The following is a 56,793-nucleotide window of genomic DNA, read 5'->3' as shown; positions in this document are numbered from 1 at the left end:
ATCACCGGCTCTCCATGAGCTGCCGTCGCTCCAGTCGTCCTCTGGCACGAATCCGAGGCGTCCCAGCAGCCAGGACCATTCGGTTCTCGCGCGATGCAGATCCACGACCCACAGCTCGACATGATGGAATCCGCGCACGTCCTCATCCAACCAGGTCGCGACGCCGCCGCCCGTCACAGCCGTCGGGCCGTGACCCCCGGTGCCTTAGAATTCTCAGAACCCGGCCCGCTCTGGGCCGGCCTCGAACCCGAGTCCCACACGACGATTGGTGCCCTGTGCTCTCCGCATCGCCCGACGACGCGCTCGCCCCGGACTGGCTGGAGGTACCGGCCGATCCGAACGAACTGCCCACGGCGGTGTGGCCGGCATCCGCGCGCCGCGACGCCGACGGAGAGCTCGAGCTCGGCGGTGTGGGCGTGGCCGAGCTGCGTGCCCGCTTCGGCACTCCGCTGTATGTGCTCGACGAGGCCGAGGTGCGTGCGCACGCGGCGCGGATCCGCAGTGCGTTCGACGACGCTGCGGCGGCGCACGGGACCAAGGCGCGCGTCTACTACGCGGGCAAGGCGTTCCTCAGCACGGAGGTGGCGCGCTGGGTGACCCAGGAGGGCCTGCGCGTCGACGTGTGCAGTGGCGGCGAGCTCGAGATCGCGCTGGCAGCGGGCGTCAAGCCGTCCCGGATCGGGTTCCACGGCAACAACAAGAGCGTCGCCGAGCTCGAGCGCGCGGTCGAGGTGGGCGTCGGCACGATCATCCTCGACTCCGCGATCGAGATCGAGCGCCTCGGTGCGATCGCCGAGCGCCGCGGCACCGAGAGCCGGGGATTCCGGCAGCGCGTGCTGCTCCGGGTGAACAGCGGCGTGCACGCCGAGACCCACGACTTCCTCGCCACTGCGCACGAGGACCAGAAGTTCGGCACGCCGCTCGAGGCGGCACCCGCGCTCGTCGCGCGGATCCGCGAGATCCCCAGCCTGAAGCTGCGCGGCCTGCACTGCCACATCGGCTCGCAGATCTTCGGATCCCGCGGGTTCGCCGAGTCGGCCTCCCGCATGATCGAGCTGCACGCGGCGCTGCGCGAGGGCGGCGAACTGCCCATGCTCAACCTCGGCGGCGGATTCGGCATCGCCTACACCGCGGCCGACGATCCGACACCCATCGAGGAGCTCGCGAACGCGATCGTGGACGCCGTCGCGCGTGAGTGCGAGGTGCGCGGCATCCCGGTGCCCACCCTCGCCTTCGAGCCCGGCCGCGCGGTCGTGGGCCAGGCGGGCGTGACCCTGTACGAGGTCGGCACCACCAAGGAGGTGTCGCTCGGCGACCGCGGCGAGCGGCTCTACGTGAGCGTGGACGGCGGCATGAGCGACAACGCCCGCCCAGCCCTGTACGGATCCCAGTACTCCGCGCGCATCGCGTCGCGGGAGGGCACGGGGGCACCCGTGCTCGTCCGCGTCGTGGGCTCGCACTGCGAATCGGGGGACATCGTCGTCGATCACGAGTACCTCCCCTCCGACGTCACCCCGGGCGACCTGCTCGCGGTGCCGGCGACCGGCGCCTACTGCTACGCGCTGTCCAGCAACTACAACACCACCCCGCGCCCCGCGGTCGTCGCCGTGCGCGACGGCCAGGCGCGGGTGATCGTCCGCGGGGAGACCCTCGCCGACCTCCTCTCCCGGGACGCGGGCATCGCCGCGCCGGGGGCGGAGCGCACCGGTGCCCGCACCGGAGAAGGAGAAGCATGACGGAACTCGACGGCCACCGCCGCACCCTCCGGGTAGCCCTGCTCGGGGCCGGATCCGTGGGATCGCAGGTCGCACGCCTGCTCCTCGAGCACCAGGCCGACCTCGCCGAGCGCAGCGGCGCGACCCTCGAGCTCGCCGGGATCCTGGTCCGCGACGTGGATGCGCCGCGCGACACGGAGCTTCCGCGCGAGCTGCTCACCACCGATGCCGAGGCACTCATCCTCGGAGCCGACATCGTGATCGAGCTCATGGGCGGGATCGAGCCCGCGCGCGGATACGTGCTGCAGGCGCTGCGCAGCGGGGCCGACGTGGTCACCGGCAACAAGGCGCTGCTCGCCACGCACGGTGCGGAGATCTTCGAGGCCGCCGATCAGGTGGGCGCCTCCGTCTCCTACGAGGCCGCCGTCGCCGCCGCCATCCCGATCATCCGTCCGCTGCGCGACTCGCTCGCCGGCGACCGCATCAAGCGGATCTTCGGCATCGTCAACGGCAGCACGAACTTCATCCTCGACTCGATGGACCGCCAGGGTCTCAGTGCCGAGGAGGCTCAGCGGATCGCGACCGACCTGGGGTACCTCGAGGCTGATCCGACTCTCGACCTGGAGGGCTTCGATGCGGCGCAGAAGGCCGCGATCCTCGCCAGCCTCGCCTTCCACACGCAGGTCTCCATCGACGACGTGCACCGCGAGGGCATCTCCTCGGTGACCGCCGACATGATCGGCGACGCCCGTCGCGCGGGGTACGTGATCAAGCTGCTCGCGGTGTGCGAGCGGCTCCCGGAGCCCGAAGGCGACGCCGTCTCGGTGCGCGTGTACCCGGCGCTGATCGACCGCGACCACCCGCTGGCCAGCGTGCACGGCGGCAACAACGCCGTGTTCGTGGAGGCCGAGGCCGCCGGCCCGCTGATGTTCTACGGCGCCGGCGCGGGCGGCGTGCAGACCGCATCCGCCGTGCTCGGCGACGTCGTGTCCGCCGCGCGGCGCCACATCGCCGGCGGCGTGGGCGTGGGCGAGTCCGCCCGGCAGAGCTTGCCGATCGCGCCCTTCGGGCACATCACCACGCGCTACCAGATCACCCTCGAGGTCGCCGACGTCACCGGCGTGCTGGCGACCGTCGCCGGGATCCTCAGCGACCACGGCGTCTCGATCGCCACCGCGCTGCAGACCGTGGAGCGCGGCGAGGACAGCACGACCGCCCGCCTGGTGATCGGCACGCACCGCGCCACCGAGCAGGCCCTCAGCGACACTGTCGCCCGTCTGGCCGACAGCGACGCCGTCACCCGCGTGGTGTCGGTGCTGCGCGTCGAGGGGGAGTGACGTGAGCGCCTCCGAAGGACCGATGCCCGGGCGCACCGTCGAGGTGCGCGTCCCCGCCACCAGTGCCAACCTCGGCCCCGGGTTCGACACCCTGGGTCTCGCGCTGAGCATGTACGACGAGCTCGAGGTCACGGCGCTCGAGCCGGGCGTCTACGAGTTCGACATCTCGGGATCCGGCGCCGAGGAGATCGCGCGCGACGCGTCGAACCTGGTGATCCGGTCCATCGCGCACGTCTTCGCCGACGCCGGCGTCACGATGCCCGGGATCCGCCTCATCGCGCGCAACGGCGTTCCGCACGGCCGCGGGCTGGGATCCTCCGGCGCCGCCGTGGCGGCGGGCGTCCTGGCCGCACAAGGCCTGCTGAAGGGCATCGTCGAGCTCGACGACGATGCGCTGCTCCGGCTGGCCACCGAGCTCGAAGGACACCCCGACAACGTCGCCCCCGCCCTGTTCGGCGGCCTGACGATCGCATGGACCGCCGAGCGCGGCCCGCAGCACAAGAAGCTGCTGGTGCATCGCGGCGTCTCACCGCTCGTGCTGGTGCCCGGGTACACCATGTCGACCAAGGCGGCCCGCAGCCTGCAGCCCGAGCACGTGCCGAGCGAGGACGCGGTGTTCAACGTGTCCCGCTCCGCGCTGCTCATCGCGGCGCTCACGCAGAGCCCCGACGTGCTGCTCGACGCCACCGACGACCGGCTGCACCAGGACTATCGCGCCCCCGCGATGCCGGAGACGAACCGCCTCGTGCGCGCACTGCGGGCGGAGGGGTTCGCGGCCGTCGTCTCGGGCGCCGGACCGAGTGTGCTCGTGCTGTGCGACGGCCCGGGCAGCCGCCTGGAGGCCGTGCGGGTGGCCGAGTCGGCGACGGACACTCCGTGGATCCCGCAGATGGTCGCCGTCGATGTGCGAGGTGGTACAGTGAGGGAACGAGCGGAGGGTTCTTCGTCACAATCGTGATCCCGGCCCGCGACGCACTTCCTGCGTCAGCCGCACAGCATCCGAAACCGCACCGCGAGCCGGTCACCGGCTCGTCGTGAGCGTGTTCTCCGGGTGGCATGCAGGGGACAGCCTGTTCTCGGCATGATCGTGCGGCCGCGCCCCGGCATCTGCCGTGTGCGCGTCGAATCACCCACGACTTACAAGAGGAGTACTCGTGGAGACCATCTCCGAGACCCAGATCGAGAACTCGGCTCCGGCCGAGAACGCGTCCGCCGAGGACGCGCCGAAGGCGCCGCGCAAGCGCGCGCCGCGCCGCGCGACCTCCGCGAGCGCCGCAGCCCAGGCCGCCGAAGCGGGCGACACCGCCGTCGCAGCTCCGGCCGAGGCCGCACCCGCCGAGGCTCCGGCGGAGGACGCGCCGAAGGCGCGGGCCCCGCGTCGCAGCCGTGCCAAGAAGGCCGAGGAGGCGCCGGCGGAGTCCGCGGACGCCGCCCCCGCCGAGACCCCGGCCGAGGCCGCACCCGCCGAGACCCCGGCGGAGGACGCGCCGAAGGCGAAGGCCCCGCGTCGCAGCCGTGCCAAGAAGGCCGAGGAGGCGCCGACGGAGTCCGCGGACGCCGCCCCCGCCGAGGCGCCGGCCGAACCCGCCGTGAAGGAGGCGTCCGCCGACGCCGCTCCGTCCGAGCAGCCGGCCGAGGCTCCCGCGGAGGGCGGCGAAGAGCCGACCGGCCGCAGCCGCAGCCGTTCCCGCAGCCGCAGCCGCAACCGCAACGGCGGTCAGGACAACGGCGGCAACCAGAACAACGGCCAGAACGGCAACGGCAACCAGAACGGCCGCGGCGGTGCTCCGGCCGACGCCGACGAGGAGGGCGGCAGCAGCCGCGGCCGGCAGCGCAACAAGCGCCGTGGCGGCGGCAACCAGAACGTCGACGAGTTCGAGACCGAGATCGGCGAGGACGACGTCCTCATCCCGATCGCCGGCATCCTCGACGTGCTCGACAACTACGCCTTCGTGCGCACCACCGGCTACCTCTCCGGCCCCAGCGACGTGTACGTCTCGCTCGGCCAGGTGAAGAAGTACAACCTGCGCAAGGGCGACGCCGTCGTCGGCGCGATCAAGCAGCCCCGCGAGGGCGAGCAGCAGGGCCGCCAGAAGTACAACGCCCTGGTCAAGGTCGACTCGATCAACGGCCTGAGCCCCGAGGATGCCGCCGCCCGCGTCGAGTTCTCGTCGCTCACCCCGCTGTACCCGCAGGAGCGGCTGCGCCTGGAGACGTCGGCGTCGAAGCTCACGCAGCGCATCATCGACCTCGTCGCACCGATCGGCAAGGGCCAGCGCGGCCTCATCGTCGCCCCGCCGAAGGCGGGCAAGACGATCGTGCTGCAGCAGATCGCCAACGCGATCGCGCAGAACAACCCCGAGGTGCACCTCATGGTCGTGCTCGTCGACGAGCGCCCCGAAGAGGTCACCGACATGCAGCGCACCGTGAAGGGCGAGGTCATCGCCTCGACCTTCGACCGCCCCGCGGAGGATCACACCACGGTCGCCGAGCTCGCGATCGAGCGCGCCAAGCGCCTCGTCGAGCTGGGCCGCGACGTGGTCGTGCTGCTCGACTCGATCACCCGCCTCGGCCGCGCCTACAACATCTCGGCGCCTGCCTCGGGCCGTGTGCTCACGGGCGGCGTGGACGCGTCGGCGCTCTACCCGCCGAAGCGCTTCTTCGGCGCCGCGCGCAACATCGAGAACGGCGGATCGCTCACGATCCTCGCCACTGCTCTGGTGGAGACCGGATCCAAGATGGACGAGGTCATCTTCGAGGAGTTCAAGGGCACCGGCAACAGCGAGCTGCGTCTGTCGCGCGCCCTCGCCGACAAGCGGATCTTCCCGGCCGTGGACGTCAACGCGTCCTCCACGCGCCGCGAGGAGATGCTGCTGAGCCCCGACGAGGTCAAGATCACCTGGAAGCTGCGCCGTGCCCTCGCCGGGCTCGACCCGCAGCAGGCCCTCGAGGTCGTCCTCGGCAAGCTCAAGGAGACCGACTCCAACGTCGAGTTCCTGCTGCAGATGCAGAACGCGCAGCTGGGCAAGCCGGCCTCCGGCACCGGCCACAGCCACGCGTCCGAGAACAGCATCCGCTGACCCGCGTCCGCGGATCAGCTGTCGTTCCGGGATCCGGTCGTCATGTTCGAACAGGTCGAGGCGCTGCGCGACGAGCACCGCAGGGTGGAGAGGGAGCTCTCCGACCCCGAGGTGCACGCCGACGCCGCACGGGCGAAGCGCGTCAACCGCCGCTATGCCGAGCTCAGCCGCATCGTGAAGGCGCATGACGACTGGATCGCCGCCGGCGAGGACCTCGAGACCGCGCGCGAGTTCGCCCGAGAGGACGAGTCGATCGCGGCGGAGATCCCCGCCCTCGAAGAGCACCTGCAGCAGACGCAGGAGAAGCTGCGTCGGCTGCTGATCCCGCGGGATCCGGATGACGCACGCGACGTCATCATGGAGATCAAGGCGGGGGAGGGCGGCGCGGAGTCCGCGCTCTTCGCCGCGGATCTGCTGCGCATGTACATGCAGTACGCCGCGTCGAAGGGCTGGAAGACCGAGCTCCTGGAGCGCACCGAGTCCGACCTCGGCGGCTACAAGGACGTGCAGGTCGCGATCAAGGGATCGTCGACGGATCCCTCCCAGGGGGTCTGGGCGCACCTCAAGTACGAGGGCGGCGTGCACCGCGTGCAGCGGGTTCCCGCCACCGAGTCGCAGGGGCGCATCCACACCTCGACGACGGGAGTGCTCGTGTTCCCCGAGGTCGACGAGCCCGACGAGATCGCGATCAACCAGAACGACCTCAAGATCGACGTCTTCCGCTCATCCGGACCGGGCGGCCAGTCCGTCAACACCACCGACTCGGCGGTGCGCATCACGCATCTGCCCACCGGGATCGTGGTGTCGATGCAGAACGAGAAGTCGCAGCTGCAGAACCGCGAGGCGGCGATGCGCGTGCTGCGCGCCCGCCTGCTCGCCAAGCAGCAGGAGGAGCTCGAGGCTGCAGCGTCCGACGCCCGCCGCTCCCAGATCCGCGGCATGGACCGCTCGGAGCGGATCCGCACGTACAACTTCCCGGAGAACCGCATCGCGGATCACCGCACCGGCTTCAAGGCCTACAACCTCGATCAGGTGATGGACGGCGCGCTGGAGCCGATCATCGAGTCCGCGATCCATGCGGACGAGGAGGCGCGCCTGGCCGCACTCGGCAGCGAGGCCTGAGCACTCCCGGCGCGAGCTGAGGCATCGGTGCGTCAGCCTTGGGCCGCCAGCCGCAGCTCGAGCTGATCGAGCAGAAGGTCGAGGCCGTAGTCGAACTCGTCGCCGAAGCGGTAGTCGTGTCCGATCACCATCTGCTCCAGCATCTCGGCGAGGTGCGGATACTCCGCGGCCGGCAGATCCAAGCCTTCGGCGAAGGCCTCGGGCCCCGTGTCGGGGGTGAAGGGCAGGCTGAGCTCGGTGAGCACGAATCCGTAGATGTAGGCGTCCAGCGCCGAGTAGGCGTGCGCCGCGAGCGTGAGGGTGAAGCCGTCTTTGCGCAGCAGACCGAGGACACGGTCGTGGTGTCGCATCACGGCCTGTCCCGGGTTCGCCCTGGACTCGAGCAGAGTGAGCGCCCAGGGGTGCTTCTTGAGCACGGCGCGCATGGCGTGGGCGCGCGCGGTCATGGCGGGGCGCCAGGGCGTGCCGACCTCGAGCAGCGGGATCTGTGTGAACGCCGCGTCCGCGAGCAGGTCCAGCAGCTCGTCCTTGCCGGAGACGTGGTGATAGAGCGACATCGCCTCGGCGCCGAGCGCCTTGCCGACGTTGCGCATGCTCACGGCGGTCAGGCCGCCCTCGTCGGCGACCTGCATGGCAGCGGCGACGATGCGCTCACGGCTGAGCGGCGCGCGCGGGGCCACTGCGACTCCCTTCCGGGCCGTACTTGTGCCCTTACGCATGTAAGGCTATCGTAGGCGCGACAGACTTACAGGCGTAAGGGGAGAGCATGCGGGCAGGGGTTGTGGAGAGGTACGGGCCTGCGTCGGTCGTGCGGATCGCGACGGTGGCCGATCCTGTCGCACGTCGAGGCGAGGGTCTGGTGCGGGTCGTGGCGTCGACCGTGAACTCCGGCGACGCCCGCATCCGTGGTGCACGCTTCCCACGCGGGTTCGCCCTGCCGGGTCGGCTCGCGCTCGGTCTCCGGGGCCCTCGGAAAAGGGTGCTCGGCGTCGTCTTCGCGGGGACCATCGTCGAGCTCGGCGCAGGGGATCCCGGTCGCGGCCCGCGAGCGCGGAGCCGGGCCGAGGCGATGACAGCCTTCGCCGTCGGAGATCGCGTCTGCGGCATGACGGGCGCCCGGATGGGGGCGCACGCCGAGCTCGTCGCGGTCCCCGGCTCGCGTCTCGTGCGCCTTCCTGACGCGGTCTCCTTCGACGACGCCGCCGGGGTGCTGTTCGGCGGCACGACGGCTCTGCACTACCTGCGCGACAAGGCGCTCCTGCAGCCCGGCGAGCGAGTGCTCGTGGTCGGTGCCTCCGGAGCGGTCGGCACGAACGCCGTGCAGCTGGCGAAGCATTTCGGGGCGACGGTCACGGCAGTCACCAGCGGCCGCAACGCGCAGCTCGTCGCGGCCCTCGGCGCCGACAGGCTCATCGATTACGGGACGGTGCCGATCGAGTCTCTCGCGGCGCGCGGGGAGCGCTTCGACGTCGTGTTCGACACGGTCGGCGCGCTGAGCCCGGCGAGCGGCCGGCCGCTGCTGGCTGAGGGCGGACGGCTCCTGCTGGCCGTCGCGAGTCTCGGCGAGATGATCACGGCACGCGGCCCGGTGAAGACAGGCACGGCGCCTGAGCGCCCTGAAGACATCGCCGCGCTGCTCGGCCTCATCGAATCGGGCGCCCTCCGCGTCGTCACGGATCGATCGCTTCCGCTCGACCGCCTCGCCGAGGCGCACGCCCTCGTCGACTCCGGTCGCAAGGTCGGCAATCTCCTTCTGCACCCGCAGGCCGACGCGTCCGCGGCTGAACGGGCCGATCGGTCGGAGCGCTGATGCAGCCCTTCTCGACGCGACCTCTGCCCTGACGCGCCGCCCGTCACCAGGCGCCGCGCGTGGGCGTGCGCCCCTCCCTGGCGTCGTCCGGAAGCGCCATCTCGGCGCGCATGCCCAGCAGTCGCACGGGGCGGTCAGGCTCGATCCGGGAGATCAGCTCGTGCGCCTTCGCCACGATCGCTGGCCGGTCGGTGGTCTCCGGGATCCGCTTCGTGAAGGTCTTCGTCGTGAACGGCGCATAGCGCACCTTGAGCCCGAGGCCGATGACGCCGCGTCCGTCCTCCGCGACATCGTCGAGCACCTGATCGAGCAGCACCAGCGCAGCCCGCTCGATCTCGGTACGGTCGGCGAGATCGCTCTGATAAGTCGTCTCCCGGCTGTGCCCGCGCGGGACCCAGGGCGTGTCATCGACGACCGCGGATCCGCCGCCCCGCCCGAGCTCGCGGTACCAGAGCCCCATCCGCGGGCCGAACTCGGACACGAGCGCGTCCTCGGGCGCTGACGCCAGTTCCGCGACCGTGCGGATGCCCAGGCCCGCGAGGCGCTTCGACACCTTCGAGCCGACGCCCCACAGCTCGATCACCGCGCGCTCGCCCATCACCTCGTCCCAGTTGCCGGCCGTGAGGCGGAAGACGCCCCGGGGCTTGCCGAAGCCCGTCGCGATCTTGGCCCGCACGAGCGTGTCGCCGATGCCGACGCTGCAGTGCAGGCGCGTCCGGTCCAGGACGGCCTGCTGGATGCGCCGCGCGTATGCCTCTGGATCGTCGGTGTCGACGCCGACGAACGCCTCGTCCCACCCGAGCACCTGCACCACGGCGCCCGGCTGGGCGCGCAGCTCGTCCATCACCTCTGCGGAGGCGGCGAGGTAGGCGGGGGCGTCGACGGGCAGGATCACGGCGTCCGGCGCCTTGCGCGCCGCGATGCGCAGCGGCATGCCCGAGCCGACGCCGAACGCGCGTGCCTCATAGGAGGCGGTCGAGACCACGGCGCGCTCGGTCGGGTCGCCGCGACCGCCCACGATCAGGGGCAGGCCGGCGAGCTCCGGACGTCGCAGCACCTCGACGGCCGCGATGAACTGGTCCAGGTCCACATGGAGAACCCACCGCATGCCCCGACCCTACGCGGATCCGGGGCGTTCCGCTCAGATGGAGTATTCCGGCACGGAGAGGATCCGCGCTGTGCTCTCACCCTCGACGCGGGGTCGCGCGCGGGCGGGCACCCCGGTGAGCACGGAATCTGCCGGGGCGTCCTTCGTCACCACGGCGTTGGCGCCGATCGCGGACCGCGCGCCGATCACCACGGGACCGAGGATCTTGGCGCCCGCGCCCACGACCACGCCGTCCTCGAGCGTGGGGTGGCGCTTGCCGGCGTCGCGGGTGCGGCCGCCGAGCGTGACCCCGTGGTACAGCATCACGTCGTCGCCGATCTCCGCCGTCTCGCCGATCACGACGCCCATGCCGTGGTCGATGAAGAAGCGGCGCCCGATCTGCGCACCGGGGTGGATCTCGATGCCCGTCAACCACCGTGCGATCTGCGAACCCATCCGCGCGGGGAAGCGCAGGCCGCGTGTCCACAGTGCGTGGTTCACCCGGTGCGCCCAGATGGCGTGCAGACCGGGGTAGAGCAGCGCGATCTCGAGTCCGCCGCGGGCGGCGGGGTCGCGGAGCCGGGCGGACGCGACGTCCTCGCGCATCCGCCCGATCCACGACATGTCGGGGATCGGCATCAGTCCTCGCGCAGATCCTCGAACAGCGCCGTGGACAGGTAGCGCTCGCCCGTGTCGGGGATGACGACGACGATGGTCTTGCCCTCGTTCTCGGGGCGCTTCGCCACCTGCAGCGCCGCCCATGCGGCCGCGCCGCTGGAGATGCCGACGAGCAGGCCCTCCTGGGCCGCGAGGGCGCGGGACGTCGCCAGGGCGTCCTCGAACTCGACGGTGACGACCTCGTCGTAGACCTCGGTGTCGAGGATCGGCGGGACGAAGTTCGGGCCGATGCCCTGGATCTTCGCCGGGCCCGGCGTTCCTGTCGACAGCAGCGGGGAAGCGGTCGGCTCGACCGCGATGACCTTCACGTCGGGCTTGCGCTGCTTGAGCACCTGGCCCACGCCGGTGATGGTGCCGCCCGTGCCGACGCCGGCGACGAAGATGTCCACGGCGCCGTCCGTGTCGCGCCAGATCTCCTCGGCGGTGGTGACACGGTGGATCTCCGCGTTGGCCTCGTTCTCGAACTGGTGCGCGAGGATCGCGCCGGGCGTCTCCGCGGCGATGCGCTCGGCCTCGGCGACGGCTCCCTTCATGCCCAGCGTCGGGTCGGTCAGCACGAGCTGCGCGCCGAACGCCTTGAGCAGGACCCGGCGCTCCTTCGACATCGAGGCGGGCATGGTCAGGATCACCTTGTAGCCGCGGGCGGCGCCGACCAGCGAGAGCGCGATCCCGGTGTTGCCGCTGGTGGCCTCGACGATCGTGCCGCCCGGGGCGAGCGAACCGTCCTTCTCCGCAGCGTTGATGATCGCGATGCCCAGGCGGTCCTTGACGCTGGAGCCAGGGTTGAAGTACTCGAGCTTGGCCAGCACCGTCGCACCCGCGCCCTCGGTGACGTGGTTGAGACGGACCAGCGGGGTGTTCCCGAATGCCGTGGTGATGTCGGGGTGGATGCCTGCCATGACTGACCTTTCGATGGACGCACTGCTTCGGGCGACGGCTCCCGTCCTGTCGGCGGACGAGGCCACGTCCCGTCGGCGGACGAGGACACGATCGTGCACAGCCTAGGACCGCCACCGATGCGCACGGTGAATGTGACGCCCGCATTACGCTGGACGTCTATGTCCGTGCCCCTCGCCGAAGCCCTCCGCCGCGCCGCGAACGTCCTCGCCGAGGCCGGCGTCCTCGATCCCGCCGTGGACGCCGAACTGCTCGCCGGGCACGTCCTGGGCGCGGGGCGCGGGGCCGTGCAGGCGGCGACGATCCGCGGCGACGCGCTCGACGAGGCGCAGGCGGAGGCGCTGGACGCCCTCGTCGCGCGGCGCGCGGCGCGCGAGCCGCTGCAGCATCTCACCGGCACCGCTCCGTTCCGCCACCTGGAGCTGGCGGTCGGGCCCGGTGTGTTCGTGCCGCGCCCGGAGACCGAGATCGTCGCGCAGTTCGCGATCGACGCTCTGCTGGCCGCGGCCTCGCCCGAGCCGGTCGCGGTCGACCTGTGCACCGGATCCGGCGCGATCGCGCTGGCGATGGCGACCGAGGTCCCGCACGCCCGGGTGCACGCCGTGGAGCTGTCGCCGGAGGCGCACGCCTGGGCGCGGCGCAACACCGCCGGTCAGCCCAACCTCGCGCTTGTCCTGGGCGACCTCCGCGACACGCTGGGGGAACTCGACGGCACCGTGGACGTGGTGATCTCCAACCCGCCGTACGTGCCCGACGACGCGATCCCGCGCGACCCGGAGGTGCGCCTGTTCGACCCCGCCCTGGCGCTCTACGGCGGCCCGGACGGACTCGACGTCGTGCGCGCCATCAGCCGGCGCGCCTGGGCGCTGCTGCACCCTGGCGGCACGCTGGTGCTGGAGCATGCCGAGGTGCAGGGTGCCGCGATCCGCGAGCTGCTCGCGGCGGACGGCTGGCGCGCGACCGCCACGCACCAGGACCTCACGCGCCGCGATCGCGCCACGACGGCGATCCGGCCGTAGGCGGGACCGACCCTCGCCGCGGCTGCGCCGGCGGGCCGCGCTCAGCAGTGCGCCGGGGTTCGCCCCGTAGACTGGGCCGGTCATGTCCTCCCTCATCGATACCCGCGACGCGGATCAGATCCTCACCGGCATGCGCCAGGCCCGTCTCGCGATCGGCCGCGGCGACCTGGTCGTGCTCCCCACCGACACCGTCTACGGCGTGGGCGCAGACGCGTTCAGCCCCGCAGCCGTGCAGCGCCTGCTCGACGCGAAGGGGAGGGGGCGCCAGCAGCCGCCTCCCGTGCTCGTGGGCAGCACCGCAACCCTCGCTGCCCTCGTCGAGACGGTGCCCGAGCCCGTGCAGCGCCTCGTCGACGCGTTCTGGCCGGGCGGCCTCACGATCGTGCTGCCGTCGCAGCCGTCGCTCGTCTGGGACCTCGGCGAGACCCACGGCACCGTCGCGGTGCGCATGCCCGACCACAAGGTCGCGCTCGCACTGCTCGAGGAGACCGGTCCGCTCGCCGTCTCCAGCGCGAACCTGACCGGCCGGCCCGCCGCCGTGGACGCCGAGGGCGCTCAGGGCATGCTCGGTGACAGCGTCGCGGTGTACCTGGATGCGGGTCCGGCGACCGGTGGCGTCGCCTCCACGATCGTCGACGCCACATCGCTCGTGCGTCCGGGTGGCGACGATGCGAAGGTGCGGGTGCTCCGCGAGGGCGCGATCTCGCGCGACGCGCTGGCCGGCGTGCTCGGGGATCTGCTCGAAGAGCCGTCCTGACGGTCCTCGGATGAGAGCGACGACGTGAAGCAGTACCTGTTCACCGTGATCCTCACGGCGGCCGTGACCCTGGCGTGCTCGTGGGTGGTGTGGCAGCTGAGCCACCGGTTCAAGCTGTACCAGGGCATCCGCGAACGCGACGTGCACACCACCCCGACGCCGCGCCTCGGGGGAGTGGCGATGCTGCTCGGGATCCTCGCGGCGTTCGCCGCCAGCGCGGCGAGCCCGTTCTTCCACATCATCTGGGCGCAGCCGCAGACGATGTGGTCGGTGCTCGGTGCGGTGCTCCTCATCGCGGTCGTCGGCGTCGTCGACGACCTGTGGGACCTGGACTGGATGATCAAGCTCGGCGCCCAGTTCATCGCGGCGGGACTGGTGACGATCGTCGGCGGACTGCAGATCGCGTCGCTCCCGCTCGCCGAGCCCGTGATCGGATCCAACTGGCTGAGTATCGTCATCACGATGTTCACGATCGTGATCGTCATGAACGCCGTGAACTTCATCGACGGACTCGACGGTCTCGTCGCCGGCGTGTGCCTCATCGCGAACGGCGTGTTCTTCGCGTACTCGTACATCATCGCCCGCGACATCGGGCAGTCCAGCTACTTCAGTCTCGCGCCGTTCATCGCCGCAGTGCTCATCGGCGCCTGCATCGGATTCCTGCCGATGAACTGGAGCCCGGCGAAGCTGTTCATGGGGGACTCCGGGGCTCTCGTGATCGGCCTGCTCATGGCCACCAGCGCCGTCGCGATCACCGGGCAGCTGAATCCCACCGTACTCACCGACGCGCAGATCGGGCGCTCCCAGCTGCTCGGAGCGTTCATCCCGATCCTGCTCCCCGTCGTCGTAGTGCTGCTGCCGCTGCTGGACTTCGGTCTCGCCGTGCTGCGGCGCATGAGCGCCGGCAAGTCGCCGTTCTCCCCGGACCGCAAGCACCTGCATCACCGCATGCTCGACCTCGGCCACCGCGGCCGCGACGCCGTCCTCATCTTCTACGCCTGGACCGCCGTCATCTCCCTCGCCGTGCTGCTGATGTACATCGGCTCGCGCGAGGGCTGGTACGGCGAGTACGCCGCGGGCGTGCTCTTCGGCGTCGTCGGCGCCGGGGCGTGCCTGGTCGTCACCCTCATCCCGTCGCGTCCCCGCGTCCCGCAGAACGTCCCCCAGAAGGAACCGAAATGAGCTCCGCGAGCCCCGTCACCAGCACCCCGATCCTGCGCACCGCGCTGATCGCCTCCGGGGTGGCCGCCGTCGTGCTCGCGGCGGTCGCCGCCGTGATCGGCGGGGTGCTGAAGGGCGCGCCCGGTGTGTGGAGCGGGCTCATCGGAGCGCTCATCGCCGTGGTGTTCGGCGCGATCACCGCCGGCAGCATCCTCATCGCCAACCGGTGGTTCGGTCAGGAGCTGTACGTCCAGCTGTTCTTCGCGATCGTGATGGGCGGCTGGTTCCTCAAGCTCGGCCTGTTCGTGGTGCTGATCCTGGTGCTGCGGGGACAGCCCTGGCTGGAGCCGGTGGTGTTCTTCTGGTCGCTGCTGGCGGGGGTGCTGGTCTCGCTCGCGATCGACGGCGTGGTGTTCCTGAAGATGCGGCTGCCGCACGTCAGCGACACCTCGCTGCCGACCGTCGCGCCGGACGATGTCGCCCCTGCGGCAGGGGAGCGCAACCCCTCCGATCGCGGTCATGACGCGGATTCAGGCAACTCACATGTCTGATAGGCTGGTTCGCGAGCCCGCTCGTCACGCGAGCGCTGCGCTGTGAAGCACATCGACCGACGCCCCGGTAGCCCCCGGTGCCCCGAAGTTGGAGCCCGCGCTGTTTAATCTTGCTGCGACCATGATTCCTCGACTGGCCGACGACAGCGGTTTCCACGGCCCGTCGATGGACGAGTTCTTCCCGGACATCCTCTTCAACGCGTTCGGCGTCCCGGTCCACCGCATCCACCTGGTCCAGTTCGTCTCCGTCGTGGCCGTGGTGCTCATCCTCGTCCTCGGCACGCGCCGGATGAAGATCGTCCCCGGTCGCTTCCAGAGCGTCGTGGAGATGGGCCTCGGCTTCGTCCGCGGCGGCATCGCGCACGACCTGCTCGGCCGCAAGGACGGCGACCGGTTCCTGCCGATCCTCACCACGATCTTCTTCATGACGCTGTTCATGAACATCACGGGAATCATCCCCGGCCTGAACATCGCCGGCACGAGCATCATCGGCGTGCCCCTGCTGCTCGCGGTCGTCAGCTACGTGACGTTCATCTACGCGGGCATCAAGAAGAGCCCGAAGAACTTCTTCAAGAACGCCCTCTTCCCGGCCGGTGTGCCGTGGCCGGTGTACATCATCGTCACGCCGATCGAGTTCATCTCGACCTTCATCATCCGCCCGGTGACCCTCACCCTGCGTCTTCTGATGAACATGGTCGTCGGTCACATGCTGCTGGTGCTGTGCTACTCGGCCACCGCGTTCTTCTTCTTCACCGCGGGCGGCGGCTGGGCCGCGCTCGGCGTCGGAACCCTCGCCTTCGGCGGCGCCTTCTCGGTCTTCGAGATCCTGGTGGCCGTCCTCCAGGCCTACGTCTTCACCGTCCTCACCGCGGTCTACATCCAGCTCGCGGTCGCAGAAGAGCACTGACAACCCCTGCGGGCGGCGAGACCGCCGCCCACAACGAAAGGAAAAATCCGTGGACGCTACTACGGTTCTCGCAGCAGTCAACGGCAACCTCGCGGCGATCGGCTACGGCCTCGCTGCCATCGGCCCGGCCATCGGCGTGGGCATCGTCGTCGGCAAGACGATCGAGGGTGTCGCCCGCCAGCCCGAGCTGGCCGGTCGTCTGCAGGTTCTGATGTGGATCGGTATCGCCTTCACCGAGGCGCTCGCGTTCGTCGGCATCGCCGTCGGCTTCATCCCCTTCCCGTAATCCGCACCCGAATCCCGAAGGAGACAGGATGCTGAACGCTCTTGTCACGAACCTCGCGGCCGAGGGTGAGGCGCACAACCCGCTCCTGCCCGCGTGGTACGACCTGGTCTGGTCGGCGCTGTGGTTCCTCGTGATCCTGCTCGTGGTGTGGTTCTACGCCCTTCCGCGGTTCACGAAGATGCTCGACGAGCGCTCTGCGGCCATCGAGGGCAACATCGCGAAGGCGGACGAGGCGCAGAAGCAGGCCGAGGCCGCGCTGGCGGAGTACACCCGTCAGCTCGCCGAGGCCCGCACCGAGGCCGGCACGATCCGTGAGACCGCCCGCGAGGACGGCAAGAAGATCGTCGCCGAGGCGAAGGAGACCGCTGCCGCCGAGGCCGCGCGTCTGACCGCCGCCGCGCACGCCCAGATCGAGGCGGAGCGTCAGACGGCGTTCGTCTCGCTGCGCAACGAGGTCGGCGGCCTCGCCCTCGACCTCGCCGGCGGCGTGGTCGGCGAGACCCTCTCCGACGACGCACGCGCGACGGCCGTCGTGGACCGCTTCCTCGCGGACCTCGAGGCCTCCGAGGCGGCGAAGTAATGGGCAGCGCGACCGCTCAGGCCCTCACGGCGTCGAGCAGCGCTCTGACCGCCGCGCAGGGGATCACCCTCGACGTCGCCGGGGAGCTCTTCTCCGCCACGCGCCTGATCGGTGAGTCCTCCGCGCTGAGCGGCGCGCTCGCCGATCCCGCAGCCCCCGTCGAGGCCCGCGCCGCCCTGGTGTCGCGGGTGTTCGCCGGCGCCTCCGAGGCTGCGCGCACCGTGCTCACCACGGTCGCCTCGCAGCGCTGGTCCTCCGCCGCCGACCTGGTCGACGGTGTGGAGGAGCTCGCCGTGCGCGCCGCGGCGATCGCGTCGCCGGACGCCGACATCGAGGGCGAGCTGTTCTCGGTCTCGCGCCTGGTCGCCGACAACGCCGACCTCGAGCTGGCCCTGGGCAGCCGCCTGGGCGACGGCGAGGGCAAGGCCGCGCTCCTGCAGAAGCTGGTCGGGTCGAGCCTGCACCCGGCGACGTCGCTGATCGTCACGTCCCTGGTGCGTCTGCCGCGAGGACGTCGCGTGCGCCGGCTGCTGAGCCGGGCCATGCGCATCGTGTCCGCGCAGCGCGACCGCATCGTCGCGACCGTGCGCACCGCCCGGCCGCTCACCGCGCAGCAGCGCGACCGTCTCCGCACGGTGCTGACCGGCCGCTACGGCCGTCAGGTCGCGCTGAACGAGGTGCTCGACGCCGCCGTCGTCGGAGGCCTGCGCGTGCAGGTCGCGGACGACGTGATCGACGGCAGCATCGCCGCCCGCCTCGCCGATCTCCGGCAGAAGCTCGCGGGCTGACAAACGAACTTCGCGCGGTAAGGCCGCGCACCTGTATACAAAGGGAAGACAATGGCAGAACTTTCGATCAGCCCCGACGTCATCCGTGACGCGCTGAAGGACTTCGTCGCCGCGTACGAGCCGACGTCCGGCACGGCGACCGAGGTCGGCACCGTCATCGACGCCGCGGACGGCATCGCGCACGTCGAGGGACTGCCCGGCGTCATGGCGAACGAGCTCGTGACCTTCGCCGACGGCACCAAGGGTCTCGCACTGAACCTGGACGAGCACGAGATCGGTGTGGTCGTCCTCGGCGACTTCGCCGGCATCGAGGCCGGCCAGGAGGTCACCCGCACCGGCGAGGTGCTCTCGGTGCCCGTCGGCGACGGCTACCTCGGCCGCGTGGTGGACCCGCTCGGCAACCCGATCGACGGCCTCGGCGCCATCGCCACGGAGGGTGTCCGCGAGCTCGAGCTGCAGGCGCCCGGCGTCATGCAGCGTAAGAGCGTGCACGAGCCGATGCAGACCGGCATCAAGGCGATCGACGCGATGATCCCCGTCGGCCGCGGCCAGCGCCAGCTCATCATCGGCGACCGCCAGACCGGCAAGACCGCGATCGCGATCGACACCATCATCAACCAGAAGGCCAACTGGGAGTCCGGCGACGTCAACAAGCAGGTCCGCTGCATCTACGTCGCGATCGGCCAGAAGGGCTCGACCATCGCCTCCGTCAAGGGCGCGCTGGAAGAGGCCGGCGCTCTCGAGTACACCACGATCGTCGCGGCCCCCGCGTCCGACCCGGCCGGCTTCAAGTACCTCGCCCCCTACACCGGCTCGGCCATCGGCCAGCACTGGATGTACGGCGGCAAGCACGTCCTGATCATCTTCGACGACCTGTCGAAGCAGGCCGAGGCCTACCGCGCCGTGTCGCTGCTGCTGCGCCGCCCGCCGGGCCGCGAGGCGTACCCCGGCGACGTCTTCTACCTGCACTCCCGCCTGCTGGAGCGCTGCGCGAAGCTGTCCGACGAGCTCGGCGCCGGTTCGATGACGGGTCTGCCCATCATCGAGACCAAGGCGAACGACGTCTCGGCGTACATCCCGACCAACGTGATCTCGATCACCGACGGTCAGATCTTCCTGCAGTCCGACCTGTTCAACGCGAACCAGCGTCCGGCTGTCGACGTGGGCATCTCGGTGTCCCGCGTCGGTGGTGACGCCCAGGTCAAGTCGATCAAGAAGGTCTCCGGAACGCTGAAGCTGGAGCTCGCGCAGTACCGGTCGCTCGAGGCGTTCGCGATGTTCGCCTCCGACCTCGACCAGGCCTCGCGTCGTCAGCTCGCCCGTGGTGCGCGCCTGACCGAGCTGCTCAAGCAGCCGCAGTACTCGCCGTACCCGGTGGAGGACCAGGTCGTCTCGATCTGGGCCGGCACCAACGGCAAGCTCGACTCGATCGAGGTCGAGGACGTGCTGCGCTTCGAGCGCGAGCTGCTCGACCACCTGCGTCGCAACACCGACGTCCTCACCAAGCTCCGCGACACGAACGTCCTCGACGACGACACCGTCGCCGAGCTGGAGAAGGCGACCGACGCCTTCATCCTCGAGTTCCAGGGCGGCAAGGGCCACGGCATCGGCGCTCCCGGTCACGAGGAGCACAGTGCTGCGGACGCCGAGGACGTGAACCAGGAGAAGATCGTCAAGGGTCGCCGCGCGTAAGCGCGGGGGAGTCTTCCGATATGGGCGCACAACTCCGGGTCTACAAGCAGAAGATCTCTTCTGCTCAGACGACCAAGAAGATCACGAAGGCGATGGAGCTCATCGCGGCTTCGCGCATCCAGAAGGCGATGGCGCGTGTCAACGCGTCCTCGCCCTTCGCGCGAGCCGTGACCCGAGCCGTCTCCGCCGTGGCCACGCACTCCAACGTCGACCACCCGCTCACCCGTGAGCCCGAGAACATCCGCCGCTCCGCGGTCGTGATCTTCTCGTCGGACCGCGGCCTCGCGGGCGCCTTCAACTCGCAGATCCTCCGTGAGGGCATGGAGCTCGCCGAGCTGCTGCGCTCCGAGGGCCGCGAGCCGGTGTTCTACCTGGTGGGCCGCAAGGCCGTCGGCTACTTCCAGTTCCGCGGCCTCGACGCTGCGGCGGAGTGGACCGGCGACACCGACACGCCGTCCTTCCACACCGCGGAGGCCATCTCGGCCACCCTGCTGGAGGCCTTCGCGCGCGGTGGCGACCAGGGCGGCGTGGACGAGATCCACCTCGTCTACAACCGCTTCGTCAGCATGATGACGCAGTCGCCGGAGACGGTCCGCCTGCTTCCGCTGGAGATCGCGGAGGCCGACGAGTCCGACACCTCGACCGCGGTCTATCCGCTGTACGAGTTCGAGCCGGATGCGGCCACGGTGCTCGACGCGATCCTGCCGGTGTACATCCAGAGCCGTGTCTTCAACGCCCTCCTGCAGTCGTCCGCCGCCAAGCAGGCCGCGACGCAGAAGGCGATGAAGTCCGCCAGCGACAACGCCGACAAGCTCATCACCGACTACACCCGCCTGCGCAACAACGCGCGCCAGGCGGAGATCACGCAGCAGATCGCCGAGATCGTCGGCGGCGCCGACGCCCTGGCGTCGAGCAAGTAAGACCCTCAGGAGAGAGACGAAATATGACTGACACTGCTACGACGGTCGTCGGCCGCGTTGCTCGCGTCACCGGCCCGGTCGTCGACATCGAGTTCCCGCACGATGCGATCCCCGACATCTACAACGCGCTGAAGACGACGATCGCGATCGGCGACGAGTCGACCGAGATCACCCTCGAGGTCGCGCAGCACCTCGGCGACGACCTGGTCCGCGCCATCGCCCTCAAGCCGACCGACGGCATCGTCCGCGGCCAGGAGGTGCGCGACACCGGCGCGCCCATCTCGGTTCCCGTCGGCGACGTGACCAAGGGCAAGGTCTTCAACGTGATCGGCGAGGTCCTCAACGCCGAGCCCGGCGAGCAGATCGAGGTCACCGAGCGCTGGCCGATCCACCGCAAGGCGCCGAACTTCGACCAGCTCGAGTCCAAGACCACGATGTTCGAGACCGGCATCAAGTCGATCGACCTGCTGACCCCGTACGTGCAGGGTGGCAAGATCGGCCTGTTCGGCGGCGCGGGCGTCGGCAAGACCGTCCTCATCCAGGAGATGATCCAGCGCGTCGCGCAGGACCACGGCGGTGTGTCGGTGTTCGCCGGTGTCGGCGAGCGCACCCGTGAGGGCAACGACCTCATCGGCGAGATGGAGGAGGCGGGCGTCTTCGACAAGACCGCCCTCGTCTTCGGCCAGATGGACGAGCCGCCGGGGACGCGTCTGCGCGTCGCGCTGTCTGCGCTGACCATGGCGGAGTACTTCCGCGATGTGCAGAAGCAGGACGTGCTGCTCTTCATCGACAACATCTTCCGCTTCACGCAGGCCGGATCCGAGGTCTCCACGCTGCTCGGCCGCATGCCGTCCGCGGTGGGCTACCAGCCGAACCTCGCCGACGAGATGGGTGTGCTCCAGGAGCGCATCACCTCGACCCGCGGTCACTCGATCACCTCCCTGCAGGCGATCTACGTGCCGGCCGACGACTACACCGACCCGGCTCCGGCGACCACCTTCGCGCACCTCGACGCGACCACCGAGCTCTCGCGTGAGATCGCCTCGAAGGGTCTGTACCCGGCGATCGACCCGCTGACCTCGACCTCGCGGATCATGGACCCCCGCTACCTGGGCGAGGACCACTACCGCGTGGCCACCACGGTCAAGCAGATCCTGCAGAAGAACAAGGAGCTGCAGGAGATCATCGCGATCCTCGGTGTCGACGAGCTCTCCGAAGAGGACAAGATCGTCGTCGCCCGCGCGCGCCGCATCCAGCAGTTCCTGTCCCAGAACACCTACATGGCGAAGAAGTTCACCGGTGTCGAGGGCTCCACGGTTCCGCTCAAGGACACGATCGAGTCGTTCGACGCGATCTGCCGCGGTGACTTCGACCACGTCGCCGAGCAGGCCTTCTTCAACGTCGGCCCGATCTCGGACGTCGAGGAGAAGTGGGCGCAGATCCAGAAGGAGAACGCCTGATCATGGCGCTGCACGTCAGCCTCGTCTCCGCCGACGCGGAGGTCTGGACCGGCGAGGCCAGCCTCGTCGTCGCGAAGACCGTCGAGGGCGAGCTGGGCTTCATGGCCGGGCACGAGCCCGTGCTGGCCATCCTCGCCGAGGGGCAGGTCCGCATCACGCAGCTGGACGGCACCAAGGTGCTGGCCAGCGCGCGCGACGGCTTCGTCTCGATGGAGGGCGACTCCCTGACCATCGTGGCGGGCAACGCGGCGCTCGTCGCCTGATCCACCACCTCACGCCGGCGCCGGATCCCTTCGGGGGTCCGGCGCTCGCGTTTCCCCGCCCTGCGCCCCCGAGGAGTCCGCCCATGATGATCCTGCTGCCCCCGAGCGAGACCAAGCGCCCGGGCGGGAGACGGGGCCCCGCCGTTCCCGCGGCATGGGCGCTGCCCGGCCTGCTGCCGCAGCGCACCCAGGTACGTGACGCGCTCGAGGCGCTCGCGGCGGATCCCGAGGCGACACGACGGGTGCTCAAGCTCAGCGACAAGCAGCTCGACGAGGCGGTGCGCGACAACGCGTCCCTCGGCGACGGCCCCGTCATGCCGGCCGTCGACCGCTACACCGGCGTGCTGTTCGACGCGCTCGATGCCGCCTCGCTCGACGGCTATGCCCGGCGGTGGCTCGGCGCGCACGTGCGGATCCATTCCGCGCCGTTCGGCCCCGTCGGTGCGCTGGACGCGATCCCGTCGTACCGTCTGGGCGCGGCCGCTTCCGTGCCCGGGCTTCCTGCCCTGCGTCGGCTCTGGGCCGACGCGGTGACCGCCGAGCTCGCGGCGACGGACCCCGGCTTCGTGCTCGACCTGCGCTCGGAGGCCTATGTCGGGCTCGGACCCGTGCCGGCCGAGGTGCCGTCGGCGTACGTGCGGGTCGTCACCGCGCAGGGCAAGGCGCTGAACCACTTCAACAAGCATGCGAAGGGCGCGCTCGTGCGCCGCCTCGCACAGGAGCGGCCGAGGATCGCTTCGCGACGGAGCCTGCTGAACTGGGCCGCTCGCTCGGGGATCGAGCTCCGGGATGCAGGCGACTCCGGGATCCTGGATCTGGTCACCGATCAGCCGACGGCCCGCAAATAGTTGCTGAGTACGACGCCGGGACACGGTATGGTGTTTCGCGTCGAAGCACCCAGCTGATTCTCAGCCGGGGCTCCTCGATGCGAAGGCATCAACAACCGATTCCCGGAGGGAAACATGGACTCTTACGGAGACAGTTCCGCACTCGCGGCTGCCTATCTGATCGCCGCGTTCACGTGGTTCATCTTCGCCATCATCTTCTACGTGCTCGGCTCGCTCTTCCTCATGAAGATCTTCGAAAAGGCCGGCGTCGAGGGCAAGTGGCGCGCGTGGGTGCCGTTCTACAACGTGATGATCTTCCTGAAGCTCGGCGATCTGAGCCCGTGGCTCGCGTTCGGCTTCCTGCTGGCCTGGGTGCCGGTCCTCGGCTGGCTCGTGAGCATCGCCATGGCCGTCGTCATGGTGCTCGCCGCGTGGCGCGTGGGCCTCAAGTTGCAGAAGAGCAGCCCCTGGGTCGTGCTCTACATCTTCCTGGCCATCGTGTGGCTCGGCATCAACGCGTTCGACAAGTCGCGCTGGAACCCGAACATCGCGCCCGCGTCCTGGGCCGGCAACGGCTTCCTCGCGGACCGCACGGTGTGGCAGGGCATCCCGGTGCAGCCGTCCGCGCAGGCTCCGGCCGCGGGCTACGGCGCCCCGCAGGGCTACCAGCCGCCGGCCGCTCAGGGCTACGCCCCGCCGCAGCCGGGATACGGTCAGCCTGCCGCCCCGCAGGCTCCCGCCGCTCCGCAGGCGCCGACGTTCCAGCCGCCGGCCGCTCCTCCCGCGACGCCGCCGGCACCGCCTGCGCCGCCCGCACCGCCGGCCGCCAACCCGGACGCGCCCGCCACGGGCGAGCAGCCCCCGGCCTGACGCCCTTCCCGCAAGCCCCGGTCCTCGGACCGGGGCTTGCGGCGTCCCCGGGGTGCCGACCCGCCCAGCCGGACATGGCCTGTAGTTTGGAGGCATGAGCGCTGAACGTCGAGTCGGATCGTCCGGGCTCCTAGTCTCCGCTGTGGGGCTCGGATGCAACAACTTCGGACGGGCGGGAACGGCGACGGAGACGCTGCAGGGCACGCGGGAGGTCCTGGATGCGGCGATCGACCACGGCGTCACCTTCCTCGACACCGCCGACATCTACGGCAAGGACCCTGGCCTCAGCGAGACCCTGATGGGGGAGGCCCTGGAGGGACGCCGCGATCGCGTCGTGCTGGCCACCAAGTTCGGCTACGCCGGCGTGGACCTGGGGTACGACTTCCCGGCGGCGCGCGGATCCCGTCGCTACATCCGCAAGGCGGTCGCCGAGTCCCTGCGCCGTCTGCGCACGGACTGGATCGATCTCTACCAGCTGCACTGGCCCGATCCGCTGACGCCGATCGAGGAGACCCTCGATGCGCTCGACGAGCTCGTGCGGGAGGGGAAGATCCGCTACTTCGGGCACTCCAACTTCAGCGGCTGGCAGATCGCGGAGGCGGAGCTGCGCGCCTCGCGCAGTGCGCGGTTCATCTCGTCGCAGAATCAGTACTCGTTGCTGTCCCGCGCCGCGGAGCGAGAGGTGCTTCCGGCGGTGAACCGTTTCGGACTCGGGTTCTTCCCGTTCTTCCCCCTCCACAACGGACTGCTCACGGGCAAGTTCACGCGAGAGGGAGGACCGGCGCAGAGCCGCATCATGCGTACCAGGGCCCACCTCTGGAAGGACGCGCCGTGGGACGCGCTGGACGCCTACCGCGCCTTCTGCGATGAGCGCGGCATCACGATGCTGGAGGCGACGTTCGGCTGGCTGCTCGCGCAGCCCGGCGTGGCATCCGTCATCGCCGGGGCGACCTCCGCGGAGCAGATCGAGGCGAACGCCCGCGCCGGCACCGCGTGGACGCCCACGGCCGAGGAGATCGCCGCGATCGACGCGCTGCTTCCGCTGCCCGCGGATCCGGCCGTCTGAGCCGCGAGAGGCTGGTCGGATCCATTACGATGTGGGAGATTTCAGCGGTCGTTCCGATCGCCCGAGGAAAGGGAGGATCGCGGTGAGCCAAGGTTCTGCGGCGCACACGCACGAGGTCGCGCTGGCGTCCGGCGACACGGTCATCCTGAGCTGGGCGGGCGCGACCGACACCGGTCGCCGGCGGGAGAGCAACCAGGATTCGCTGCTCGCCGAGTTCCCGCTCTTCGTCGTCGCCGACGGCATGGGCGGGCACGCCGGCGGTGAGATCGCGAGCCAGCGCACCATCGCCCGCCTGCAGGAGGCGGTCGGCGCAGGCGAGGTCTCGCCGGCGACGATCGAGTCGGCGCTCCTCGCCGCCGTGCAGGACATCACCTCGCACCCTGACACCACGGACGAGGGCACCGGCACCACGCTCACGGGCGTGTTCTTCACGGTCATCGACGACGACGCGCACTGGGTGTCGCTCAACATCGGCGATTCCCGTGTGTACCTGCTCCGCGACGGCGCGCTCAGCCAGGTCACGACCGACCACTCGGTCGTGCAGGAGCTCATCACGGCAGGGCGCCTCAGCCCCGAGGAAGCCGAGGGGCATCCGTACAGCAACGTGATCACCCGGGCCGTCGGCGTCAGCGAGGCGCTCCCGCCGGACTACCGCGAGTTCGCCGTGCACGACGGCGACCGCTTCGTCATCTGCTCCGACGGTCTCACCAAGGAGCTCACGGACTACGGGATCCAGCACTTCCTCGGTCTCAACCCGACGCCGGACGCCGCGGTCGACGCGATGCTCGGCGCCGCGCTGGAGAACGGCGGACGCGACAACGTGACCATCATCGTGGTGGACGTGCGGCGCATCCCCGCCGGCTCGGACTCGTCCTCCACAGCGCCGATCCCCGTCGACTAGCGCACCGAAAGCGCGAGCGGGCTCCCGCGCTCGCGTCGGAGGCGATGGGATGGCGGCATGGAAACCGCCGAGACGATCGCCCTTCCCGCGGCTCCGGCGCCACCCGCCCGCGGCTCGCTGCCCCTGGTCGCCGCCGTCGTCCCGGTGGTGTCCGGCGTCGTCCTGTTCGCCGTCACCGGATCGCCGCTCTCGTTGTGCTTCGCCGCGCTCGGTCCGGTGATGATCCTGGGGTCGTTGCTGGACGGCGTGCGCCAGCGCCGGCGTGCCCTGCGCATCAGCCGGGCCGAGGAGGCGCACGCGTGGGAGCGGGTGGCGGAGACGGTGACCGTCCGGGAGGCGGAGGAACGGGCGCGACGGCTCCGAGCGACCCCTGATCTCTCCGCATGCCTCGCGGATCCGCCCACCCGGCCGATCCTGCTCGCGGAGAGGACGGAGCTCGCCGTGGGGCGGGGCGACGGTCCCTCGCCGCTGCGTTTCAGCGGTGCGGGGGATCGGGCGGAGGGATTCCGCGCGCAGCATCGCACGGTTTCGGGCGTCCCCGTGACCGTGCTGCTGTCGGACGGCTTGTGTGTGCGGGGGCCGGCGCCGGTCGCGACGGCGGTCGTCCGCGCGCTGCTGCTGCAGCTCAGCCTGCGCCACGCCGGCGGGGCGATCCGTCTCGACGGGGATGGCGCGACGGCCCTGGGGCTCGATGAACTGACCCCTGCGCACGGATCCCGCGGGGGCGCCGTCGTGCATGTCGGGCTGGGGCGAACCGCGTCCTCCGGTCCGCGCCTCTGTCTGCGGGAGCCCGGAGCGCCGCCGCCCGCCGGGTACCACGCGGTGCTCGACGTGACGGAGCCGTGCGGTGCCGTCCTGCGCACGGCAGAGGGAACGCGTGACTGCGTCGCGGAGGGCATCTCTCGTGAACAGGCCGCGGAGATCGTGCGCGGTCTCGTCCAGGAGCGCGGTGCGGAAGCGGTCATCCCCGTCGCCGTCAGCCTGCGCGAGGTGCTGGCAGCGCCGGCGGAGGACGGCACCGCGTCCGCGGGCACCGCCGGATGGTCAGGACTGCCGGCGGCCCTCGGACGCGACGCCGAGGGAGCGGTCGCCGTCGACCTCGTGGCCGACGGACCGCACGCCCTCGTCACCGGCGTCACCGGCGCGGGCAAGAGCGAGCTCCTCGTGAGCTGGGTGGCGGCGCTGGCGGCGGCGTACTCCGCCGAGCAGCTCGCTTTCGTGCTCGCCGATTTCAAGGGCGGCACCGCGTTCGAACCGCTGCGGGCGCTGCCGCAGGTGGCCGCCGTCATCACCGACCTCGATGCGGATGGCGCCGAGCGCGGGGTTCGCAGCCTGCGCGCTGAGCTGCGTCGCAGGGAGGCCGTGCTGGCGGAACACGGTGCGCGCAGCGTCACCGACGCGCGAGGAGCGCTCGGACGGCTGGTGATCGTCGTGGACGAGTTCGCCGCGCTGGTGCAGGAGCATCCCGACCTCGCAGCGGTGTTCACCGACATCGCTGCGCGAGGACGCGCGCTGGGAATGCACCTGATCCTGGGCACGCAGCGCGCCACCGGGGTGATCCGAGACGCGCTCGCCGCGAACTGCCCGCTGCGGATCGCGCTGCGGGTCACCGACGCCGCCGACAGCCGGGCCATGGTCGGCACCGACGAGGCCGCAGCGCTGCCGGGTGATCTCGCCGGACGCGGGCTCGCCTACGTGCGGCGTGCGCAGGACACCGCGCCCGCCGCATTCCGAGTCGCGCGCACGGCGCCCGAGGAGCTCTCGGAGATCGCGGCCCGGTGGCGGAGTGACCGGCGCGCCGCCAGCCCATGGCTTCCTGCGCTGCCCTCGCGGCTGCACCGCGCGGAGCTGCCGGCGGCCGAGCCCGGCACGATCCTGCTGGGACTCGCCGATGAGCCGGAGCGGCAGTGCCAGCTCATCCGCACTCTGCGCGCGGGGGAGGACCGCGGTCTCTCGGTGTTCGGCGGTCCGGCGTCCGGAAAGAGCAGCCTGCTGCGCAGCGCCGTGGAACAGGTGCCCGACGGGCTGCTGCTGCCGCGGGATCCGGAGCGGGCATGGTCCCTGCTCGACGAACTGGCCGACGGGCGGCGTCCGTTGCCGCGGTTGCTGGCACTCGACGACGTGGATCGGCACCTCGCCGCGTTCCCCCTCGAGTACGCCTCGGCATGGTGGGAGCGACTGCAGCGGGTGCTCCGAATCGCCGCCGAGCGCGGGTGCACGGTGCTGCTCAGCGCCTCACGGTGCACCGCCCAGCTCTCCGTGCTCGCCGACCTCCTGCCGGCGCGGGTGCTCCTGCGCGCCTCCAGCCGCACCGAGCACCTCACCGCCGGAGGCGATCCGCGCGCGTACGATGCTGCGCGCCCGCCCGGCAGGGGGATCCTGGACGGCGTGGAAGTGCAGTTCGCCCTGCCCGCTCGGCGGGGCGCCAACGGCCGCGACGATGCGGAAAGCAGTGGCGGTGCGGGCACGCAGGAGCAGGGCGTGCCGCTGTGGCAGCCGCGGGCCGATCTCGTCGGCGTGGTGAGCACGGCGCCGGCGCGCACCGCCGAAGTGCTGGCGGCCCGGTTCGGACCGGGCGTCGTGCAGGTGCTCGCCGACGGCGCGCCCGTCGTTCTCGCGGAGGGCGGGAGGGGCCTTGACGGGCTCGTGATGCTCGTCGGCGACGCGGAGGCCTGGCAGCGGCAGTACGCGCTCTGGCAGCGCGTACTGCGCACCGGGGAGGCGCTCGTGCTCGCCGAGGCGGGGCGGGAGCTGCGCACGCTCGCCGGCGTGCGCAGCTCCCGCCGTACGCGCTCACGCACGCGGGGCGGGCCTGGACCGTAGGCGTGGACGGAAGGCCGTCCCGCGTGGTCCTGCCCGCCCCGCGCGAGGAGGTCAGCCCAGCAGCTCGTCCAGCGGCGTGAGGGGCAGATCGTGCGCGGTCGCCACGCCGGCGTTCGCGATCTTGCCACCGGTGACGTTCAGGCCGGCCGCCAGTGCGGCGTCGGCGCGCAGGGCCGCCTGCCAACCGCGCGAGGCGATCTGACGCACGTAGGGCAGCGTCGCGTTGGTCAGTGCCGAGGTCGACGTGTTCGGCACGGCGCCGGGCATGTTGGCGACGCAGTAGAACACCGTGTCGTGTACGCGGAACGTCGGGTCGTCGTGCGTCGTGGGGTGGGTGTCCTCGAAGCAGCCGCCCTGATCGACGGCGATATCGACGAGCACACTTCCCGGACGCATGTCGGCGACCATGTCGTTCGTGACCAGCTTCGGTGCCTTCGCGCCCGGGATCAGCACCGATCCGATGACGAGGTCCGATCCGACCACAGCACGGCGCAGATCCAGCGGGTTCGACGCGGCGGTCTTGACCCGGCCACCGAAGAAGTCGTCCAGGTAGCGCAGGCGGGCGATGTTGGTGTCGAAGATCGTCACATCGGCACCCATGCCGGCCGCGATCACCGCGGCGTTGGCACCGGCGACACCGCCGCCGATCACCGTGACGACCGCGGGCCGGGTTCCCGGCACACCCGACATCAGCAGGCCGAGGCCGCCCTGAGAGCGCATCAGCGTATTGGCGCCGACGAGCGGCGCGAGGCGACCCGCGACCTCGCTCATCGGGGCGAGCAGCGGAAGCGCACCGGAAGCCAGCTGCACCGTCTCGTAGGCGATCGCGGTCATGCCCGACTCGGCGAGCCGGTCCGTCAGTGCGCGATCGGCGGCGAGGTGCAGGTATGTGAACAGCACCAGGTCGCTGCGGAAGCGGTGGTACTCGCTGGCGATCGGCTCCTTCACCTTCAGCACCAGCTCCGCGCGGGCCCATACCTCGTCCGCGTCGTCGAGCAGCGTCGCTCCCGCCTCGCGGTAGTCGTCATCCGACATCGAGGAGCCGGCGCCGGCGCCGGACTGCACGAAAACCTCATGACCGGCGAGCGCCAGATCGTGCACACCCGCGGGGGTGAGCGCGACGCGGAACTCGTTGTTCTTCACCTCGCTGGGGACCGAGATCCTCATCGTGGCTCCTTTCCTTTTCCCTGATGGGCTTGCCCGCCCGCGGGTTCTGGCCCCTTCTGGGGGCGCTCAGATTCCGGCGCCGGGGCGGATGGCCCCGACGTCGCTGCCGCCGCCGAGGACGGCAAGAGGAAGGGCCGAGGCGAGGCTGTCCACCTGCGCGTCGGTCAGCGCGCCCGCGCGGGCGAGCAGGGTCGCCGCGACGATGGTGGCGGCGCGGCCGGATCCGTCCAGCATCTTCAGCGCGAGGGTGGTGCCGTCCGGGGCGACCATGACCATCACGCCCTCCGCACCGTGCTTGGCGAAGACGCCGAGCTTCTCGATGGCGATGGTGTCGGGGCGGCCGGGGCCCTCGATCGTCCACGGGTTCTCGCGCACCGTGCGCACCAGCGCGCCGGCGACCCGGTGCAGTGCGAACGGGGATCGCTCCGAGGCGCTGCCGATACGGTGCAGCGCCCGGGCGAGACCGGTCAGCGTGAGCGCGTGCACGGGCGCGCCGCAGCCGTCGATCGCCGTGGCCGCCACGCGCTCGCCGCTGAGCCGCTCGACGGTCTCCTTGATGTGCACCTGCAGCGGATGCTCCGGGTCGAGGTAACCGGCGGTCGGCCAGCCGTTCGCCACGCAGGTGCGCAGCATCGTGGCGTGCTTGCCCGAGCAGTTCATCCGGATCCGCGCCTTCCCGGCATGGTCGCGCACGAGCTCGTCCCGGGTGGCGGAGTCGCCCGGCCAGTCGGCGGGGCAGGCCAGATCGTCCTCGGTGAGCCCGCCGGCGGCGAGGATGTCGCGCACCACGGCCGCGTGGCGGTCTGTGCCGATGTGGCTCGCGGTGGCCAATCCCAGCTGCTCGCCCTCGAGGGGCGCGCCGGCGGTCAGGCATGCGACGGCCTGCAGCGGCTTCAGGCTCGAGCGGGGCAGCACCAGCGCCTCCGGATTGCCGTGACGGGCGATGATCTCGCCCTCGGGCGACAGCACCACGGCGGCCCCGATGTGGCGGGATTCGATGAACCCGTTCCTCTCGACGACGGCGAGTTCCACGGCATCCTGGACGGTCAGAGTCTGCACCACGAAGGCAAGCCTAGTGGGCGCATGCCCGCTCCGATGCCGCGCCTCGGCCGCGCCGGCGGCGGTGCCTGGCACCATGGATCCATGAGCCTCGGCACCCACCGCTACGCCCTCACCACGACCTGGACCGGAAACCGCGGCACCGGCACGTCGGGGTACCGCGACTACGACCGCGCGAGCACGATCTCCGTCGAGGGCAAGCCGGATCTGCTGGCCTCGTCGGACAAGCCGTTCCGCGGGGATCCGACGCGCTGGAACCCCGAGGACATGCTGCTGGCGGCGCTCAGCGAGTGTCATCTGCTGAGCTACCTGCACGCCTGCGTGACGGCCGGCGTCGTGGTGGTCGATTACCGCGACGAGGCGACGGGAACGATGCAGGAGGACGGGCGCGGTGGCGGAGCGTTCACCGAGGTGACCCTGCACCCTGTCGTCACCGTCGCCGACGAGTCCATGCGCGAGGCCGCCGAGGCGGCGCACGTCCAGGCGAACGCCTGGTGCTTCATCGCGAACTCGGTCGCTTTCCCGGTGCGCCACGAGGCGACGATCCTGGTCGCGGCGTCCGCGGTCTGAGCTCGCTGCGCTGCCGACGTCGCGGGCGAGCGGCGGGCATCGCGACAAGCCGTGGGCTTGGGCCCCTCTCGGAGGGTCAGCGCCGCTCGTGTGGCAGCGCCTGCTTGATCTTCTCGATCGCGCCGTGCGCCGGCACCTCGTTGTAGACGCCGGCGAGCTCCTGCTCGCTCAGCGCGTGGATGGCCGCCATGATCTCGTCGGTGGCGCCACGCCGAGCCCGTCCCGAGTTCGCGGATCCGTGATGCGAGAGATCCAGCGGCTCCCCGAACCGGATCGTCACCTTCTCACCGAGCTTGGGCATGTTCGCGCCGACCGGCATCGCCTTGTCCGTGCCGATCACGCCGACGGGCACGACCTTCGCTCCGGTCTGCAGCGCGAGGAAGGCAGCACCCGTGCGCCCCTTGTAGAGACGGCCGTCCGTGGAGCGCGTGCCTTCCGGATACAGCGCGACGGCGAGCCCCTGGTCCAGCAGCTTGCGCTGCTCGTCGAGGGCGTCGAGCGCCGCCTGGCCGGCTCCGCGGCGCACCGGGATCGCGCCGACGGCGCGCATGAGGTTCGCCACGAACCGGCCCTTCAGGCTGGTGCCCTCGAAGTAGCTGGACTTCGCGAGGAAGTGCACGCGGCGCGGGGCGGCCACGGGGATCGCGATCGAGTCGATGAAGGAGAGGTGGTTCGACGCGATGATGATCGGGCCGTGCTTCGGCACGTTTGCGCGCCCCTCGATGCGAGGCCGGTAGATCAGGCGCGTGAGCGGGATCAGGATGATCCGGCCGAGGAGATACGTCGCGCCGGTGCGCCGCACCTCGCCTTCCGGCTGATGCTCCGCGGCCGCTCCGTCGCGGTCCGCAGCGGCTGCGGGTTCGTGTTCCGGGGTCACTCGACAAGGCTAGATCAGGATCCATTCCGCGATCGGAATGCGCGACGCTCGTCGCATCTCCCAGCGGCGGCAAAGCCCGATAGGGCAGGATAGGCGGGTTCGTCCCTACGTCTCGAGGTCCTCCGTGCGCATCCGCATCGCCGCTGCTCTGTCCGCCGTCGCCGCGACGGCTCTCCTGCTCTCCGGCTGCGCCGGGGCCGGCACGCCGTCGGCCTCGCCGTCCCCGTCGGCGTCGTCGTCCTGCCTGCTCGACGCCAAGCCGGGCAAGGCTTCGGATGCGGTCAAGGTCGACGGCCAGGGCAAGGACCTGAAGGTCACCGTCCCGTCCGACGTGGACATCGACGCCGCGAGCACCCCCGAGCGCACGGTGCTGAAGAAGGGCGACGGCAAGGACGTCAAGGCCGGAGACCTCGTCTCCGTGCAGTACCGGATCGTCACCGCCGCGGACGGGACCGTGGTCGACTCCAGCTCGCGCGGAGTCGACGACCAGCTGCCGGTGCTGCTCGACCCGAACCAGCAGTCTCTGTTCGTCGCAGCGCTGGAGTGCCAGCCGCTCGGCTCCTCGGTCGTGCTCGCCCTCCCCGGCAAGCTGCTGGGGGAGGGGCAGAAGGCGATGGTCGTGTACGCGCAGTCCACCAAGAAGTTGCCGACCGTCGCTACCGGCACGGAGGTCGCTCCGACCGACGGCATGCCCACAGTGAAGCTCGACAAGAGCGGCGCCCCGGAGATCACCGTCCCGAAGAGCGATCCGCCGGCCGAGACGAAGATCGCCATGCTCAAGCAGGGCGACGGTCCGACGGTGGCGAGCGGTGACTTCGTGATCGTGCAGTACCGCGGCGTGACCTGGGCGGACGGCAAGGAGTTCGACTCCAGCTGGAAGCGCGGCGCGCCGGCGCAGTTCCAGACCACGGGCGTCGTGACCGGATTCAAGAAGGCGCTCGAGGGCCAGAAGGTGGGCTCCCAGGTGCTCGTGGTCATCCCGCCCGCCGAAGGCTACGGCGCTCAGGCGCAGGGCTCGATCCCCGCCAACTCCACCCTGGTGTTCGTGATCGACATCCTCGGCACGGTTCCTTCGGCGGCGCCGGCGCAGTGACCGTAGGCTGAGGCCATGCGTCGCGTCCTCATCCTCGGCTCCACCGGCTCGATCGGCACCCAGGCCCTCGACGTCATCCGGGCGAACCCCGACCGGTTCGAGCTGGTCGGGCTCGCCGCCGGCACGCAGGCCGAGCTGCTGGCCCAGCAGGCCGAGGAGTTCGGCATCGACGACACCGCCCTGGGCGCTGCCGAGGCCGAGCAGCTCGTCCGCGACGTCGACGCGGACGTGGTGCTGAACGCGATCACCGGATCCATCGGCCTCGGCTCCACACTCGCCGCGCTCACGGCAGGACGCACCCTGGCCCTGGCCAACAAGGAGTCGCTGATCGTCGGCGGCGCTCTCGTCACCGCCCTCGCCGCGCCGGGGCAGATCGTCCCCGTCGACTCCGAGCACTCCGCGCTGGCGCAGGCGCTCCGCTCCGGCGCGAAGCCGGAGGTGCGTCGCCTCGTCGTCACCGCATCGGGCGGCCCGTTCCGCGGCCGCACGCGCGAGGAGATGGCGGCGGTCACCCCCGCGGAGGCGCTCGCCCACCCGACCTGGGACATGGGCCGCATGGTGACCACGAACTCCGCGACGCTCGTGAACAAGGGCCTCGAGGTCATCGAGGCGCATCTGCTGTTCGACGTCGACTACGAGCGGATCGACGTGGTCGTGCATCCGCAGTCGATCGTCCATTCCATGGTCGAGTTCGTGGACGGATCCACGATCGCACAGGCCTCCCCGCCCGACATGCGCCTGCCCATCTCGCTGGGGCTGGACTGGCCGAACCGGGTCGGCGGGGTCGGGCGGCCGCTGGACTGGACGAAGGCGGCGACCTGGACGTTCGAGCCGCTCGACGCGGTGGCCTTCCCGTCGGTCGCGCTGGCCAAGCAGGTCGGGCGCGCCGGCCGCACGTTCCCGGCGGTCTACAACGCCGCCAACGAGCAGGCGGTGGACGCGTTCCATGAGGGGCGGCTGCCGTTCCTCGGCATCGTCGACACCATCGCGCGCGTGGTCGACGCCCACGAGCCGCCGGATGAGCTCACGGTCGAGACGCTGGCCGACGCAGAGGCCTGGGCCCGGGCGACCGCCGACCGCCTGATCGCCTGATCGTCCTGACGCGCGCGGAACGGCGCGGACCGCGCTCGCACAGCCCGCGCGCGGACCGGGCGCGCGCACAGCCCCGGCACGGCCGTTTCCTAGCCCGGCACCGGTAGCGTGGCGGGGTGGAGATCCTGCTATACGTCGGCGGCCTGTTGTTCGTCCTGGTCGGGCTCGGCGTCTCGATCGCCCTGCACGAGCTCGGGCACCTGGTGCCGGCCAAGCTGTTCGGCGTGCATGTCGGCCAGTACATGATCGGGTTCGGGCCGCGGCTGTTCTCGAAGCGGATCGGCGAGACCGAGTACGGCGTGAAGGCCCTGCCCATCGGCGGCTTCATCTCCATGTCGGGCATGTATCCGCCCTCACCCGTCGAGCCGGAGGGCGCGGCGCAGAGCCGCTCCCGTGGCGCGTTCCGCAGCCTGATCCAGGATGCCAGGGCGGCCAATGACGAGACCATCGAGCCTGAGCGCGCGAACCGGGTCTTCTATCTGCTCCCGGTGTGGAAGCGCGTGATCGTCATGTTCGGCGGCCCGTTCATGAATCTCGTCCTTGCGATCGTCGTGTTCACCGTGCTGCTCAGCGGCATCGGAGTGCAGCAGGGCACCACCACGGTCGCCTCGCTGTCGGAGTGCGTGCTCCCCGCCGGGTCGACGCAGACGTCCTGCACCTCCGCGGATCCGGTCGCGCCCGCGGCTGAGGCCGGGGTGAAGCCGGGGGACAGGATCATCTCGGTCGACGGCACCGCGGTGTCCACGTTCGCCGAGGCGAGCGCGATCATCCAGGCGTCGCCCGGGAAGACCATCCCGCTCGTCGTGGAGCGTGACGGCGCCGAGGTCACGCTGCAGCTGACGCCGGTGGCCGCCCAGCGGCAGCAGGTCGACGGCAGCGGCCGTCCGGTCGTCGACGACAAGGGCCATCCCGTCGTGCACACGGTCGGTTACGCCGGCGTCTACGCCCAGCTCGCCTACGTGCGGCAGCCGCTGAACGCGGGCTTCGAGCAGGCGATGGCCAACGCCGGATCCGTGGTGCAGCTGATCGGCACCCTGCCCGTGCGGCTGTGGGACGTCGGCGTCTCGCTGGTCACGGGCACGCCGCGCGATCCGAACGGGCCGCTGAGCGTGATCGGCGTCGGCCGCATCGCCGGCGAGGTGGCCGCGGCGGACGCGCCCCTGCTGAACCGCTTCGCCGTGCTGCTGAGCCTGATGGGGTCGCTGAACATCGCCCTGTTCGTGTTCAACCTGATCCCGCTGCTGCCTCTGGACGGCGGTCACATCGTGGTGGCGCTGTGGGACGGCCTCAAGCGCGCCTGGGCGAAGCTGTTCCGCCGTCCGCCGCCGGCTCCCGTCGACGCCACGCGCCTGGTGCCGCTGACCATCGTCGTCGCCGGCCTGCTCATCGCGATGGGCGCGCTGCTGCTGATCGCCGACCTGTTCCGGCCGGTGACGATCGGCTGAGAGAGCCGTGCGGGGCGCGGGCGGGAACCTCGATCCGTGTATCAGGGGGACATGCGCCGACTCTCTAGGGACATACGCTGCGGGAACCCGCAGCCTCCCCCTAGGAAAGGCCCCTCGATGAACACTGTCGCAGCGGTGCGACGTGCCACGATCACAGGTCTTGCGATCGCCGTCGTCACCGCGCTCCTCACACCGGCTCCCGCCTTCGCGAGTCCGGTCGGCCAGAACCAGACCGTCGCCTTCAGCCAGGCGATGGATCTGCCCGCCGCCGACTACACCGTCACCGGTGCTCTGAACGGCTCCGTCAGCCTCACCACGCACCTGGCGTTCTCACAAACGGACAGCGTCTCCGTCGGATGGGACGACAGCACGGTGCGCCAGGGCGGTGCGCTGAATCCGCAGGTGACGCGTCAGCCCGGTGCCGGAACGCTGACTGTGGAGCACACGGTCGGCTTCTCCGGCACGGTGGATGTGAGCGGCAGCTCCGTGCCCATCGCGTTCGCGCCCACGGTCATGAACGCCAGCACGCCGTGCACCCTCGGTGCCGACGGCGACACCGCCACCTGCGTCGCGGAGTCGGGCGACGTGACCGTGGTCCCGCCGCCGTGCCCCGACATCCCCGGATCCGTCCCCGATGCCAACACCTGCCCGCTCAACCCGCAGGTCTCGGCGAAGCTGCGCACGACCGCCACGTTCTCCGTCTCGGCCGTCACCGCCACGAGGTCGCTGAACGGGCAGACCGGATCCCTCGACCTCGGCACCGGTCAGCCGGTGACGGATCAGGTGTCCGTGCCGTGCACGACGCCGGTCGGCGATCCGGTGACGTACGCCCTCTCCGGGCTGGGCCTGCAGGGAACCGTGCACACCGTGACGGAGCTCGTCTGGGCGGTCGAGGTCTCGGCCCCGGCGCTCATTCCGGTCGTGGTGCCGTACCCGCCGTTCTCCCTCCCGGGAGCGCCGAACATCACCGTCTACGACGCGACGGACACGCTGGCCACCGACGACAGCGGGTTCGCGGAGACGGCACCCGACGTGGCCTACGCGCTCGGCAGCGCGATGGCGAACAACGTGCCGCCGACCGTGACCGCGGCTGCGTCCTACACGGGGGATGAGGGAAGCGCGATCCCGTTCAGCGCCGCCGCCTCGGGACCGTGCGCGGCAGGCGCCACGTTCGTCTGGAGCTTCTCCGACGGCGGCACGGCGTACGGGAATCCGACGACGCACGTGTTCGCGGACTCCGGGCCGTTCTCCGGCATGGTCACCGCGACCGACGTCACCGGGCTGTCCGGCACCACGACCTTCGGCGTCGGAGTGAACAACCTTCCGCCGGCCGTGATCGTGACGCCGGCCGATCCGACCGTCGCGTGGGGGCGCCCCTTGACGCTGCAGGCGCAGGCGACGGACCCCGGCGCCGCCGAGCAGTCGACGCTGACCTACGCCTGGGACTTCCACGACGGATCGGCCATCGTGACGGGCGGGCCCTCGGAGACGCACCAGTGGGCGGATCCGGGAACCGCGCTGGTCACCGTGACCGTGTGCGACCGGCATGGGGGCTGCACCGGCAAGGACGTGTCGGTCACGGTCCGTGCGCGGACCACGAGCACGTCGTACACAGGCGACCTGACGGCGACCTACTCGGCACCGGTCACCTACCGCGCCGCCGTGATCGACGAGTTCGGCCGTGCCGTGAACGGGGCCCCGGTCGCGTTCACCACAGGCGGCGGCGCGACGCTGCTGGCCACGGCGACCACCGGCGGCACGGGCTCCGCTGCCGCGACCGTGACGGAGGCGCTCCCCGGAGGCTCCTATCCGATCACGGCGGCGTACGCCGGTGACGCCCGCTATGTCGCCAGCAGCTCCACGGCGGTGATGCAGACGGTGACATCGATGGCGTCGTCGATCGCGTACACGGGCACTCTGACGAGCAAGCCGAATGCGCGGGTCCCGCTGTCCGCGACCGTGACCGATGTCCTCGGGCGTCCGATCGCGAACCAGACGGTCACCTTCGTGATCGGCAGCCAGACCGTGACGGCGCAGACCGGTGCGGACGGTGTCGCCGCCACCACTCTGAAGCTGATGCTGAAGCCGGGCACGTATCCGGTCACGGTGTCGTGGACCGGGATCGCCGGACGCTACGCCGCGGCGACCTGGACCGGGAGCTTCAAGCTGAACACCAAGTAGGGGATGCCCTCACGGGAGGCGTCGCCGGGCGATCGGCGGCGCCTCCTCGGCGTGCTCCGGGCTGGCTCGGGCGGCGGTGACTTCGGGGCGACGGGGGGCTCAGCGCCCCTGCAGCGCGTGCCCGACCAGCCGCTGCAGCGTCGTCATGCCGTCGCGGGAGAGGATCGACTCCAGGTGTCCCTGGACGGACGCGAACCCCGGACCGCGCAGCGCGTACACGTCGCCGGACTCCGGATCCGCGGACACCTCGGCGACGCCGACCGTGCTCGTCCCCGGCGAGACGCGCGCCGTGAAGGTGTTGTAGAAGCCGATCGAGGCGTTCTCGCCGAACACCGGCACGGACTTCTGCAGCCCCTGATGCGGGCTCGCCAGCGGCGCCAGCTCGATCCCGAGCGAGTCCGCGAGGATCTGGTGGCTCAGGCACACCGCGAGCAGCGGACGGCCGCTCTCCCTGCGGCGCGCGACCAGCTCCCGCATCCGCGAGATGCGCGCGGAGGAGCCGTCCCGCGGGTCGCCGGGGCCCGGCCCCGCGACGAGCAGATCCGCCGCGTCGATGTCCGCGTCGTCGGCCTCCGCCCACGGCTGGATCCGCACGTCCAGCCCGAGGTGGCGCAGCTGGTGCGCGAGCATCGTGGTGAAGCGGTCCTCGGCGTCCACCACGACTGCCGTGCGGCCGGCGAAGGGCGCGGCGGCCGCGGCGCCGGCGGCTCCGTCCTGCGGGTTGATCCAGAACTCGGCCAGGCGCGCGTTGCGCGAGGCGAGCAGCGCCTGGATCCCGGGATCGTCCGCGGGCGTGGAGCCGGAGCCGGGAGCGTCCGGATCCTCGCGGGATTCGGCCACGGTGTCGCGCGCGACGGCGCCGATCGCCCCCAGCACACCGGCCGCCTTGCCGTGCGTCTCGCCGACCTCGCCGGCCGGGTCGGAATGCCGCACGAGCGTCGCGCCCACCGGCACGCTCAGGTCACCGTCCTTCAGGTACACGGTGCGGATGAGGATCGGGGCGTCCAGGTCGTGGCCGCCCGCGTCGTTCGGCGTGAACAGCGCCGCCACTCCGGAGTAGTAGCCACGGGGCTTGCGCTCGTGCCGTCGGATCACCGTGCACGCGTTCTGCATCGGCGAGCCGGTCACGGTCGGCGCGAACATGGTCTCGCGGAGGATGTCGCGCGGATCGAGCCGGCTGCTGCCGCGCAGCATGTACTCGGTGTGCGTGAGGCGCGACATCTGCTTCAGGTGCGGGCCGGTGATGCGCCCGCCGTCGGAGCAGACGGCGCTCATCATCTTGAGCTCCTCGTCCACCACCATGAACAGCTCCTCGGTCTCCTTCGTGGAGGAGAGGAACTCGCCGAGCGCGGCGGTCGTCGACCCTCCGGCCGGGTGGCGGAACGTGCCGGAGATCGGATTCATGGTCACCACGCCGCCCTGCGCGACGACGTGGGCCTCGGGGCTCGCCCCGACCGCCACCACACCGGGGGTGACCACGGCGAACGTCCAGTAGGCGCCGCGCTCGTGCTCCAACAGCGCGCGGAACCAGGTGAGCGCCGCCGTGCGCTCCGCCTCCGGGGTCTGCGCGTCGATGCGCGCGGTGTAGTCGCGGCGGATCACGAAGTTGGCGCCCTCGCCGCGTCCGATCTCGTCGGCGATCACGCGCTGCACGATTTCCGCGTACTCGTCGTCGCTGAGGTCGAAGCCGCCGTCGCGCAGGGGGAGCGGCTCCGCGGGAAGAGCCGCCAGCACTTCTTCCGCGGGCAGTCGCAGGTGCTCGTCGACGAGCAGGCAGCGCAGCGGCGCACCGTCGTCCTGCGCCTCGAAGCCGCGCTCGCGCACCTGGCGATAGGGGACGAGGGCGAACACCTCGCGGCGCTCGCCGTCGGCGTCGAGAGGGATGTCGGCCAGGTCGGCGACATCGACGATCTCGCCGGTGAGCAGCTCGACGCTGTCCGAGCCCTCGCGGGCGAGCAGCACGAACGGTGCCTCGAGGGAATGGATCCGGTCGGCGGTGGTCATCAAAAGGGCTCCTGAGCAAGGGATCCGACGCGGCAGAAACGACAAGACCGCCCCGGAAGGCGGTCTGGATCGTGGTACGCGAACTCACCGCCTAGGAGGCGGGCCACCAAGAGCGGTTCGCGGACATGCGCCGAAACTATCACAACGACGCTGTCCCGTCGTTCGTCGTGACGGACCAGGACACGGCTCCCGCTCAGGCTGCGCGCGGATCCCGTCCAGCCACGCACCGGTAACCTGGATGACGTGCCAGCTGTGAACCTGGGGATGCCCCGGATCCCCGATGTCCTCGCCCCGCGACGCAAGAGCCGCCAGATCAGGGTCGGCAAGGTCCTCGTCGGCGGCGACGCCCCGATCAGCGTCCAGTCGATGACCACGACGAAGACCACCGACATCAACGGGACGCTGCAGCAGATCGCCGAGCTGACCGCATCCGGCTGCGAGATCGTGCGCGTCGCGGTGCCGTCGCAGGACGACGCCGACGTGCTGCACATCATCGCGAAGAAGAGCCAGATCCCGGTCATCGCCGACATCCACTTCCAGCCGAAGTACGTGTTCCAGGCGATCGACGCGGGATGCGCCGCTGTGCGCGTCAACCCGGGCAACATCCGCAAGTTCGACGACCAGGTCGGCGCCATCGCGAAGGCGGCGAAGGATGCGGGCGTCTCGCTGCGCATCGGCGTGAACGCCGGATCCCTGGATCCCCGCCTGCTCGAGAAGTACGGCAAGGCGACCCCGGAGGCCCTGGCCGAGAGCGCGCGCTGGGAGGCGTCGCTGTTCGAGGAGCACGACTTCCACGACTTCAAGATCTCCGTCAAGCACAACGACCCCGTGGTGATGGTCAAGGCCTACCGCCTGCTCGCCCAGATGGGCGACTGGCCGCTGCATCTCGGCGTGACCGAGGCGGGACCCGCGTTCCAGGGCACGATCAAGTCCGCGACCGCGTTCGGGATCCTGCTCAGCGAGGGCATCGGCGACACGATCCGCGTCTCGCTCTCGGCTCCGCCGGCGGAGGAGGTCAAGGTCGGCCACCAGATCCTGCAGTCGCTGAACCTCCGCGAGCGCAAGCTCGAGATCGTCTCCTGCCCCTCCTGCGGACGCGCGCAGGTCGACGTCTACACGCTCGCCGAGAACGTGACCGAGGGACTCAAGGACATGACCGTGCCGCTGCGCGTCGCGGTCATGGGCTGCGTCGTGAACGGGCCCGGTGAGGCGCGCGAGGCGGATCTCGGCGTCGCCAGCGGCAACGGCAAGGGCCAGATCTTCGTCAAGGGCGAGGTGATCAAGACGGTGCCCGAGGAGGACATCGTCGCGACCCTCATCGAGGAGGCGAATCGCATCGCCGACGAGATGGGCCCGAACGCCCCGCTGGGCACCGCACAGGTCGTCACGTCGTGACCGGCGCCACGATCGTCACCTTCCCCTCGGGGGCCGTCGTCGAATCCGCGCACGTCGTGGGCGTGCATCCCGCGGAAGAGGGCGCCGTCGTGGTCCTGGACCGCACCCCGTTCCACCCGGTCGACCACACCTGGCCGGACCAGCCGGGGGACCGTGGCGCGCTGCGCGCGGATGACGTCGAGGTCGCCGTGACGGAGGCCGTGATGGCGGCCGTCAGCGACGAGGGCGAGGTCGCGATCGGTGCCGCCATCCCCGTCAAGCGCGGCGCGGAGGGCTGGACCTGGCTGGTCGGGCACCGGGTGGAGACCGTCCCGGCCGCGCTCGCCGCGGGGGCCGCGATCGAGGCGACCGTCGACGCGGCGTACCGGGCGGGCCTGAGCCGCGGGCACACCGCCTGCCACCTCGCCTCGCTGGCGCTGGACCTCGCCGTCGCGGACCTGTGGCGCAAGGATCCCGGTTCCGATGCGCTCGGAAGCCCCGACTTCGAGGGCAGGGCGAACCAGACGAGCTTCATCCACCCCGACGGCTCGGTCGACGAGTACCGCCTCGGCAAGAGCCTGCGCAAGGCCGGCTTCGACACCGAGGAGTTCGCGGGCTCGCTCGCCGAGCGCGAGCAGCGCATCAACGCGCAGCTGGACGCGTGGGTGGCCTCGGCAGCCGTCTGCAGGATCGAGTTCGACGGCGACACGATCGTCGACCGTCGCCGCTGGGTCTGCGAACTGCCCGAGGGCACCGCGTCGATCCTCTGCGGCGGAACTCACGTCGCATCACTCGCGGAGTTCGCCTCCATCCGGGTGTCGCTGGACCTGTCGGATCCGCAGCTCCTGGTCATGACCACGACGGCCGTTCCCGCGGGCTCGCCTTCGTGAGCCGCTGAGCCGGAGCGCGACCGTGGCGGGCAAGGAGTCGATCGACATCAGGATCGGCACGGTCGATCAGGCGATGATCGCCGCCCGGCTGCAGATCGACTTCGGCGACGAGTTCGGCGATCCGTCACCGCCGCTCCCCGTGCTGGAGCGGCGCTTCCGCGCCCTGATGGCCGACCCGGCGGCCTTCGTGCTGTTCGCGGGAGACCCGACGGATCCGGTCGGATACGCGGTGGTGACCCTGCGGCCCACGGTCTACTGCGACGGACCGCTGGCCGTGCTCGACGAGCTCTACGTGATCCCCGATCTGCGCGGCGGCGGCATCGGCACGCAGCTGCTGCGACGCGCGATCGACGAGGTCCGTGCCCGCGGCGGCGGAGAGATGCACATCAACGTCGACGAGATCGACACCGAAGCACGCCGCTTCTACGAACGGCACGGCTTCGTCAACGTGGAGCCGGGCAAGGACTACCGCATGCTCTGCTACATCCGCGAGCTCTGAAGCGTCCCGCCGTTCAGCGCTGGTCGAGACCGCGCTCGTCGATCCAGGTGTGCCAGGGCGACACCCGTCGGAGGAAGGCGACGGCGTCGAAGGCGTCGCGGGCCGACCCGGGCTGGAGCACGTCGCCGTTCTGCCAGCCCGTCGTGCGGTCTACGGCCGCGGAGACAGGGAGCGGCAGGCGCCGCAGATCCAGCACCCCGTCACCGACACCGGAGCGCGCGAGCGCAGCATCGAGGCTGGCAGGATCCAGGGATCCGAGCGGCGCGATGAACGGACGCGAATGCCCCGGCGGGTCCTCGGGCGACGGGCGGTGCAGCCACTGCTCGCCCCCGCCGAACGCGGTTCCGATGACCACCATTTCATCGCCGAGCCGGTCAGCGAGATGACCGCCCATCGTCGTCATCGGATCCGGCACGAACGGGGGAGCGGAGAACGGGGTGCGCTGCACATGCCCGTTCGCCGCCGCGACCACGATCCGCGGTTCGCGCTCCAGGACCCACTCGACGGTGTCGGCCATCCACTCGTCGCGGATGTTGGCGGCGGGCCAGGCGCGGACGGCGCCCATGGTCATCGCCTGCAGGAACGAATCCGCTGCCCGGGCGCTCTCCGCGGCCCGGATCGCGAAGTCGACCCTCTCCCGGCTCTCCGCGCCGCCGCCGAGTGCTGCTACCTCCTCGCGTCGCCGGGCGCGGATGCGGGCGGCGAGGTCCGCGATGCCGACCGTGATGCGCGCACGCCGGTCGGCGGGCAGGGCGAGATACGCCTGGATCGTCGGCGCCGCCTGCGCCAGCCCGGAGCGGTCGTCGGGCAGATAGGCGAACAGCGGAACCAGGGTCTCGCGCGCGTGTGCGGCGTAGTGCGGATCCACGGCGTCGAGAAGATCGAGCGCCGCGAGGACGCCGGGCAGGGCGCTGGCGGATGAATCGGGCAGGTCCATCCCGTACCAGCGTGGCGCGCCGTGGCCGGTCGCCGCTCGCGCACGCATCCAGGTCAACTGGTCGAGCATCTCCTGGCAGGCGCCGAAGCCGTAGGTGACGCCCTCGCGGAGGGTGTCACGCAGCCCTCCGACCCCGGTGCGGATCCACGTGTCGACCCGGCGGCCCTCCGGCATCCCGCTCTCGGTCACGAATGCGGTGAATCCGGCGCGCCGATGCAGGAACCGGAACAGCCGGTGGCGCAGCGCGAAGAACTCGTGCACGCGGTGCATCGACTCGCCGATCGCGACCACGCGCGCATCGCCGACGATGTCCAGGAGCGGCTCCAGGTCGGAGTCGTCGTCATCGTCGGGATCGAGCGTGCGCAATGAGTGCGCGTTGTCCCGGATCCACGCGGCGAGCGCGTCCTGCGCGTCGTCAGGCGACGGCAAAGGACACCTGCCCCTTCGCGATGTCCGCGGCGGTGAGGGTGACCCGGATCGACGCTCCCGGCGTCACCTGGTCCGGCAGCGCGAGGGAGGCCGTCACCGGCGGATCCTCGATCTGCACCGTGCCGTGCTCGCCGTTGCGCCGGATCACCACGGCGTCGAACGTGTCGCCGACCCGGGGCGCCAGCAGAGCCGCCTCGACCAGGTCGAGGGTGCGCGAGCTCAGGGTCGACGAGCGCTGCGCGGAGGCTCGCATGAGATCGGGGACCAGTGGCAGGCTCTGGCGCACCCACGCCGGCACCTCCTCGCCCTGGCTCACGGCGAGGGCGACGGTCAGCGACCACCGGTCCACGAGCCGGCGCAGGGGAGCGGTGGCGTGCGCGTACGGCGCGGCGATCGCCGCCTGCGTCGTGTCGGCGGGAACGGTTCCGTCGAACGCGACGTACCCGGCGCCGCGGAAGAGCGCGGACGCCGCCTCCAGGATGGGCAGCGTGCGGGGGTCCTCCTTGTTCAGCGTGCGGAGGTAGTCGCCGTACCGCCCGGTGGTCCACGGCACGCCGAGCGCTTCGGTCTGGCGGCGGAACGTCTGGAACGCCGCATCGTCGGGCTGCGGCATCGTGCGCAGGATCCCGATCCTGGCCTGCAGCATGAGCTGTGCCGCGGCCATGCCGGTCATCAGCGAGAGCTGCGCGTTCCAGTCCTCCACAGGCAGGGGCGTCCGGCGCTCGATCGCGTAGGTGCCGTCGTCGCGCCGGACCACCTCGTCATCGGGCAGGTTCAGGCTCGCGCCTCCGCGCTGCGCCTCCTGTTCCAGGCGCAGGCGCCCGATCTCCGGCAGGAGCGCCGCGGGGGAGTCGCGCCCTGCGTCGAGGTCGGCCTGCACCGTGGCGTAGTCGAGCTTCGCCCGCGACCGGATCAGCGCGCGCTCGAGACGGGTGCCGGTGACGGAGCCGGCGGCGTCGAGCCCGAAGGTCCAGACCAGGGCGGGCCGGTCCCGGTCGGGCAGCAGGGAGGCGTGGTCCTCGCTCAGGATGGGCGGGTGCAGCGGGATGGTCCCGTCAGCGGCGTAGAGCGTCTCGCCCCGGGCACGGGCTGCGGCGTCGAGAGCGCCGCCCGGCGTCACGAACGCGGGGACGTCGGCGATCGCGTACCTCACCGTGTAGCCGGAGCCGCTGCGCTCCAGGTGGAACGCCTGGTCAAGATCCATGGATCCGGCCGGATCCAGCGTCGCGAAGGGGATGTCGCGCAGGTCCACGCCCGGTGTGGCGGGCTCGGCGGCGGCCTCGGCGAGCGCTTCCGCCGAGAACTCGGTCGGTGCGTCGAGCTCCGCGCGCAGGGCCGCGAGTGCCGTGGCGAGCTCTGACTGCGCGGCGGACGGGGCGACGTGCGATCGGCGCTGAGGCATGGTGTCAGCCTAAGCGCCGTGTGTCCCTGAGGGCCGTTAGCGTGGTGCCATGACCACCACTGCCGACAAGGCCCGCACCCTCGCCGCGCTCTACGCGGCCCCCGAGATCCTCCGCGTCGTGAACGTGTGGGACGTCGTCTCCGCCCGGGCGGTCGCCGCCCTGCCGGAGACCACGGCCATCGCCACGGCGGGCCATTCCATCGCCTCCTCGTTCGGCTACCCCGACGGAGAGATCCCGCGCGAGCTCATGCTCGACATGGTGGGGCGCATCGCCGCCGCCGTCGAGCTGCCGGTGACGGCCGACCTCGACGACGGCTATGGCGACCCGGGGGAGACCGTGCGCCTGGCGATCGGCGCCGGCGTCGTCGGCGCGAACGTCGAGGACCGCTTGCGCCCGCTGGACGAGGCCGCGGCGAACGTGGCGGCGATGATCCGCGCCGGCGAGGCCGAAGGCGTGCCCTTCGTGCTCAACGCCCGCACCGACGCGTTCGTGCGCGGCGGCGGGCGTCCGGCCGCGGAGTCCCTCGCCGACGCGATCGAGCGGGGCAGGGCGTTCATCGAGGCGGGCGCGACCAGCGTGTTCGTGCCGGGCATCCTCGACGCCGACACGACGCGGGCGCTGGTCGAGGGCATCGGGCACGGCAAGGTCAGCGTGATCGGCCTTCCCGGCGCCCTCACCTCGACCGAGTACGAGGCGCTCGGCGTGGCCCGCATCTCCTACGGTCCGCTGCCCCAGCGCGTCGCGCTCACCGCCCTCCTGGACAGCGCGTCGGAGATCTACGGGGGCGGGATCATCCCGCCGAGCACGCGCGCGCTCAACTGACCCGCGCTGCGCGCCCGTCCCGCCCTGCAACGCGCACGGGGCGGGACGGGCGCCTCACTAGACTTGAGCCGTGGTGACTCGTCTCTCGAACTTCTTCCTCCGCACGCTCCGTGAAGACCCGGCCGGCGCCGAGGTCGCGAGCCACAAGCTCCTGATCCGCGCCGGGTACATTCGACCGCAGGCCGCGGGCATCTTCGCGTGGCTGCCGCTGGGGCTTCGCGTGAAGGCGAAGATCGAGTCCGTCATCCGTGAGGAGATGGCGGCGGCCGGTGCGCAGGAGGTGCACTTCCCCGCGCTCATGCCGCGCGAGGCATACGAGGCGACCGGGCGCTGGGAGGAGTACGGCGACCTGCTGTTCCGTCTGCAGGACCGCAAGGGCGGCGACTACCTGCTCGCGCCCACGCACGAGGAGGCGTTCACCCTGCTCGTCAAGGATCTGTACTCGTCGTACAAGGATCTGCCGCTGACGATCTACCAGATCCAGGACAAGTACCGCGACGAGGCCCGACCCCGCGCCGGGCTCCTGCGCGGGCGCGAGTTCACGATGAAGGACGCCTATTCGTTCGATGCGTCCGACGCGGGCCTCGAGACCAGCTACCAGGCGCAGCGCGACGCCTATGAGCGCATCTTCCAGCGCCTCGGCCTCGAGTACGTCATCGTCCAGGCCGACGCCGGCGCGATGGGCGGGTCCCGCAGCGAGGAGTTCCTGCACCCGACGCCCGTCGGCGAGGACACGTTCGTGCGCTCGGAGGGCGGTTACGCGGCGAACGTCGAGGCGTTCTCCACGGTGGCGCCCGACCCCGTGCCGTACGACGCCGACGGCGCTCCGGTGATCTTCGACTCCCCGAACACTCCCACGATCGAGACGCTCGTCGCGCACTGCAACGCGAACCTCGACGGCGAGTACACCGCCGCCGACACCCTGAAGAACGTGGTGCTCGCGCTGACCCACCTGGACGGAACCCGTGAGCTCGTCGTGGTGGGCATCCCTGGTGACCGCGAGGTCGACGAGAAGCGGGCCGAGGTGGCCTTCGCCCCCGCCGAGGTCGAGCCGGCGACGGCGGACGACTTCGAGAACAACCCGCTGCTCGTGAAGGGCTACATCGGGCCCTGGTCGCCGACCGGGGCGATTCTCGGGGAGGAGTCCGCGACCGGGATCCGCTACCTGGTCGATCCCCGGGTCGTCGAGGGCACGAGCTGGATCACGGGCGCCAACATCGACCAGAAGCACGCGCACTCCGTGGTCGCGGGGCGCGACTTCGCGGCGGACGGCGTCGTGGAGATCGCCGATGTGCGCGAGGGCGACCCCGCGCCGGACGGATCCGGTCCGGTGCATCTCGCGCGCGGCATGGAGATCGGCCATGTGTTCCAGCTGGGGCGCAAGTACGCGGAGGCGCTGGGCCTGAAGGTGCTCGACGAGAACGGCAAGCTCGTCACCGTCACCATGGGCTCGTACGGCATCGGTGTCACCCGGATCCTGGCGATCATCGCCGAACTCAACAACGACGACAAGGGCCTGATCTGGCCGGCGTCGGTCGCGCCGTTCGACGTGCACGTCGTCGCGGCGGGCCGGGACCAGGTCGCCTTCGAGGTGGCCGAGGACGTCGCCGCGCAGCTCGAGTCCGCGGGTCTCGACGTGCTCTACGACGACCGACCCAAGGTCTCCCCGGGCGTGAAGTTCGGTGACGCGGAGCTCGTGGGCGTGCCGCGCGTGCTCGTCGTCGGGCGAGGTGCGGCCGATGGACAGGTCGAGCTGTGGGACCGCCGCACGGGGGAGCGCGACACGGTCGCGATCGCCGAGGCGCTGCAGCAGCTCACCGCGCGCTGAGCGTCGAGGGTTCGGCGCGCTGAGCCCGTCGCCCCCTGCTGCAGAGGCAGGATGGGGAGCATGGACACCACGCCTGCCTCCTGGCTCCGGGCACGCCCGTCGCTCACCGGATCCGCTCCGCCGCTGCACCCCGCGTCGGTGACGGGCGATCCGGTCGCCCTGTTCCTGAACTGGATCGCTACTGCGGCCGAGGCGGGGGTGGCCGAGCCGCACGCAGCGACCCTGGCGACGGTCGACGCCGACGGCGTGCCGGACGCGCGCACGCTCATCCTCAAGGATGTCGGAGAGCGCGGCTGGGCGTTCGCGGGTTCCCGCTCGTCCGCCAAGGGTCGTCAGCTCGCGACGAATCCGGCGGCGGCGCTGAACTTCTGGTGGCAGCCCGTGCTGCGCGCCGTACGGGTGCGCGGTCCGGTGCAGGAGGGGACGGCCGAGGAGAGCGCTGCGGATCTCGCCGCGCGCTCGGCGGCGGCTCGTGCGGGAGTGACCGAGGGCGACTGGGTGCTGTGGCGGATCGTGCCGAGCCGGATCGAGTTCTGGCAGGGCGCGCAGGACCGCCGGCACACGCGCATCGTCTACACGCGGAATGGCGACGGTTGGTCGCACACTTGGCGGACGGGCGAGGGCGAAGGGCCACGAACCGACGAGGGCACGGACGAGAGGGAGGAAGCATGACGGATTACGAGGTCGCGGAGATCGGCGCGCCGGAGAAGTGGCGCGCGCACTACGGCGGGTTCGACCCGTCACGCTCGCGCGACGGCCGCCGCGTCGTCGACCACGAGCTGTCGATGCAGTACATCGGCATGACCGCGAACGCGCTGGAGCCGGGGGAGGAGGCGGGCTACTGGCACACCCACTCCCGCATCGAGGAGCTCTACGTCTTCCTCGCCGGGCGCGGTCAGATGGGCGTCGGCGACGACATCGTCGAGGTCGGCCCCGGCACGGTCGTACGCGTGGGGCAGGACGTGCCGCGCACCTGGCGCGCCCGGCCCGACAGCCCCGGCGAGCTGCGCTGGCTCTGCATCCGCGCCGGCGGCGAGGCGCTGCCGCACCTTCCCGACGACAGCGCGCGCCTGCCCGAGCGACCGATGCCCTGGGGTGCGGCGGACTGACGCAGACGGCGCCGCTGCGCCCGCCCGCGCGGCGGCACCCCGCGTTCCCGCGCGCGTGACACGCTGGGAGCATGACCGAAGAACTGCTGCCGCCGACTCTGCGCGCCGAGATCAACGCCGTGCTCGACGACGCCGGGGTGTATGCCGACCGGCGCCTCGTGCTGCGGATGCTGCAGACCGCGGTGCTGCTCGGCGAGGATCGCACGGATCGGCTCGACCTGAAGATCGCCTCGGCTGCGCTCAGCGAGATGCGCGATGCGTTCCGCCTGTTCGCGCCGTTCCACGGCGTCTCCAAGGTGACGGTGTTCGGATCCGCTCGCACGCTTCAGGACGACCCCCTGTACCGGCAGGCGCGCGACGTTGCCGCCGCGCTCGCCGCGGAGGGGTGGATGGTGGTGACCGGCGCCGGCCCGGGAATCATGCAGGCCGCCGCCGAGGGCGCCGGGCCGGAGCGCTCTCTCGGAGTCTCCATCCGTCTCCCCTTCGAGGAGAAGGCCAATACGATCGTCGCCGAGCAGGAGCACGTCGTGGCGATGAAGTACTTCTTCACGCGCAAACTCATGCTCATGAAGGAGTCGCGCGGCTTCATCTGCCTGCCGGGCGGCTTCGGCACGTTGGACGAGATGTTCGAACTGCTCACCCTGCAGCAGACCGGGAAGGCCGAGCCGATGCCGATCGTGCTCCTGGATCAGCCCGGCGGCGGGTTCTGGCACGGCCTCGAGCGATTCGTGCGCGAGGAGCTGGCGCCCACCGGGGTGATCTCGCCGGGAGACTTCGACCGCGTGACGATCACCGACTCCGTCGCTGAGGCGACGGCGGTCATCACCGGTTTCTGGCGCAACTACGACTCGCTGCGCTGGGTCGGCGACCTGCTGGTGATGCGGCTGCGCGCCGAGCCGACGCCCGACGAGATCGCGCAGCTCAACACGCAGTTCGGGACCCTGCTCGCGCCCGGGCGGATCGAGGCGTGCGGGCCGCAGCCCGCGGAACTCGCAGACCAGGATGCGCTGGAACTCCCGCGGATCTGCCTGCATCTGAACCAGCGTGCCGTCGGCGGCCTGTTCCGCCTCATCGGCGCGATCAACCGCCTCGGATCCGCCCCGGAGCGCTGAGTGAGACGGAGCGTCACGCCCCGCCGTGCCGGACCCCCTCAGCGAATGCGGTGAGATCCACCGGGCGCCCCAGGATGCGCTCCGCGGCACGGACCCCCGAGGCGTAGGCGCCGCCGACGGTCGCCGGCTCGGCGCCCCAGGTCGCCTCGCCGGCGAAGTGGAGCACTCCGTCGACCGGCCCGGACAGGGCGTCGTGGTCTGCGTGCGAGGATCCGTTCGCGAGGTACGAGTAGGAGCCGAGCGTGTACGGATCCTGGGCCCAGCGGGTGATCCACTGCGCGTCCGGGGCGGGGATGTCCCCGTAGAGCGAGCCAAGGGCACGTGCCACGTCGCGCACGACCTCGTCGTCGGAGAGCGTCTGCATGCGGCGGCCGAGCGGACCGGCGGCGAAGGTCAGCAGCGTGGGGCGCCCGCTGATCGCCGACACGTCGTACCAGGAGTGCCAGTGCTCCCCGGACTCGCCCAGGGCTCGGATCGCGTAGACCCCTTCCTCCCAGAAGCGCTCGGGGAACTGCAGGAAGATCTTGTTGAAGATGCCCATCCCGAGCCGGTCGATCGGTCCTGCGACATCGTCGGGCAGCGGCGGATCGAAGACGATCCCGCCCGCTTTCAGCACGCCGAGCGGCACGGTCACGACGACCTGCTCCGCCGTGAACGCGCCGCGGTCGGTGTCCACCCGCACTCCGTCCGCGCCGCGCTCCACTCGATTCACCACGTGGGACAGCCGCACGTCGAGACCCGCCGCGATCCGTGTCGGCAGCTCGTCGTAGCCGCGCGGGAAGATCACCTCGTCGCCATCGATCGCATCCTCATCGAGCCCGTGGGCGTCGAGGTCGCCGATCCAGGCGCCGCACTGCTCTTCCACGCGGTGCCGGAAGAACTCGCGGATCTCGTCGATGCGCTCCGGATCCATCGCATCCTCGAGACGCTCCAGGCCGTCAAGGGCCCGCTCGGTGACCTCCCGATACGTGTCACCGGGGGAGGAGCGTGCGATCTCGCGCTCCACAGCGCGGTCGGCCATCGCGACCTCGGACACCCAGCGTTCGCTCTCGGCCGCGGACATGCGCCGTCCGGTGCCGTCGAAATCGGCGATCGGGCGCCCGCCGGCCTGGAAGCTGCCCACCGTGAACTCCACCGTCGGGATTCCGAGGGCCTGCACCAGGTCCCACAGCGGGGAGCGCTCGATCCCGTGGATCCAGGACGCGCCGAGATCGACCGGGAAGCCGGCGGCGCGGTCGGTATGCATCCGGCCGCCGACACGGGTCCGCGCCTCCAGCAGGACCACCCGCTGCCCGGCGTCGGTGAGCAGTCGTGCCGCGGTCGCACCGGCCATACCGGCGCCCACGACGACCGTGTCGAACTCGGGCACGCATCCTCCTCCGGACTCCGCCGTCGGGATCGAGGTCGTCGGCGGCTTCGCCGCGGCGGGTGTCGCCAGGGTATCGTTGTACGGATGTCGTGCGTGCGGGTGTGCGCCGACGAGAGCTGAACAGGGAGGCCGTCATGGATATCGATCTCGGATTGCTGCGCACGATCGAGCGGGAGAAGGAGATCCCCTTCGACGAGCTGGTCGCGATCATCGAACAGGCCGTCCTGACCGCCTACGCCAAGCACGAGTCGAACGAGGGCTCCCTGACCGAAGGCGCCCGTGTCGAGCTCGACCGCAAGACCGGCCACGTGGCCGTGCTGGTGCCGGTGCGCGACGAAGAGGGCGTCATCATCGGCGAGGAGGACTCCACGCCGGATGATTTCGGCCGGATCGCCGCCTTCGCCGCGAAGCAGGTCATCGGGCAGCGCCTGCGCGACATCGCCGACGACGCGGTGCTGGGCGAGTTCCGCGGCAAGGAGGGCGACATCGTCGCCGGCGTGATCCAGCAGGGCCCGAACCCGCGCATGATCCACGTCGACCTCGGATCCGTCGAGGCGATCCTCCCGCCCGAGGAGCAGGTGCCCGGGGAGGAGTACACCCACGGCTCGCGCATCCGCGTCTACGTGACCTCGGTGGCCAAGGGCGCCAAGGGCCCCTCGATCACGGTCTCCCGGACCCATCCCGGACTGGTCCGCAAGCTCTTCGCGCTCGAAGTGCCCGAGATCGCGGCCGGCCTGGTCGAGATCGTGGCGCTCGCGCGCGAGGCCGGACATCGCAGCAAGATCGCGGTGAAGGCGAATGACCCATCGATCAATGCGAAGGGCGCCTGCATCGGCGAGCTCGGCCGACGCGTCCGCGCCGTCACCGAGGAGCTGGCGGGGGAGAAGATCGACATCGTCGACTACCACCAGGATCTGGCGACGTTCGTCGCGCACGCGTTGTCTCCCGCCAAGGTGACCAGCGCCTTCGTCTTGGATGCGGGAACCAAGGCCGTGCGCGCGCTCGTCCCCGACTACCAGCTGTCGCTCGCGATCGGCAAGGAAGGGCAGAACGCCCGCCTCGCCGCCAAGCTCACCGGCGCCAAGATCGACATCCAGCCGGACTCGATCCTCGACGCGTGACGTCCCGACCCGGTGTGCGCCGAACCGGCGCTGCGCGCCGGCGCTCAGGATCCGAGGTGTAACATGGAACCTGTACGAACGTGTGTCGGTTGCCGCGCTCGTGCATCTCGTGCCTCCCTGCTCAGGGTGGTCATCCGGAACGGCTCACTCGTCTTCGACGAGAACGCTGTGATGCCGGGACGGGGTGCGTGGGTGCATCCGGCGCCGGAGTGCGTGGAGACCGCTCTGCGGCGCCGCGCCTTCGCCCGTGCGCTCCGTGTGTCCACTGCCCTGGAATTCCCGGAAGCAGAGAACATGCAGACCCTCGAGAAACGGCTGAACGGCTATGGAAACAAAGTGAACGGCTCGAAATGAGACCCGTCCGCGACTAGTGGTCTGCCCTGCCAGGGCCGACCGACCCTGACAGGAGAATTGTGGCTGGTAAACCACGCGTGCACGAGATCGCCGCTGAACTCGGCGTCGACAGCAAGTTCGCACTCGCGAAGCTCAAGGAGCTCGGCGAGTTCGTGAAGTCCCCCTCATCCACCATCGAGCCTCCGGTGGCGCGCAAGCTGCGCGCTGCCATCGAGGCCGACAAGCCCGCCGGCGCGCCGGCCCCGGCGGCCGCCCCTGCGAAGAGCGCGGCCACCCCTGGTGCGCCCAAGCCCGGTCCGAAGGCGCCGACCCCCGGTCCCAAGCCCGGCCCGGCCAAGCCGGCCGAGGCCGCGCCCGCGGCGGCCAAGCCGGCGGCTCCCTCCGCACCGGCCGCCCCCGCGGCCCCCGCTGCGGAGAAGCCCGCGGCACCCAAGCCCGGCGGTTCGGCCGCGCCCAAGCCCGGTGGCTCGGCCGCGCCCAAGCCCGGCGCGCCGCGTCCGGGCAACAACCCGTTCGCGTCGTCTCAGGGCATGGGCCAGCGCCCCGCGGGCCCCCGTCCGGGCAACAACCCGTTCGCGTCGCAGCAGGGGATGGGCCAGCGCCCGACCCCGGGCAACATCCCGCGCCCGCAGGCACCGCGTCCCGGCTCCCCGCGCGTCGGCGCGCCCCGCCCCGGTCAGGGCGCCGGTCGCCCCGGCCGTCCGGGTCAGGGCGGCGGTCGTCCCGGTGCTCCGTTCCAGCAGCGCACGGGCGGCCCCGGTCGTCCCGGTGCCGGTGCCGGTGCCGGTGGTTTCCAGCGTCCCGGCGGCGCCCCGGCCGGCGGTTTCGCCGGTCGTCCCGGCGGTGGCGGCCGTGGCCGCGGTCCTGGCGGCGGTACCGCCGGTGCGTTCGGCAAGGGCGGCGGCAAGAGCAAGCAGCGCAAGTCGCGGCGGGCGAAGCGGCAAGAGTTCGAGATGCGGTCGGCGCCGGTCGTCGGCGGCGTCAACGTCTCCAAGGGCAATGGCGAGACGATCCGTCTGCGCCGCGGTGCCTCCATCGCCGACTTCGCGGACAAGCTCGAGGCGCTGAACGGTTACACCGTCCAGCCCGGAACGCTCGTCACGATCCTCTTCAACCTCGGCGAGATGGCCACGGCGACGGAGTCGCTGGACGAGGCCACCTTCGAGGTGCTCGGCGCCGAGCTGGGCTACAAGGTGCAGATGGTGTCGCCCGAGGACGAGGACAAGGAGCTCCTCGAGGGCTTCGGTCTCGACCTCGAGGCCGAGCTGGAGGCGGAGAGCGAGGAAGACCTCGAGATCCGGCCTCCGGTGGTCACCGTCATGGGCCACGTCGACCACGGTAAGACCCGACTGCTCGACGCGATCCGCAAGACCAACGTCATCGAGGGCGAGGCCGGCGGCATCACGCAGCACATCGGTGCGTACCAGGTGTGGACCGAGCACGAGGGCATCGAGCGAGCGATCACCTTCATCGACACCCCGGGGCACGAGGCGTTCACCGCCATGCGTGCCCGTGGTGCGCAGGTGACCGACATCGCCATCCTCGTGGTCGCCGCCGATGACGGCATCATGCCGCAGACGGTGGAGGCGCTGAACCACGCCCAGGCGGCGAATGTGCCGATCGTGGTCGCGGTCAACAAGGTGGACAAGCCCGAGGCCAACCCGGCCAAGGTGCGTCAGCAGCTGACCGAGTACGGCCTGGTCGCCGAGGAGTACGGCGGCGACGTCATGTTCGTCGACGTGTCTGCACGCGCGGGCACCGGCATCCAGGAGCTCCTGGACGCCGTGCTGCTCACCGCGGATGCGGGCCTGGACCTCACCGCCAACCCGAACAAGGCCGCTCGAGGCATCGCCATCGAGGCGAAGCTCGACAAGGGTCGCGGTTCGGTCGCGACGGTGCTCATCCAGTCCGGAACGCTCCGCGTGGGCGACGCGATCGTCGCAGGCACCGCCTACGGCCGCGTGCGCGCCATGATCGACGAGAACGGCGACGCGGTCGAGGCCGCGGCTCCGTCCCGCCCGGTGCAGGTGCAGGGTCTGAACTCGGTTCCGCGCGCCGGTGACGTCTTCATCGTGACCGACGAGGACCGCACGGCCCGTCAGATCGCGGAGAAGCGCGAGGCCGTCGAGCGCAACGCGCAGCTGGCCAAGGCTCGCAAGCGCATCTCGCTCGAGGACTTCACCCGCGCTCTGGAAGAGGGCAAGGTCGAGACGCTCAACCTCATCATCAAGGGCGACGTGTCCGGTGCCGTCGAGGCACTGGAGGAGTCGCTGCTCAAGATCGAGGTCGACGACTCGGTGCAGCTGCGCATCATCCACCGCGGCGTCGGTGCGATCACCGAGAGCGACGTGAACCTGGCGACGATCGACAACGCGATCATCGTGGGCTTCAACGTCCGCCCCGACACGAAGGCCCGCGAGGCCGCTGCCCGCGAGGGCGTGGACGTGCGGTTCTACTCGGTCATCTACACCGCGATCGACGAGATCGAGAACTCCCTCAAGGGCATGCTCAAGCCGGAGTTCGAAGAGGTCCAGTCGGGTGTCGCCGAGATCCGCGAGGTGTTCCGCTCCTCGAAGTTCGGCAACATCGCCGGTGTCATCGTCCGCTCGGGCACGATCACGCGCAACGCCAAGGCGCGCGTCATCCGCGACGGCGTGGTCATCGCCGACGGTCTGAGCATCGAGTCGCTGCGCCGCTTCAAGGACGACGTCACCGAGGTCCGCACGGACTTCGAGGCGGGTATCGGCCTCGGCAAGTACAACGACATCCAGGTCGGCGACGAGATCGAGACGACCGAGATGGTGGAGAAGCCGCGCGGCTGATTGGCTCGCGGGTTCGCCGTTCGGCACCCTGTGTCGGCCTTTTGGGGCCCCGGCCCGCTAATGCGGGCGCCCCAACGGCCGCCACAGGGTGCCTGCCGGCTCCGCCAGCAATTCAGCGGCGGGCGGAAGAAGAGGTGAGAGGGTAGGGACATGGCCGGAGAACGACAGGCACGACTCGCGGATCGGATCCGCGTCATCCTCGCCGAGCGGCTCGAGAAGGGGCTGCGGGATCCGCGTCTCGGCTTCGTGACGATCACCGACGTGCGCGTCACGGGCGACCTGCAGCACGCATCCGTGTTCTACACGGTGCTCGGCTCCGAGGAGGAGCGCGTGGCGTCCGGCGCTGCGCTTGCCTCTGCGACGGGCCTCCTCCGCAAGGAGGTCGGCCGGCAGCTCGGCGTGCGACTCGTCCCGACGCTCGAGTTCATCCCCGATGCGCTCCCGGAGAACGCTGACCACATCAGTGATCTTCTCCGGCAGGCGCGCGAGCGCGATGAGGAGGTCGCGAAGCTGGCCGCCACGGGCCGCTACGCGGGCGACGCCGACCCGTATCGGGTCGAGGAGGACTCCGCGCAGGACTGACGGATCCTGACTCGTCGCACGGAGGCGCCGCGCATTCGTCGAGGCCCCGGGGCATGG

General features: G+C 71.0%; 52 protein-coding genes (1 of these 52 only partly in view). 40 read left to right on the top strand and 12 right to left on the bottom strand.

Translation table 11 applies throughout. From position 1 onward, the window contains the following. Positions 1 to 138 carry the start of a VOC family protein gene (locus AERO9AM_RS12295; protein WP_159576398.1) on the bottom strand. It extends 255 nt beyond the left edge of the window, so 138 of the gene's 393 nt are visible here — the first part of the coding sequence; the start codon lies at positions 136 to 138; its stop codon lies beyond the left edge, outside the window. 137 nt (positions 139 to 275) lie between these two features. On the opposite strand from AERO9AM_RS12295, the gene lysA reads away from it, so the two are divergent. The 5 genes from lysA to prfA all read left to right on the top strand — a co-directional run bounded on the left by lysA (position 276) and on the right by prfA (position 7,254). Then, entirely contained in the window at positions 276 to 1,736 is a 1,461-nt protein-coding gene (lysA, locus tag AERO9AM_RS12290) for a diaminopimelate decarboxylase (RefSeq protein WP_159576397.1), read from the top strand. After that, the gene (locus tag AERO9AM_RS12285) at positions 1,733 to 3,052 is read left to right on the top strand and encodes a homoserine dehydrogenase (RefSeq protein ID WP_159576396.1); all 1,320 of its coding nucleotides are present in this window, start codon (positions 1,733 to 1,735) and stop codon (positions 3,050 to 3,052) included. Before lysA ends, AERO9AM_RS12285 begins: the two co-directional genes overlap by 4 nt. Before the next feature lie 22 nt (positions 3,053 to 3,074). Next, entirely contained in the window at positions 3,075 to 4,010 is a 936-nt protein-coding gene (thrB, locus tag AERO9AM_RS12280) for a homoserine kinase (protein WP_159577520.1), read from the top strand. Positions 4,011 to 4,206: 196 nt separating this feature from the next. Continuing rightward, positions 4,207 to 6,132: a transcription termination factor Rho gene (gene rho, locus AERO9AM_RS12275; RefSeq protein WP_236602601.1), complete on the top strand. Its 1,926-nt coding sequence runs from the start codon at positions 4,207 to 4,209 to the stop codon at positions 6,130 to 6,132. 42 nt (positions 6,133 to 6,174) lie between these two features. Next, positions 6,175 to 7,254, top strand: coding sequence for a peptide chain release factor 1 (gene prfA, locus AERO9AM_RS12270; RefSeq protein WP_159576394.1), 1,080 nt, complete (start codon positions 6,175 to 6,177; stop codon positions 7,252 to 7,254). 32 nt (positions 7,255 to 7,286) lie between these two features. Here prfA and AERO9AM_RS12265 read toward each other — a convergent pair whose 3' ends face one another. Continuing rightward, the gene (locus AERO9AM_RS12265; RefSeq protein WP_201298628.1) at positions 7,287 to 7,934 is read right to left on the bottom strand and encodes a TetR/AcrR family transcriptional regulator; all 648 of its coding nucleotides are present in this window, start codon (positions 7,932 to 7,934) and stop codon (positions 7,287 to 7,289) included. 143 nt (positions 7,935 to 8,077) lie between these two features. Here AERO9AM_RS12265 and AERO9AM_RS12260 point away from each other — a divergent pair, with 143 nt between their 5' ends. After that, positions 8,078 to 9,064 (top strand): NAD(P)-dependent alcohol dehydrogenase, encoded by a 987-nt coding sequence (locus AERO9AM_RS12260; protein WP_201298627.1) that lies wholly within the window; start codon positions 8,078 to 8,080, stop codon positions 9,062 to 9,064. 43 nt (positions 9,065 to 9,107) lie between these two features. Here the strand turns inward: AERO9AM_RS12260 and AERO9AM_RS12255 are convergent, their stop codons facing one another. The 3 genes from AERO9AM_RS12255 to cysK are packed head-to-tail and all read right to left on the bottom strand — an operon-like array spanning position 9,108 to position 11,728. Next, a complete protein-coding gene (locus AERO9AM_RS12255) occupies positions 9,108 to 10,172 on the bottom strand; it encodes a DNA polymerase IV (RefSeq protein WP_159576391.1) in 1,065 nt (354 codons plus the stop codon). Between the two features lie 33 nt (positions 10,173 to 10,205). Next, entirely contained in the window at positions 10,206 to 10,790 is a 585-nt protein-coding gene (gene epsC / locus AERO9AM_RS12250) for a serine O-acetyltransferase EpsC (protein WP_236602600.1), read from the bottom strand. Beyond that, on the bottom strand, positions 10,790 to 11,728 hold the full coding sequence (cysK, locus tag AERO9AM_RS12245; RefSeq protein ID WP_159576390.1) for a cysteine synthase A: 939 nt from the start codon (positions 11,726 to 11,728) through the stop codon (positions 10,790 to 10,792). The genes epsC and cysK overlap by 1 nt, the downstream gene beginning before the upstream one ends. Before the next feature lie 159 nt (positions 11,729 to 11,887). On the opposite strand from cysK, the gene prmC reads away from it, so the two are divergent. From prmC to AERO9AM_RS12160, 17 genes are all read left to right on the top strand, one after another. Next, positions 11,888 to 12,745, top strand: a complete 858-nt coding sequence (gene prmC, locus AERO9AM_RS12240) for a peptide chain release factor N(5)-glutamine methyltransferase (RefSeq protein ID WP_159576389.1) — start codon at positions 11,888 to 11,890, stop codon at positions 12,743 to 12,745. Between the two features lie 82 nt (positions 12,746 to 12,827). Continuing rightward, a complete protein-coding gene (locus tag AERO9AM_RS12235; RefSeq protein WP_159576388.1) occupies positions 12,828 to 13,502 on the top strand; it encodes an L-threonylcarbamoyladenylate synthase in 675 nt (224 codons plus the stop codon). A gap of 24 nt (positions 13,503 to 13,526) precedes the next feature. Next, positions 13,527 to 14,684: an MraY family glycosyltransferase gene (locus AERO9AM_RS12230; RefSeq protein ID WP_159576387.1), complete on the top strand. Its 1,158-nt coding sequence runs from the start codon at positions 13,527 to 13,529 to the stop codon at positions 14,682 to 14,684. After that, positions 14,681 to 15,214 carry a hypothetical protein gene (locus AERO9AM_RS12225; RefSeq protein ID WP_159576386.1) on the top strand — a complete coding sequence of 178 codons (534 nt, stop codon included), beginning with the start codon at positions 14,681 to 14,683 and terminating at the stop codon, positions 15,212 to 15,214. The genes AERO9AM_RS12230 and AERO9AM_RS12225 overlap by 4 nt, the downstream gene beginning before the upstream one ends. A gap of 121 nt (positions 15,215 to 15,335) precedes the next feature. Beyond that, positions 15,336 to 16,121, top strand: coding sequence for a F0F1 ATP synthase subunit A (gene atpB / locus AERO9AM_RS12220; RefSeq protein ID WP_159576385.1), 786 nt, complete (start codon positions 15,336 to 15,338; stop codon positions 16,119 to 16,121). A 49-nt stretch (positions 16,122 to 16,170) separates the two neighbouring features. Then, entirely contained in the window at positions 16,171 to 16,407 is a 237-nt protein-coding gene (gene atpE, locus AERO9AM_RS12215; RefSeq protein ID WP_045251710.1) for an ATP synthase F0 subunit C, read from the top strand. 28 nt (positions 16,408 to 16,435) lie between these two features. Next, positions 16,436 to 16,987 carry a F0F1 ATP synthase subunit B gene (locus tag AERO9AM_RS12210; RefSeq protein ID WP_159576384.1) on the top strand — a complete coding sequence of 184 codons (552 nt, stop codon included), beginning with the start codon at positions 16,436 to 16,438 and terminating at the stop codon, positions 16,985 to 16,987. Beyond that, positions 16,987 to 17,775: a F0F1 ATP synthase subunit delta gene (locus AERO9AM_RS12205; protein ID WP_159576383.1), complete on the top strand. Its 789-nt coding sequence runs from the start codon at positions 16,987 to 16,989 to the stop codon at positions 17,773 to 17,775. The genes AERO9AM_RS12210 and AERO9AM_RS12205 overlap by 1 nt, the downstream gene beginning before the upstream one ends. 51 nt (positions 17,776 to 17,826) lie before the next feature. Next, positions 17,827 to 19,467: a F0F1 ATP synthase subunit alpha gene (atpA, locus tag AERO9AM_RS12200; RefSeq protein WP_159576382.1), complete on the top strand. Its 1,641-nt coding sequence runs from the start codon at positions 17,827 to 17,829 to the stop codon at positions 19,465 to 19,467. A gap of 20 nt (positions 19,468 to 19,487) precedes the next feature. Continuing rightward, entirely contained in the window at positions 19,488 to 20,387 is a 900-nt protein-coding gene (locus AERO9AM_RS12195; RefSeq protein ID WP_159576381.1) for a F0F1 ATP synthase subunit gamma, read from the top strand. Positions 20,388 to 20,410: 23 nt separating this feature from the next. Beyond that, complete coding sequence (atpD, locus tag AERO9AM_RS12190; protein ID WP_159576380.1) at positions 20,411 to 21,847, top strand: F0F1 ATP synthase subunit beta; 1,437 nt, start codon at positions 20,411 to 20,413, stop codon at positions 21,845 to 21,847. A gap of 2 nt (positions 21,848 to 21,849) precedes the next feature. Further along, positions 21,850 to 22,110 carry a F0F1 ATP synthase subunit epsilon gene (locus tag AERO9AM_RS12185; RefSeq protein WP_159576379.1) on the top strand — a complete coding sequence of 87 codons (261 nt, stop codon included), beginning with the start codon at positions 21,850 to 21,852 and terminating at the stop codon, positions 22,108 to 22,110. 83 nt (positions 22,111 to 22,193) lie between these two features. Continuing rightward, complete coding sequence (locus tag AERO9AM_RS12180; RefSeq protein ID WP_159576378.1) at positions 22,194 to 22,958, top strand: YaaA family protein; 765 nt, start codon at positions 22,194 to 22,196, stop codon at positions 22,956 to 22,958. 114 nt (positions 22,959 to 23,072) lie between these two features. Further along, positions 23,073 to 23,807 carry a DUF5684 domain-containing protein gene (locus tag AERO9AM_RS12175; RefSeq protein ID WP_159576377.1) on the top strand — a complete coding sequence of 245 codons (735 nt, stop codon included), beginning with the start codon at positions 23,073 to 23,075 and terminating at the stop codon, positions 23,805 to 23,807. A gap of 94 nt (positions 23,808 to 23,901) precedes the next feature. Continuing rightward, positions 23,902 to 24,873: an aldo/keto reductase gene (locus tag AERO9AM_RS12170; protein WP_159576376.1), complete on the top strand. Its 972-nt coding sequence runs from the start codon at positions 23,902 to 23,904 to the stop codon at positions 24,871 to 24,873. Positions 24,874 to 24,955: 82 nt separating this feature from the next. Next, complete coding sequence (locus AERO9AM_RS12165) at positions 24,956 to 25,774, top strand: PP2C family protein-serine/threonine phosphatase (RefSeq protein ID WP_159576375.1); 819 nt, start codon at positions 24,956 to 24,958, stop codon at positions 25,772 to 25,774. Positions 25,775 to 25,831: 57 nt separating this feature from the next. After that, entirely contained in the window at positions 25,832 to 28,597 is a 2,766-nt protein-coding gene (locus AERO9AM_RS12160) for an FtsK/SpoIIIE domain-containing protein (protein ID WP_159576374.1), read from the top strand. A gap of 51 nt (positions 28,598 to 28,648) precedes the next feature. Here AERO9AM_RS12160 and ald read toward each other — a convergent pair whose 3' ends face one another. Beyond that, positions 28,649 to 29,764, bottom strand: coding sequence for an alanine dehydrogenase (gene ald, locus AERO9AM_RS12155; RefSeq protein WP_159576373.1), 1,116 nt, complete (start codon positions 29,762 to 29,764; stop codon positions 28,649 to 28,651). A gap of 66 nt (positions 29,765 to 29,830) precedes the next feature. Next, positions 29,831 to 30,826, bottom strand: a complete 996-nt coding sequence (locus tag AERO9AM_RS12150) for an asparaginase (RefSeq protein ID WP_236602599.1) — start codon at positions 30,824 to 30,826, stop codon at positions 29,831 to 29,833. A gap of 81 nt (positions 30,827 to 30,907) precedes the next feature. Here AERO9AM_RS12150 and AERO9AM_RS12145 point away from each other — a divergent pair, with 81 nt between their 5' ends. Next, on the top strand, positions 30,908 to 31,393 hold the full coding sequence (locus tag AERO9AM_RS12145) for an OsmC family protein (protein ID WP_159576371.1): 486 nt from the start codon (positions 30,908 to 30,910) through the stop codon (positions 31,391 to 31,393). A 76-nt stretch (positions 31,394 to 31,469) separates the two neighbouring features. Here the strand turns inward: AERO9AM_RS12145 and AERO9AM_RS12140 are convergent, their stop codons facing one another. Beyond that, positions 31,470 to 32,195 carry a lysophospholipid acyltransferase family protein gene (locus tag AERO9AM_RS12140; RefSeq protein ID WP_236602705.1) on the bottom strand — a complete coding sequence of 242 codons (726 nt, stop codon included), beginning with the start codon at positions 32,193 to 32,195 and terminating at the stop codon, positions 31,470 to 31,472. A 199-nt stretch (positions 32,196 to 32,394) separates the two neighbouring features. On the opposite strand from AERO9AM_RS12140, the gene AERO9AM_RS12135 reads away from it, so the two are divergent. The 4 genes from AERO9AM_RS12135 to AERO9AM_RS12120 all read left to right on the top strand — a co-directional run bounded on the left by AERO9AM_RS12135 (position 32,395) and on the right by AERO9AM_RS12120 (position 38,081). Beyond that, a complete protein-coding gene (locus AERO9AM_RS12135; RefSeq protein ID WP_236602598.1) occupies positions 32,395 to 33,363 on the top strand; it encodes an FKBP-type peptidyl-prolyl cis-trans isomerase in 969 nt (322 codons plus the stop codon). 15 nt (positions 33,364 to 33,378) lie between these two features. Beyond that, positions 33,379 to 34,455, top strand: coding sequence for a 1-deoxy-D-xylulose-5-phosphate reductoisomerase (gene dxr, locus AERO9AM_RS12130; RefSeq protein WP_159576368.1), 1,077 nt, complete (start codon positions 33,379 to 33,381; stop codon positions 34,453 to 34,455). Positions 34,456 to 34,571: 116 nt separating this feature from the next. Continuing rightward, on the top strand, positions 34,572 to 35,900 hold the full coding sequence (locus AERO9AM_RS12125; RefSeq protein ID WP_159576367.1) for a M50 family metallopeptidase: 1,329 nt from the start codon (positions 34,572 to 34,574) through the stop codon (positions 35,898 to 35,900). 117 nt (positions 35,901 to 36,017) lie between these two features. Further along, complete coding sequence (locus AERO9AM_RS12120) at positions 36,018 to 38,081, top strand: PKD domain-containing protein (RefSeq protein ID WP_159576366.1); 2,064 nt, start codon at positions 36,018 to 36,020, stop codon at positions 38,079 to 38,081. A 99-nt stretch (positions 38,082 to 38,180) separates the two neighbouring features. Here the strand turns inward: AERO9AM_RS12120 and AERO9AM_RS12115 are convergent, their stop codons facing one another. Further along, positions 38,181 to 40,085, bottom strand: a complete 1,905-nt coding sequence (locus AERO9AM_RS12115) for a chorismate-binding protein (protein ID WP_159576365.1) — start codon at positions 40,083 to 40,085, stop codon at positions 38,181 to 38,183. A 243-nt stretch (positions 40,086 to 40,328) separates the two neighbouring features. Here AERO9AM_RS12115 and ispG point away from each other — a divergent pair, with 243 nt between their 5' ends. The 3 genes from ispG (at position 40,329) to AERO9AM_RS12100 (ending at position 42,848) form a co-directional block, all read left to right on the top strand. Continuing rightward, entirely contained in the window at positions 40,329 to 41,480 is a 1,152-nt protein-coding gene (gene ispG / locus AERO9AM_RS12110; protein WP_201298626.1) for a flavodoxin-dependent (E)-4-hydroxy-3-methylbut-2-enyl-diphosphate synthase, read from the top strand. Further along, complete coding sequence (locus AERO9AM_RS12105) at positions 41,477 to 42,349, top strand: hypothetical protein (protein ID WP_159576364.1); 873 nt, start codon at positions 41,477 to 41,479, stop codon at positions 42,347 to 42,349. Before ispG ends, AERO9AM_RS12105 begins: the two co-directional genes overlap by 4 nt. 73 nt (positions 42,350 to 42,422) lie before the next feature. Further along, positions 42,423 to 42,848, top strand: coding sequence for a GNAT family N-acetyltransferase (locus tag AERO9AM_RS12100; RefSeq protein WP_159577517.1), 426 nt, complete (start codon positions 42,423 to 42,425; stop codon positions 42,846 to 42,848). A gap of 13 nt (positions 42,849 to 42,861) precedes the next feature. Here the strand turns inward: AERO9AM_RS12100 and AERO9AM_RS12095 are convergent, their stop codons facing one another. Together AERO9AM_RS12095 and AERO9AM_RS12090 are read right to left on the bottom strand one after the other, a co-directional pair. After that, positions 42,862 to 44,214 carry an erythromycin esterase family protein gene (locus tag AERO9AM_RS12095; RefSeq protein WP_159576363.1) on the bottom strand — a complete coding sequence of 451 codons (1,353 nt, stop codon included), beginning with the start codon at positions 44,212 to 44,214 and terminating at the stop codon, positions 42,862 to 42,864. Then, the gene (locus tag AERO9AM_RS12090) at positions 44,201 to 45,616 is read right to left on the bottom strand and encodes an RNB domain-containing ribonuclease (protein ID WP_159576362.1); all 1,416 of its coding nucleotides are present in this window, start codon (positions 45,614 to 45,616) and stop codon (positions 44,201 to 44,203) included. The genes AERO9AM_RS12095 and AERO9AM_RS12090 overlap by 14 nt, the downstream gene beginning before the upstream one ends. Before the next feature lie 49 nt (positions 45,617 to 45,665). Between AERO9AM_RS12090 and AERO9AM_RS12085 the strand changes: the two genes are divergently transcribed. The 5 genes from AERO9AM_RS12085 (at position 45,666) to AERO9AM_RS12065 (ending at position 50,488) form a co-directional block, all read left to right on the top strand. Then, a complete protein-coding gene (locus AERO9AM_RS12085; RefSeq protein ID WP_159576361.1) occupies positions 45,666 to 46,439 on the top strand; it encodes an isocitrate lyase/PEP mutase family protein in 774 nt (257 codons plus the stop codon). A 70-nt stretch (positions 46,440 to 46,509) separates the two neighbouring features. After that, positions 46,510 to 48,267 carry a proline--tRNA ligase gene (locus AERO9AM_RS12080; RefSeq protein ID WP_159576360.1) on the top strand — a complete coding sequence of 586 codons (1,758 nt, stop codon included), beginning with the start codon at positions 46,510 to 46,512 and terminating at the stop codon, positions 48,265 to 48,267. Positions 48,268 to 48,327: 60 nt separating this feature from the next. Then, a complete protein-coding gene (locus tag AERO9AM_RS12075; protein WP_159576359.1) occupies positions 48,328 to 48,939 on the top strand; it encodes a pyridoxine/pyridoxamine 5'-phosphate oxidase in 612 nt (203 codons plus the stop codon). Then, on the top strand, positions 48,936 to 49,376 hold the full coding sequence (locus tag AERO9AM_RS12070; protein ID WP_159576358.1) for a cupin domain-containing protein: 441 nt from the start codon (positions 48,936 to 48,938) through the stop codon (positions 49,374 to 49,376). The genes AERO9AM_RS12075 and AERO9AM_RS12070 overlap by 4 nt, the downstream gene beginning before the upstream one ends. A gap of 71 nt (positions 49,377 to 49,447) precedes the next feature. Next, positions 49,448 to 50,488: a TIGR00730 family Rossman fold protein gene (locus AERO9AM_RS12065; RefSeq protein ID WP_159576357.1), complete on the top strand. Its 1,041-nt coding sequence runs from the start codon at positions 49,448 to 49,450 to the stop codon at positions 50,486 to 50,488. 13 nt (positions 50,489 to 50,501) lie between these two features. Here the strand turns inward: AERO9AM_RS12065 and AERO9AM_RS12060 are convergent, their stop codons facing one another. Beyond that, the gene (locus tag AERO9AM_RS12060) at positions 50,502 to 51,857 is read right to left on the bottom strand and encodes a flavin monoamine oxidase family protein (RefSeq protein ID WP_159576356.1); all 1,356 of its coding nucleotides are present in this window, start codon (positions 51,855 to 51,857) and stop codon (positions 50,502 to 50,504) included. Between the two features lie 134 nt (positions 51,858 to 51,991). On the opposite strand from AERO9AM_RS12060, the gene nusA reads away from it, so the two are divergent. The 4 genes from nusA to rbfA all read left to right on the top strand — a co-directional run bounded on the left by nusA (position 51,992) and on the right by rbfA (position 56,736). Beyond that, positions 51,992 to 52,978, top strand: coding sequence for a transcription termination factor NusA (gene nusA, locus AERO9AM_RS12055; protein WP_159576355.1), 987 nt, complete (start codon positions 51,992 to 51,994; stop codon positions 52,976 to 52,978). A 63-nt stretch (positions 52,979 to 53,041) separates the two neighbouring features. Beyond that, on the top strand, positions 53,042 to 53,332 hold the full coding sequence (locus AERO9AM_RS12050) for a YlxR family protein (RefSeq protein WP_159576354.1): 291 nt from the start codon (positions 53,042 to 53,044) through the stop codon (positions 53,330 to 53,332). Between the two features lie 59 nt (positions 53,333 to 53,391). Next, positions 53,392 to 56,154: a translation initiation factor IF-2 gene (gene infB, locus AERO9AM_RS12045; protein WP_236602597.1), complete on the top strand. Its 2,763-nt coding sequence runs from the start codon at positions 53,392 to 53,394 to the stop codon at positions 56,152 to 56,154. Positions 56,155 to 56,304: 150 nt separating this feature from the next. Further along, positions 56,305 to 56,736 (top strand): 30S ribosome-binding factor RbfA, encoded by a 432-nt coding sequence (gene rbfA / locus AERO9AM_RS12040; protein WP_159576353.1) that lies wholly within the window; start codon positions 56,305 to 56,307, stop codon positions 56,734 to 56,736. Positions 56,737 to 56,793 lie beyond the last annotated feature (57 nt).

Origin of the sequence: Microbacterium sp. 8M (genome assembly GCF_902506375.1) — a bacterium.
Classification (GTDB): Bacteria; Actinomycetota; Actinomycetes; order Actinomycetales; family Microbacteriaceae; genus Microbacterium.
Note: the sequence above shows the minus strand (reverse complement) of the source record. Positions and strands in the feature narration are given on the sequence as shown.

Bases quoted from the DNA above. Each gene is read 5' to 3' on its own strand.
- AERO9AM_RS12285 (WP_159576396.1), top strand. From the start codon at position 1,733: ATGACGGAACTCGACGGCCACCGCCGCACCCTCCGGGTAGCCCTGCTC.
- thrB (WP_159577520.1), top strand. From the start codon at position 3,075: ATGCCCGGGCGCACCGTCGAGGTGCGCGTCCCCGCCACCAGTGCCAAC.
- prfA (WP_159576394.1), top strand. From the start codon at position 6,175: ATGTTCGAACAGGTCGAGGCGCTGCGCGACGAGCACCGCAGGGTGGAG.
- AERO9AM_RS12255 (WP_159576391.1), bottom strand. From the start codon at position 10,172: ATGCGGTGGGTTCTCCATGTGGACCTGGACCAGTTCATCGCGGCCGTC.
- epsC (WP_236602600.1), bottom strand. From the start codon at position 10,790: ATGCCGATCCCCGACATGTCGTGGATCGGGCGGATGCGCGAGGACGTC.
- cysK (WP_159576390.1), bottom strand. From the start codon at position 11,728: ATGGCAGGCATCCACCCCGACATCACCACGGCATTCGGGAACACCCCG.
- prmC (WP_159576389.1), top strand. From the start codon at position 11,888: ATGTCCGTGCCCCTCGCCGAAGCCCTCCGCCGCGCCGCGAACGTCCTC.
- AERO9AM_RS12235 (WP_159576388.1), top strand. From the start codon at position 12,828: ATGTCCTCCCTCATCGATACCCGCGACGCGGATCAGATCCTCACCGGC.
- AERO9AM_RS12225 (WP_159576386.1), top strand. From the start codon at position 14,681: ATGAGCTCCGCGAGCCCCGTCACCAGCACCCCGATCCTGCGCACCGCG.
- atpB (WP_159576385.1), top strand. From the start codon at position 15,336: ATGATTCCTCGACTGGCCGACGACAGCGGTTTCCACGGCCCGTCGATG.
- AERO9AM_RS12210 (WP_159576384.1), top strand. From the start codon at position 16,436: ATGCTGAACGCTCTTGTCACGAACCTCGCGGCCGAGGGTGAGGCGCAC.
- AERO9AM_RS12205 (WP_159576383.1), top strand. From the start codon at position 16,987: ATGGGCAGCGCGACCGCTCAGGCCCTCACGGCGTCGAGCAGCGCTCTG.
- atpA (WP_159576382.1), top strand. From the start codon at position 17,827: ATGGCAGAACTTTCGATCAGCCCCGACGTCATCCGTGACGCGCTGAAG.
- AERO9AM_RS12195 (WP_159576381.1), top strand. From the start codon at position 19,488: ATGGGCGCACAACTCCGGGTCTACAAGCAGAAGATCTCTTCTGCTCAG.
- atpD (WP_159576380.1), top strand. From the start codon at position 20,411: ATGACTGACACTGCTACGACGGTCGTCGGCCGCGTTGCTCGCGTCACC.
- AERO9AM_RS12185 (WP_159576379.1), top strand. From the start codon at position 21,850: ATGGCGCTGCACGTCAGCCTCGTCTCCGCCGACGCGGAGGTCTGGACC.
- AERO9AM_RS12180 (WP_159576378.1), top strand. From the start codon at position 22,194: ATGATGATCCTGCTGCCCCCGAGCGAGACCAAGCGCCCGGGCGGGAGA.
- AERO9AM_RS12175 (WP_159576377.1), top strand. From the start codon at position 23,073: ATGGACTCTTACGGAGACAGTTCCGCACTCGCGGCTGCCTATCTGATC.
- AERO9AM_RS12170 (WP_159576376.1), top strand. From the start codon at position 23,902: ATGAGCGCTGAACGTCGAGTCGGATCGTCCGGGCTCCTAGTCTCCGCT.
- AERO9AM_RS12160 (WP_159576374.1), top strand. From the start codon at position 25,832: ATGGAAACCGCCGAGACGATCGCCCTTCCCGCGGCTCCGGCGCCACCC.
- ald (WP_159576373.1), bottom strand. From the start codon at position 29,764: ATGAGGATCTCGGTCCCCAGCGAGGTGAAGAACAACGAGTTCCGCGTC.
- AERO9AM_RS12145 (WP_159576371.1), top strand. From the start codon at position 30,908: ATGAGCCTCGGCACCCACCGCTACGCCCTCACCACGACCTGGACCGGA.
- dxr (WP_159576368.1), top strand. From the start codon at position 33,379: ATGCGTCGCGTCCTCATCCTCGGCTCCACCGGCTCGATCGGCACCCAG.
- AERO9AM_RS12120 (WP_159576366.1), top strand. From the start codon at position 36,018: ATGAACACTGTCGCAGCGGTGCGACGTGCCACGATCACAGGTCTTGCG.
- AERO9AM_RS12115 (WP_159576365.1), bottom strand. From the start codon at position 40,085: ATGACCACCGCCGACCGGATCCATTCCCTCGAGGCACCGTTCGTGCTG.
- AERO9AM_RS12100 (WP_159577517.1), top strand. From the start codon at position 42,423: ATGATCGCCGCCCGGCTGCAGATCGACTTCGGCGACGAGTTCGGCGAT.
- AERO9AM_RS12090 (WP_159576362.1), bottom strand. From the start codon at position 45,616: ATGCCTCAGCGCCGATCGCACGTCGCCCCGTCCGCCGCGCAGTCAGAG.
- AERO9AM_RS12085 (WP_159576361.1), top strand. From the start codon at position 45,666: ATGACCACCACTGCCGACAAGGCCCGCACCCTCGCCGCGCTCTACGCG.
- AERO9AM_RS12075 (WP_159576359.1), top strand. From the start codon at position 48,328: ATGGACACCACGCCTGCCTCCTGGCTCCGGGCACGCCCGTCGCTCACC.
- AERO9AM_RS12070 (WP_159576358.1), top strand. From the start codon at position 48,936: ATGACGGATTACGAGGTCGCGGAGATCGGCGCGCCGGAGAAGTGGCGC.
- AERO9AM_RS12065 (WP_159576357.1), top strand. From the start codon at position 49,448: ATGACCGAAGAACTGCTGCCGCCGACTCTGCGCGCCGAGATCAACGCC.
- nusA (WP_159576355.1), top strand. From the start codon at position 51,992: ATGGATATCGATCTCGGATTGCTGCGCACGATCGAGCGGGAGAAGGAG.
- AERO9AM_RS12050 (WP_159576354.1), top strand. From the start codon at position 53,042: ATGGAACCTGTACGAACGTGTGTCGGTTGCCGCGCTCGTGCATCTCGT.
- rbfA (WP_159576353.1), top strand. From the start codon at position 56,305: ATGGCCGGAGAACGACAGGCACGACTCGCGGATCGGATCCGCGTCATC.